This window comes from Paraglaciecola mesophila KMM 241, assembly GCF_000315015.1.
Lineage (GTDB): Bacteria > Pseudomonadota > Gammaproteobacteria > Enterobacterales > Alteromonadaceae > Paraglaciecola > Paraglaciecola mesophila.
On record NZ_BAEP01000070.1, the window covers coordinates 1 to 57,671 of the forward strand.

Sequence of the window (57,671 nt, forward strand, 5' to 3'; positions counted from 1 at the left end):
GGGATTCAGGTGTGCAAATTGTCCACTGGCGCAAGCAATTATCTAGCATGCTCGATAATCTTTAGCGAATTAGCTATTCATTTGTTCTTTTAAGAGACGTCGCTTAACCGGGCAATTAAAGGACGTTTCATCTATTGCATATGCTCAAAAACATCAAATTCAAACCTTTCTAGCATCGCCACTAGTGCAATTAGGGGTAGGCCAATAAGGGTATTAGGGTCGCGACCATCTAATGACGAAAATAACGCTATTCCCAAATCTTCGCTTTTAAAACTACCGGCACAATCATAAGGCTCTTCAAGTTCCAGATATCGATTAATTTGTTTAGCACTGAGTGATTTAAATGTTACACCAAATGTTTCAACAATCGTTTCCTGACGATATGTTGTGCTATCAAGTAAAGATAATCCGGTAAAAAAAGTAACGGTATTTCCGCTTAGCTGTGTAAGTTGGTCAAATGCCTTAAGCTTATTACCAGGTTTACCGAGAATAACACCGTCGATACAAGCCACTTGATCAGAGCCTATAATAAGACCTTTTTCAGCTTCTCCTACAGATAATGCTTTTTCTCGTGCCAATCGCGCCACTAAATTGTTAGCAGATTCATTATTCATCGGCGTTTCATCCACGCTGGGTGAAACACATGAAAAAGGGATGAACAGCTTTTTAAGAATGTTTTCTCGATAAGGGGAGGTTGAAGCAAGAATTAGTTTCATCAATTCGACGACCTGTATTATTATTGACGGCCGACATAAAAGCATAAATTGCTTAATTTACATAGGACTTAAGATTATATTTTCTTTGACTAAACCCTTTTCAGCCTTTATGATGCGCGCGCTATGCAGAAAGTAAAATTACCTAAACAACTCGATCCAATCAAAAGTGCGACAAAACGCTCTGAATATCAGGGGGTAATGTTAACGGCTGATATGCCGAGATTGCTAAGTACAGTTGCTGGCGTAGACGACGAAGTTGATATCGAAGTGAAGTTTTTAAAAGACGAGCAGGGTCTTTCATACTTCGAAGGTCAAATTCGTTGTGAAACATCACTTGTCTGTCAAAGATGTAATGGTGTTTTTACTCATCCTTTAGATGTGTCGTTTTGTTTCAGTCCTGTGCAGGGACTTGATGATGAAAAGGCCGATGAGTTACCGGATATTTACGACCCGGTAGAGGTCAATGACCACGGAGAAGTCAATTTACTTCAAATTTTTGAAGACGAAATGATCATCTCTTTGCCCATTGTCGCCCTTCATGCAGAGGAGGATTGTGACATTAAAGCAGAGGACATGACGTTCGGAAAAATTGAACCGGTCGATGAACGTCCAAACCCGTTCGCGGTTTTGAAAGAACTTAAGCGAGACTAGGAGCAAACTAATGGCAGTACAAAAGAATCGTAAAACTCGTTCTAAGCGTGGCATGCGTCGTTCGCATGATGCGTTGGGAACTGCGACTATGTCTGTAGATTCAACATCAGGTGAGACGCACGTTCGTCATCACGTTACAGCTGATGGTTACTACAAAGGCAAAAAAGTTCTCTCACTATAATTTGAGATAACTTTGCGTCATCTAACCTTAGCGTTAGATATTATGGGGGGCGATAACGGCCCCCATATTATTCTATCTGCTGCTTTAAAAGCACTGAATGAATTCCCCTACCTTAATTTAGTCTTTTGCGGAGACGAAGGTGTTATTACATCTTGGTTAAACCAGCACTCCGCTTCCTTATCTAATCGATATTCAATAGTTCATTGTAACCAACAGGTTTTGATGGATGACAATCCTGTTACGGCACTTCGACATAAAAAAGACTCGTCTATGGCCTGTGCCATTAAGCAGGTTCACAATGGACAAGCGGATGCGTGTGTAAGTGCCGGTAATACCGGCGCTTTGCTGGCAATGGCATGCTCTCAACTTAAGACCCTCTCAGGTGTCAACCGTCCTGCTTTGGTATCAAGTTTACCCACTGCTAAGGGTCGCAAAGTCTATCTTTTAGATTTAGGCGCGACGGTACAAAGCGACGCACAAACATTGCTACAAAATGCAGTTATGGGGTCTGTATTAGCTGAGCAAATTGCAGGAATTGAGCGCCCGAGAGTGGCTATTTTAAACGTAGGGGTAGAGCAAATTAAAGGCCCTGCGAATATCAAAGAGGCAAGTCAATTATTAGCCGCTAGCGACCACATAAACTATATTGGTTTCGTTGAAGGTGACGATATATTTAACGATATTGCTGATGTCATTGTAACCGACGGTTTCTCGGGAAACATCGCTTTGAAATCTTGCGAAGGACTGGTTAAGTTATTGATAGAGCAAGTAAAGCGGGATGCTAAGCGAAATATATTGAGTAAAATCATGGCAAAGCTGGCCATGCCCCTATTACGTCGTCTTTATTTGCGAGTGAACCCCGACCAGTATAACGGTGCGAGTCTGATAGGATTGCGCGGAATTGTGGTCAAAAGCCACGGAAATGCCTCGGATGAGGCTTTTTTGTATGCGATCCGCGAAGCGGTTCAAGAAGCCGAAAGGCAAGTTCCCACAAAAATTAAAGATAAGATAGAAAACCTCTTGATGGAGCGATCGTAATAAATGAATTCTAGAATAATTGGTACTGGTAGTTATTATCCAAGCGACGTGCGCACCAACGCCGACTTATCCCTCATGGTAGATACTTCAGACGAATGGATAACAGATCGCACAGGTATCAAAGAGCGCCGCATTATCGGGGAGCATGAAACCGCGGCCACGATGGGCTTTGAGGCGAGTAAAAAAGCGCTAGAAGCAGCTGGAATAGACGCCAAATCATTAGACATGATTGTGTGTGCCACAACCAGCGGACGCCACTCTCTACCTAGCACGGCGTGCGAGATCCAAAAAGCGTTAGACATCGATGGCATTCCCGCATTTGACGTTGCAGCCGCCTGCGCAGGGTATTGCTATGCTTTAAGCGTGGCTGATCAATACATTAAATCAGGCATGGCAAAACGTATTTTGGTCGTAGGAACTGATTGCCTGAGTCGTATGATCAGCCCTGAAGACCGCACTATGGTGATTTTATTTGGTGACGCTGCAGGTGCAACGATTATCGAAGCGAGCGAAGAGCCTGGTATATTATCCACCCATATCCATGCTGCGGGGTCATATGGTGATTTATTGGCCATTGGTAACCCCACTCGTGGGGATGAGCTATCTATCCATGAAAACTGGGGAACCATGAAAGGCAATGAAGTATTCCGCGTTGCTGTGACAAAGTTAAGTGAAATCGTTGAAGAAACCTTAGCCGCCAATAATATGCAAAAATCTGATTTAGATTGGCTCGTTCCTCACCAAGCTAATTTCCGAATAATCAAAGCCACGGCCAAGAAATTAGATATGTCGCTTGATCAAGTGGTTATGACACTTGAGCGATATGGTAATACGTCAGCGGCGACGGTCCCTACGGCGTTAGATGAAGCAGTTCGAGACGGGCGTATCAAACGAGGGCAAAACCTCCTATTAGAAGCCTTTGGTGGTGGTTTTGCCTGGGCGTCTGCTTTAGTGCGATATTAAATACCAGCATCATTGTTATGGTTATAACTATTATTTTAGTGAGTAAATGAAAGGAAGTTTTATGTCAAAACGCGCGTGGGTGTTCCCAGGTCAGGGTTCACAAACAGTGGGCATGTTGAAAGACTTAGCGGCTAATCATCCGCTAGTAGAAGAAACATTTGGTCGGGCAAGCAAAGTCTTAGGTTACGACCTTTGGGACGTAGTGCAAAACGACAGTGGTCAAACATTAGGACAAACGCAAGTGACTCAGCCTGCGTTGTTGGCTGCTAGTTTCGCTATATTCCAAGTTTTAAAATCACAAAGCGCTAATTTGCCGCATTATCTTGCAGGTCATAGTTTGGGAGAATATTCAGCCCTTGTGTGTGCGGGTGTTCTATCATTTGAAGACGGTATCAAATTAGTAGAAGCGCGCGGCCAATTTATGCAACAGGCTGTCCCTGAAGGGGTAGGGGCGATGTATGCGATTATTGGGCTTGATGATGCTAAAGTGATTCAAGCCTGCGAACAAGCTCAAGACGAAACACAGCAAATTGTGTCTGCGGTAAACTTTAACTCACCTGGCCAAATCGTTATTGCAGGTAATGCAGAAGCGGCCGAAAAAGCAGCTGTACTGTGCAAAGAAGCGGGCGCAAAACGTGCTCTACCTTTAGCTGTAAGTGTACCTTCTCACTGTGCTTTGATGAAACCCGCAGCAGATAAACTTGCTGAGCTGTTTGAAACTATCGAGTTTACTCCCCCTTCTATTGGGGTGATAAACAATGTTGATGTCGCTATTGAATCTAACGTACAAGATATTAAATCTGCACTTTTACGCCAGTTATATAACCCAGTGCGCTGGACTGAAACCGTTCAGAAGCTGTCCGCTTTAGGTGTAAGTCAGATTCATGAAATTGGCCCAGGTAAGGTGTTAACTGGCTTGATAAAACGCATAGATAAATCATTGAGCTGTGATGCGGTAAACAACGCAGAAACAGTGTCAACAATTCAATAATATAGAGATAATGTATGTCTGGATTAGACGGAAAAATAGCACTTGTAACGGGTGCTAGCCGCGGTATCGGTAAAGCGATCGCTGAGCAATTAGTGAATGATGGGGCGACGGTTATTGGTACTGCTACCTCTGAAGCTGGCGCCAGCGCCATCAGTGAATATTTAGCGGACAATGGCAAAGGCATGGTACTCAACGTATCAGAGCCAGAATCGATGACTCGTTTGTTATCTGACATCGCAGAGCAGTTTGGTGTGATCGATATTTTGGTCAATAATGCCGGCATCACCCGGGATAACTTGCTCATGCGAATGAAAGATGAAGAATGGCAAGATATTATTAATACCAACCTCACATCCGTGTTTAACATGTCTAAAGCAGTTTTACGTGGCATGATGAAAAAACGTTGTGGTAGAATCATCAATATTGGTTCTGTTGTTGGCAGTTCAGGTAATGCCGGTCAAGCAAACTATGCTGCAGCGAAAGCAGGCGTCATTGGTTTTACTAAATCAATGGCACGTGAAGTCGCTTCTCGGGGAATTACCGTCAATGTAGTTGCTCCAGGTTTCATTGATACTGATATGACCAAGGCACTGAATGACGACCAACGCGAGGCCATTTTTAAAGATATTCCAGCAAATCGTTTAGGCTCTGTTCAAGAAGTAGCCTCAGCGGTTGGCTTTTTAGCTAGCAATAGCGCCGCATACATAACGGGCGAAACCCTGCATGTAAACGGTGGAATGTATATGGGGTAGTATGTTTATTTAATAACCTAGGTTGTTAAAACATTGCTTGCCTGTTAATTTTTTGTTGATTATTATATAGTTTTTAGTGGTTCGACCAGTAAAAAACTTCAATGTCTTGCTTGCAAGGCGGTGGGTTGGTGAATACACTACTCGAAATTTATATCTAGCGACTTTTAAGGGAAAACTAGAATTATGAGTGACATCGAAGAACGCGTTAAAAAAATCATTATTGAACAACTTGGTGTTAAAGAAGAAGAAGTAAAATCAGAAGCCTCGTTTGTTGATGATTTAGGTGCGGATTCTCTAGACACAGTTGAATTGGTTATGGCTTTAGAAGAGGAATTCGATACTGAAATTCCTGATGAAGAAGCAGAAAAAATTACAACAGTTCAATCTGCAATTGACTACGTTAACGCTCACAAAGACGCGTAAACAGTTTTTAAAAACGGCTCTTTCTGAGCCGTTTCTCTTATCTAATACACCAAATTTATATTACGTTCGGAGGCCAAAGTGGCTAAACGTCGGGTTGTAGTAACCGGTCTTGGCGTACTCTCTCCTGTGGGCAATGATTATGCTTCCACGTGGCAGAATATCGTCGGCGGTAAAAGTGGCATAGGCCCTATCACGGTTTTTGATGCATCTGAATACACCACGCATTTCGCAGGTGAAGTGAAAGGCTTCAACGTTGAAGATTACATCGCCAAAAAAGAAACCAAGAAAATGGATAAGTTTATCCAGTTTGGTATTGCGGCTGGAAAGCAAGCATTAGTGGACTCAGGTTTAGCCATTACTGAAAAGAACGCATCTCGAGTTGGCGTAGCCATTGGCTCTGGTATTGGCGGTTTAAGTTTGATTGAAGAAAATCATACTAAATTAGTTAACTCTGGACCTAAGCGTATCTCGCCCTTTTTTGTACCAGCTACCATCACCAATATGATTTCAGGCTTCCTGTCTATTATGGAAGGTTTGAAAGGCCCTAATTTAAATATTGTGACTGCCTGTACTACAGGTGTTCATAATATGGGGATCGCTGCACGTACCATTGCTTATGGCGATGCAGATGCGATGTTAGCTGGCGGTGCGGAAGCGTCTATTTGCCCATTGGGCTTAGGTGGCTTTGCGGCTGCTAGAGCATTATCGACTCGTAACGATAACCCACAAATAGCCAGTCGCCCATGGGACAAACACCGAGACGGCTTTGTTATGGGCGAGGGTGCCGGTGTTGTTATGCTAGAAGAGTATGAATCAGCTAAGGCTCGCGGCGCAAAAATCTATGCTGAGCTTGTTGGTTTTGGCATGAGTGGTGACGCTCATCACATGACATCACCGCCTGAAAATGGTGAAGGTGCAGCAGCTGCAATGCACAATGCACTCAATGACGCCTCAGTGAATGCGGACCAAGTTGGTTATATCAACGCGCATGGTACATCGACACCGGCGGGTGATGTGGCAGAAGTCGCCGCAGTAAAAACTATTTTTCAGGACAGCGCCAAAAAGGTACTTGTTAGCTCAACGAAATCCATGACCGGTCATTTATTAGGTGCCGCTGGTGCAGTGGAGGCTATTTTCACTATCTTAGCGTTGAAAGACCAAGTGGCACCACCGACTATCAACTTAGACAATCCAGGTGAAGGGTGCGATCTCGATTTTGTTGCACACGAAGCCCGCTCTATCAAAATGGAGTACGCCTTGTGTAATTCATTTGGATTTGGCGGTACTAATGGTTCGTTGCTATTTAAAAAAGTCTAATTTATCACGCGCGAATAGTATCTAAACGAAGCCTGTAATATCATTGCTATTACAGGCTTTTTTGCATCAGATTGCTCCCTTTATTCTAAGACATGATTTATTCAAAGACTCACATATGATTGTAAATGGTTCATCCGCGACACAACTCGATATCACAGATAGAGCGACCCAATACGGCGATGGGTGCTTCACCACCATGTTAGTTAAAGACGGAAAGGTTGAGTATTGGGACGCGCATTTAACACGGTTACAATCCACCTGTGAGCGCTTGTTTATTTCTTCAATAAATTGGGGGGAATTAACGCTACATGTATCGGAGCTCGCAAAACAACAAACGCTTGGTGTTTTGAAGGTGTTAATTTCACGAGGCTCCGGTGGACGTGGTTATAGCCCTGAGGGGGCTAATACCCCTGTTTACATCGTTAGCCAACATTCTTTTCCTGCTCATTACCAAGACTGGCAACGAAAGGGTATCGAACTAAATGTCAGCAGTATTACGTTAGCCAAACAACCATTGCTTGCGGGATTGAAACATTTGAACCGCTTAGAGCAAGTACTGATAAAGCACGAATTAGCTAATGATGCCTTTCAAGATTGCTTGGTTCTCGATACTGATGATGTCATTGTTGAATCCTCGGTGGGAAATGTATTTTGGTATGGCGAAAATGCATGGCATACACCTGCGCTTAATTTTAGTGGCGTTGAAGGCGTTATGCGTAACCAAGTAATGGTATATTTATCGGCTAATCAGGTACCAATCCATCAGTGCAGAGAAGGGCTCAACAGCATACAATCTGCCTCGGAGGTTTTCGTGTGTAATAGCTTGATGGGCATTGTCCCTGTATCAGCAATTGAGTTTAGTGATGGCCACAGGGCATATTATTTAAGTGAGAAAACTCGGGATTTACAGAACGGAGTAATGAATTATTAGTATTAAAAAACAAGGGACGAAGTTTTGAGAATCAACGTTATCAAAGTGTCCTCATTATTGATGACCGTAGTGATTGTTACGTTAATGACAGGCTTGCATTACCTAAAGCAGCAAGCAGAAAAACCATTATCGCTTGATGAGCCACTTTTACTCACTGTTAAGAAAGGTCAATTCTCTAACAGCATTTTAAAGAAGCTGAAAGAACAATCACTGATTGAGGATACATTCGGCCTTAAAGTAATGCTTAAAATGATGCCGGAGATCGCCGAAGTAAAAGCAGGCACGTACGAGATCGCGCCAGGAATGAACGGTATCGATGTTTTCCAACTTATTGCCAGTGGTAAGGAGAAGCAATTCACGCTCACGCTGGTAGAAGGCCTTAGGTGGCAAGATTGGGAAAAGCAGCTTACGAATCATCCCTACGTTAAGGTGGGTCAAGATTTTAGCGAAAATATAAAAAGTTTTAGCCACGATATAGAAGGCCAATCTTTGGAGGGATGGCTGATGCCCGACACCTACCACTTTGTGGCAGGTACCAGTGCATTTACCCTAGTAAAGTGGGCTTACAACGCAATGCAAAAAGAACTCGCACTACAATGGCAAAATCGCTACCAAAATGTGCCTTATGCAACTCCATACGAAGCGCTTATTATGGCGTCCATCATTGAAAAAGAAACCGCATTAAGCGAAGAGAGAAGTCGTATAGCAGGCGTTTTTGTTAATCGCCTAAGATTGAACATGCGCCTACAAACCGATCCTACTGTTATTTATGGCATTGAAGATTTCGACGGTAATATCAGGCGTAAAGACTTAAGACAAGCAACACCTTATAATACTTACGTGATTAAAGGTTTAACCCCAACCCCCATCGCCATGCCCAGCAAGCTAGCGATAAATGCAGCCCTTAACCCGTTAGCCACTGACGAGCTGTATTTTGTGTCCAAAGGGGATGGCAGTCATCACTTTTCAGAAACGTTACAAGAACATAATCAGGCCGTACGTCAATACCAATTAAATCGTTGACTCGGTTGAAGCATACTACTTAAGAACATCTAATAAACACGCCACAGTGAGCGTAAAGGAAATGAAGTTTGATACACCCAGGTAAATTTATTGTCATTGAAGGATTAGAGGGTGCAGGTAAAAGCACCGCAGTGAATATCGTAAAATCCTGCATAGAACAAGCTGGGCACAGTTTAACCTGCACCCGAGAGCCAGGTGGAACAGCTATGGCTGAGGCCATTCGTGAGTGTGTTAAAAAAGACTGGCAGAACGAAACGGTAACCACAGAAGCTGAACTGTTACTCATGTATGCTGCCCGCGCTCAGCTACTGCACAATGTTATTCACCCCGCATTAAAGTCAGGGTCATGGGTGTTAGGCGATCGCCATGATATGTCATCTCAAGCCTATCAAGGCGGAGGGCGAGAAATACCCCAAACATTGATTCAACCTCTGCGTGATATTACCTTGAAGGGATTCGTACCTGATTTCACCTTATACTTAGACGTTGAACCAAGTATAGGATTAGCACGAGCAAGAGGCCGTGGCGAGTTGGACCGCATAGAGCAGCTTGATATATCCTTTTTTGAACGTACTCGTGCTCGTTATCTTAGTTTAGCAGAGCAAGATGAGAACTGTGTTGTCATCAATACAATGCAGTCAATCGAGCAAGTGCATCACGATATTCAACACGCCATGCAACAGTTTTTGGCGGTATAAGGTGTATTCTTGGTTACACGCATCTTTGCAGCAATTGTCTCAGCGCGCAGCGGCATACTCTTTGCACCATGCGTTACTGCTAAAAGGTGAAAAAGGCATAGGCATAACGGAAATTGCACAACAACTAGGGCAGTTTCTACTATGTGCTAATAAACCTTCTCTCCCGCAAGAAGACTTAGGTCCTTGTGGTCATTGTCAGTCATGTTTGTTGTTAGCGGCAGGGAATCATCCGGATTTGTATGAAATTCGTTCTGACAAGCAAATTGGTGTCGACGCCATTCGCGACGCAATTAAAAAACTCTCAGGCTCTGCGCAACTTTCAGGCGCTAAAGTGTTGGTTATTCATGACGCGCACACCATGACAGAGTCCAGTGCCAACGCATTGTTAAAAACCTTAGAAGAGCCAACGAACAATACCTTCTTACTGTTATTAAGTAGTCATCCTGAGCGCTTACTTCCGACCATTTTGAGTCGCTGTGAGAAGGTGGCGTTACCAAGCCCGACTCAACAAGAGTGCATTACTTGGTTAAAAGATGAAGGCTATGCAAATGTTGATGAAGCTTTGTTGCGTTTATACGGTACGTCTCCTTTAGTACTGATTGAGCATGTAAAAACACCGCCCAAAGTCAATTATCAAGAGCTGGTTGAAAATCTAGGGTACTTGAAGGTGGGTACGGCAGACCCAGCCGCACTGGCAGCGAAATGGCAAGATGAAGCCATAACAATTGTAAAGTGGTTACAGGTATGGCTTGTAAACGAACTTAAAGCTGGCCAAAAAAACACGGAACACTTATGGCAGATGCACGGGCGATGCGTCAACGCTAACGAGCAATTGCGCAACCCAGGCGTTAATAAAACCCTGGTACTTGTTAATATATTGCAGTCGATGGCACAAAAGGCCTAACGACAGTAATTTGCTTGGTATTAGATTAACGATTTAAAGTAGGAATATTCTTTGTTTGTAGATTCGCATTGTCACTTAGACCGATTAGATAAAAGCCCACAAGCCTTAAAGGAAGTCATCCATTTTGCACAGCAACGCGGTGTAGAGCATTTTCTTTGTGTTTGCGTGTCCGTCAATGACTTTCCAGCCATGATGAAATCCATTAAACCTTTTAATAATGTTTCAGCATCCTGTGGCGTACACCCACTTCACCAAGATGAGGCTTGCACTTATGAAGAGTTACTCACTATGGCCAAGTCCGAGAATATCGTCGCGATAGGTGAAACAGGCTTGGACTATTTTTACAGTGCAGATACCAAAGACGTGCAGTTAACATCTTTTGTCGATCATATAAAAGTAGCCAATGAGCTGAATAAGCCTTTAATCGTTCATACGCGAGATGCTCGTCACGATACTATATCCTTATTGAAAGAGCACAAAGCGCCTCACACGCGCGGTGTGCTGCACTGCTTTACGGAAGACTGGGAAATGGCACAAGCGGCTATAGAATTAGGGTTTTACATTTCTATTTCAGGGATCGTCACATTCAAGAGTGCCCAAGCATTACAAGAAGTGGTTAAAAAAATTCCATTAGAGAGCCTACTGATTGAAACAGACTCGCCTTGGCTCGCCCCTGTTCCGTATCGAGGTAAGCAAAACCAGCCCGGTTACGTTCGAGAAGTGGGAGAATTCATTGCTCAGCTCAAAGGGATTTCCGTTGACGAACTGGCAAAAGCCACCACTCACAACTTTTATACCTTGTTTAATATCCCCAGAACCGCCTAGTCATAGGTTGTCTATTTGATTTAATGATGCCGCATGATGTGAGGCATCGTTACATCAATTGTATGCGCTGCTCGCCATCAAGACTAAACCTTTGATGTCTGGTCTGCGTTCACAGCAATTTCGATAAATAACTGCGTTTATCTCTTGGCTCTCTATTATAAACTCGTTGATATTGACTCCGCTGAGGTATTAAGAACTTCATATCCTTTTTCGGTCTTTTCATGAGAGGGGCTGTTCACCACGACGATCCATTTTCCGGCTGAAGTCGCTTCACGAGTTTGATTAACGACTGCATCCTGGTCGGGTCTTAGCGAAGCCAATCCAGCGATCATCAGGCCAACAAAAAAGCCTAGAATGGCTAACGCAATGACGGTCAACGCTGGGCTGGTTTGAGTATAAACAGGTCCATAAAATCCTAACAGTACTCCACAAAACACGCCTAATACCACACCACAAAGGGCGAACCCCATGTGGGCCTTGAGCATAAACAGTCCGACTTTTTTATCGTCGTTTTCTAATTTATCATCAAAATGTGGATCATGAGGCGCAACAATACTCACCTCATTGTGTGATAGACCTGTGGCACCCATCACTGCTGATGCTGCATTTTTGGCAGCCATCTCGTCGCCATAAATGGCGCTTATTTTACCTCTGATTTCTTGGCTCATCACAATTTCCTTTTAGCTTATCCATCCTCTTAAAACAAAATGGATGTTTATTCGATATTAAGAGCGTTGCAAAACTTGTACCTTCGAACATATTTGTAAACACGCGGTTCGACCCATCCCAAATTAAAGCTGTTCAGCGTGTCTTGCTGACAAAAAAAGCAAATTACTCGGGTATTGATAGACGAAAAAATTACCCTTTCAGTGAAAATTTTACTCATCAGAATTTAGTTTTAACTATTTAAGAGATTTACTGTAAGTATTATGTTGGAAGGGGTAGGCGTTAAATAAGACCAACAAAATCAATAAGCCAACCGCTAATATATTTCACAAGCTAAAAGTCCACCAAGTTGGCGCGTATTCCGCTTAGTGCATAGTTCTTCTACTTCATTTACCGAGACCTTCAATGTCAAAAGAACGTATTGCATCCATGGGATTATTCAAATTAGATAAAGGCTATGAAGTCGCGCTGTGGGCGCCCAACGCCAAAGCCGTAGCCATGCGGGGTGAATTTGATGATTGGAGTGAAAAGGGCGTTGCTCTTACACTTGAAAATGATGGAATATGGACTGGTCAAATTCCCCTGTTAAAGAATCATCAAAAATACCAATTTAGTATTACCACGCAATCTGGTGATGTGCTTAAACGCAACGACCCTAGAGCACGATTATTAACGAACAGTGTGGGCGCATCAGTCGTCTATGATGACGATTACCAGTGGCCCGAAAAAACATTTCAAATGCCAGACAAAAGCGCTCTTGTTATTTATGAACTTCACATAGGAACGTTTAATTGCAAAGCTATCGGTGAGAACGGCGAACCGAATGAGCCCGGTACCTTTAAAAGCACCATCGAAAAGTTAGACTACCTCGTACAACTAGGCATTAACTGTATTGAAGTTATGCCGGTAAATGAATTTGCGGGTGACTTCAGTTGGGGTTACAACCCCGCATACCCATTTGCGGTGGAGGAAGCTTACGGCGGCCCTGATGGTTTAAAAGATTTGGTACGCGAGGCTCACGCTAGGGGGATCGCTGTTGTGCTTGATGTGGTTTACAACCATTTTGGACCAAGCGACCTTCATCTATGGCAATTTGATGGATGGTCTGAAAATAATAAAGGTGGGATCTACTTTTATAACGATTGGCGCAGTGATACTCCATGGGGTGACACAAGGCCTGATTACGGTCGACCAGAAGTACGCCAGTACATATACGACAACGCAATGATGTGGCTTGAAGAGTTTCGTCTAGATGGATTGCGCATGGACATGATCCCCTACATGCGCTCAGTCAGTGGCTCTGAGCATCCGGATGATGCAATTGAAGAAGCATATGATTTAATTCGCTGGTTAAATAGCGAAATTGCAAGTCACCACCCTGGTAAAATTGTCGTAGCTGAGGATCTGCATGGAAACGATTTTGTCACTGATAAAACTAAACACGGTGGTTTAGGGTATACCGCGCAGTGGGATGCAGACTTTGTTCATCCAATAAGAGATGTACTAACACAACCTGAAGATGATAGCCGAGATTTAAACCTAGTAGAAAAAGCATTAACTAGGCAATACTCCGGTGATTCATTAAGTCGAGTTGTGTATGTTGAATCTCATGACGAGGTCGCTAATGGCAGTGCAAGGCTGGCGGAAGAAATCGCCCCGGGGAACGTCGACAAAGATTATTTTGCACGTCAGCGCTCTGCTATAGGTGCTGCGCTTACGCTGACCGCCCCAGGGATCCCAATGTTGTTCCAAGGCCAAGAGCTACTTGAGGATTTATGGTTTGATGATAAAGACCCTATTGATTGGGCTAGAAAAGACCAATTTCCTCAGCTTCATCAAGCGTACACAACATTAGTATCCTTGCGCGTACATCATCCATCTCTGCATGGTGATGAACTCAATATCACCCACATGGATCACGACAATAAAGTATTAGCGTACACTAGGGATAAAAATGTAAACAATGAAGATGACATTAATGGCCAAGTTAACGAAGGCGACGAAACGCTATTAGTGGTTATTAATTTTAAAAATCAACGATTAGACCACTATATATTAGCCGACTTCGATAATCGAAAGTGGCAATGTATTTTCAATTGGAACAATGGTTACCATGACCCGTGTGAATTCACATTCGCTGACGGTGCACATGAACACAGCGACAACAACCAAATGATTAATATTTCTGAATATCAGGTGTTAATTTTCAAAGCTAGATATTGAACGCGTATCGGTTAGACAATTAAATAGTTAAGCCTAATATCAGTTCTTTGCAGCCCCATTCTAGTACCTCTAGCACGTGGACTATCATTGGAATTTATTGCACCCGCTTTGAAATAATTTCATTTGAAGTGGGGGCTCTAGGCTTAAACATCTGATATTCCCATCGTTGTTGGTGGTGCACGTCTTGCATTATCCCAGAGAAGTGGTGCTGTTTAGGCATGAGGTTTGCGCTGTTTTAACGGCAAATACACCCTCTAATTTAGTCAGTGTCTTCTATCAAATCATTCTTGTACTCTACTTAAAAAGGAAACCGCCAAATGCCTTCCTCCTTACGTCAACGCATTTCTAATTGGTCGTTACGAATATATTCAGTGATAAGCTTTCTGATCGGACTATATCTGGCAATAGGCGGACTGTGGTTAATGTCAGAAGGTGGATCATATTATTACGCCATTGCAGGTATCGCTTTATTGTTCAGTAGTGTCTTAATCTACTTTAAGCGACGCTCAGGACTATGGATATTTATACTGCTCTTTTTTGGCACCCTCGGTTGGACGATGTGGGAATCAGCCTTAGACTATTGGCGTTGGGTACCTAGAATGGGGGTAATAGTCGCACTCGGATTTATCCTGGCGTTATTACTTCCTAACTTAGGTTTCTCAAAACGCGCTAGTCTATCTCTCTCGGGCGCTTTTGCCGTTATTTTTATCGCTGCGTTTAGCATGGCGTTTGTCCCAACAAACTGGACGCATAATGCAACGCCCCCTCAAGTAGGAAGTAGCTTAATCAAGTTGGGTACCAACAATGGTATCAGTGATATTGACTCAGATGACTGGCCAGTTTATGGCCGAGACAATAATGCCAGTCGTTACTCTCCCGTGACTGATATTACCCCGGAGAATGTCTCGTCTCTTAAACGAGCATGGCAGTATAGGACAAAGGATATACCGTTAAAGCGCTATGGGGCTGAAACGACGCCCATTAAAATTGATGATAAATTGTATTTATGTACAGCCAGAAACCAGCTTGTCGCGCTAGATGCTCAAACGGGTAAGCAGATATGGCGCTATGATCCTGAAGTAGCAGATAAAGACATACCCTACACGGCAGCCTGTCGTGGCGTAGCGTACTATAAAGCGGTGAACAGCTCGGCTCAGGAGCAAACTGACATAAACCATAAAAGCACCGCCAGTAAAAACGCCTTAAAGCTTAATGCGCTTGCCTGTAGCGAGAGAATTGTTAGTGGCACATTAGATGGAAGGATAGTAGAAGTAGATGCACAAACCGGTAAACCCTGCATTGACTTTGGCAACCAAGGTGAGGTTGATATCAAGGAGTACATGGGTAAAACACCTAGCGGATTTGTCGCTATTACTGGCGTCCCAGTCATTGTAAAAGGAGTTATTATTACTGGACATCAAGTACTTGACGGTCAAAAACGATACGCTCCGTCGGGTGTTATAAAAGGTTTTGATGTACAAACTGGAGAACTTCTTTGGGCTTGGGATATGGTTAAGCCAAACATATCTAAGTTACCCCCAAAAGGCGAAACTTATACCCGAGGTACACCAAATATGTGGACGTCTGCCACTGGTGACAATGATTTAGGGTTGGCTTATTTACCCATGGGTAATTCATCAGCGGATTATTGGAGTGGTTCACGCACTGCAGCAGAGCTTAAATATGCAACGTCTCTCGTAGCCATGGATGTGAACACAGGCAAACCTGCTTGGTCATTTCAAACAGTTCACAAAGACGTATGGGATTATGATTTAGGCTCACAGGTTAGCCTTATTGACTATCCAACTAAAGATGGTCAAGTCCCTGCGTTGGTGTTGACAAGTAAGCAAGGTGATATTTACATATTGAATCGAGAAACAGGCGAAGCGCTCACAGGGGTTGAAGAGCGAGAGGTTCCAACGGGCGGAGTCGTGCCAGAAACTCGCTCTGAGACTCAACCATTTTCAACATTTCACACACTGCGTAAACCCGATCTTACCGCTCGTGACATGTGGGGCGTTACAATGTTTGACCAGTTGGCTTGCCGCATTCAATTCCAAAAAGCCAGTTACCAGGGCATTTATACGCCGCCCACTACCAAACAACACTGGATTGAGTACCCCGGTTACAATGGAGGCTCTGACTGGGGAAGCGTAGCAATTGACCCATCAAGAGGAGTGTTAATTGCGAATTATAATGACATGCCCAACTACAACAGACTCGTTAGCCGCGAAGAAGCAAATGAGCGAGGTTGGAAGCCAAGAGATGAGATGGAACACGACGATGGTGGAGCAGAAGGCGCTGGGGACCCGCAACAGGGCACACCTTACGCGGTTGATGTTAATGCCGGATGGCGCTTGCCTTTTACTGGATTATTATGCAAACAGCCTCCGTACGGCGGAATAAGAGCTATTAATTTGGAAGACGGTACCACGTTATGGGATCGCCCCCTCGGTACAGCCCGTAATAACGGTCCATTTGGCATTGCCTCGGGCTTACCGTTAACCATAGGCACACCCAATAACGGAGGTAGTGTCGTCACCAAAAGTGGCTTAATTTTTATAGCGGCAGCGACCGATAACTTGATCCGAGCTATTGATATCAATACAGGGGAAACGGTTTGGCAAGACGTATTACCTGCGGGTGGGCAAGCTAACCCTATGATGTATCGAGAGAAGGGTAAGAGTTATTTAGTTATTGTTGCCGCCGGGCATCATTTTATGGAAACACCTCCAGGAGATTATGTCATTGCTTATTCACTGGATGAATAATTGTATACAACACATCTAAACGCGTAAATATAGGTAAGCCTGCGCTCTTACAGGCTTACACTTACCTAAATTGTAGGAAAAGTAATGCGCCTATATAAGTATTACAATATTCGGGGCACGGTGGCCTCAGCTTGTTGTTGTATATCAGTCGAGATATAAATAGAAAGCGTTGATAGGTCCGCGTGTCCTGCATTTTTCATGACTACTTGTAATGGGGTGCCTGCTGCAATCGAAGTTGTAATGCCGGTATGACGTAAAGAGTGCACACTGAAATCTCGTAACTCATAGGCTTCTTGAGGCGCCGTTTTCTCTAAAAAGTCGGCAGTTGAATCAAAGACAGTTCTCACAATACTACGTATAGACTCTATCCCTAGTTGAGCATTGAGAATACCCGCTTCTCGCCCATGGGTACCGGCTTTGTGGCGCACAAACAACGGCACTTGTTCATTAGGTAAAGGTAAATCACTGAGTCCTAGATAACGTCGATACTGACTCAAGCATCGAATTAATTCATCGGGGCAGGGGATCATACGGCTCTTTCCGCCTTTACTACGTGGAATTTTAAACACCCAATGTCCGCTTCTGTGCCTTATAAAGCTGCTCATCATAGGCGTATAGCCAGGCCTAGCCGCTATTTCAGACACCCTCGGATAGAGCAGATACAGCATGGCGAAAAGCAGGCGGGTGCGTTGGTGTTTTTCTGGTTGGCTATCCGCAAGATGATTAACCTGCTGCCAGACACTCCGCCATTGTAATTCACTCAATGCTTTTTCATCATCAGATGACTCGATAACATGCGTGTTATTTACGTTCAGCCTTCGCAACAACACCGCCGCTGGGTTCTTATCGCAGTATTCCATGTCGCTTAAAAATAAAAAGAACCCGCTTAATAAAGACAGCTGTGCTTTTAAGGTAGATGTTTTTCGCACATAGCTTGCTGCGTCTCGCAATACGAACGGCCGCCATTTCGGATTAGGCTCAATTGCGCCGTCTTGCTTGCGCGCTATAAAGAACGGATATGACGCATGGGTGATAAGTTCTGATGGCGGTTGATTACAAAAGTCCACAAACTTACGTAATTGCACCCTGTCTATTTGAGCAATGGAAAGCTGTTTCACCCGCCAAGCCCAATTAAACAGCAGATTTAGTTCACTACGGATTGACTTGAAATTATTAGCGTTAAAACGGTTCTCACTTAAATACTCAATGGCTAACTCGTAACTGTAGGCGGCGTCCTTTATCGACAGATCGAAGTCCATCACCTGTTGATTAATATAAGCAACCCCCACATCAAGTTGTTCAGCGTGAGGAAATAACGGCATAAATATAATTGACATGAAGTAGTAGTAAGCAACGTTTACGAATCAGCCCATGTTAACTGTATATAAATACAGTTGATAGGGTTTGATACAAAAATAGCGGAAAAATAGTGCTTAAGATGATCATTTACGGGCTAATTTTAACGTTAAGATAACTTTTTCGCCCATGTAACTGGCGTCGTAACAGCAGTAAATGTCATACTCGTCATCCGTAGCCTAGTAAGATAACCAGAAACCATCTTATGTTGATGATGACCTCGGCGGGTTGGTTGTCACCAAGTTGTCGAATAAAACGTCGTTCGGTGATGAGAGATTGTTCAAATTACATGGTTACTCATCGAAACACTGAATTCACTGGGCATAGAGCGAAAGTCGAGCTTGATAAATTACGCTTTTGCCCCCAGTAAACAAGCATTGTTTATAAGCCAATCAGATTTATTAGCCATGCCTTTGTTTTTAGCTATATTGGTATGCGTTTTTTTACTCAGTACACGTTATTAAGGAATGTGAAATGAAAAGCAAGTCGGACATCGGTTTAGTCGGTTTAGCCGTAATGGGTGAGAATTTGATCCTTAATATGGAATCAAAAGGTTTCACTGTAACTGCCTATAACAGAAGTTATTCAAAGGTTGAAAAATTTATTGGTGGGCGCGCTAAAGGTAAAAATATCCGCGGTGCAGATAGCGTACAATCCTTAGTGGAATCTCTTGCCACTCCACGTAAAGTGATGTTGATGGTTAAAGCAGGTCAAGCCGTAGATGATTTTATCGAACAGCTTATTCCTTTTCTTGACGAAGGCGACATCATCATTGACGGTGGCAACACTCACTTCCCAGATTCAAATCGCAGAACCGAATATTTAGAGAGCAAAGGCTTATTGTATATCGGTACAGGCGTGTCTGGTGGTGAAGAGGGTGCATTAAAAGGTCCTTCTATTATGCCTGGCGGCTCTAAAAAAGCGTGGCCATTAGTGAAGGATATTTTCCAAGCGATTTCAGCCAAAGTGGCTGATGAAGATGGTAACGAAGTTGTTCCTTGCTGTGATTGGGTCGGCGATGCTGGCGCCGGTCATTTCGTTAAAATGGTGCACAACGGCATTGAATACGGTGACATGCAACTCATCTGCGAAGCCTATCAGTTAATGAAAGTAGTACTTGGCTTAAACTCTGATGAAATCCAAAAAGTATTTGCGCATTGGAATACAACCGAACTAGACAGTTACCTTATCGACATCACCAAAGACATCTTTGCCTTCAAAGATGAAGATGGAGAACCTCTTGTTGAAAAAATCCTCGATACAGCAGGGCAAAAGGGCACAGGTAAATGGACTGGGGTAACCGCTCTCGACTTGGGCGTTCCGTTGACGTTAATCGCCGATTCTGTATTCGCTCGTTGTATTTCTGCGAAAAAAGAGCAACGTGTAGAAGCATCAAAGGTAGTGACTGGGCCTGAGGTTAACTTCACCGGTGATAAAGAAGCCTTCATCGAAAACCTTCGCCAGGCAGTACTTGCCGCTAAAATCGTATCCTATGCTCAGGGTTATATGCTAATGCAAGAAGCAGCGAAAGAGTTCGGCTGGGAGCTTAACTATGGTGGTATCGCGCTAATGTGGCGTGGCGGTTGTATTATCCGCTCTGCGTTCTTAGGCAAAATAAAAGAGGCTTATGATACCGATCCTAAGCTGGAAAACTTATTGCTTACGCCTTATTTCAAAGACACAGTTGAATCTGCTCAAGCAGGGTGGAGGAATGTGGTTGGCACTGCTGTAATGAATGGTATTGCCATTCCTTGCTTAAGCTCTGCGTTAACTTATTTCGATGGGTTTAGAACTGCGCGTCTGCCAGCGAATTTGTTGCAAGCACAACGCGACTATTTCGGTGCCCACACATATGAGCGCACAGACAAGCCAAGAGGTGAGTTTTTCCACACCAATTGGACTGGACGTGGTGGGGATACAGCCTCGACTACTTACGACGTATAGTGTTTAACTAACGTCAACGATTAAAGAGAGTTAAGGGCAGGGGACATGCTGCTCTTAACTCATTTGCTATTGACTATCACATGTTCGAACCGCTTCAGCTGACATCTTAGCAAGCCTATAACTCCAAATTTATCTGAGTTATATCATCACTTTATTCAACGTTTATCATAATGTGTTCTCTAAGCGTATAAAGCATTAACATTGGTGTATTCGCTGCGCTTGGGCTAAGCGTCTGATAATGAATGCAGGCAATAACGTATTCACTTTTGTAATTTCAATATCTTACTGATATTAAAATCTAACAAAACAGTGAGCTAAATAATCGCAATGTGTCTTCATACCCGTATAACGCTAATTATATGGGTGTAATACCCATTCTAATAATTCATTGACGTCTCAAAGCTCATCAAGTGGGTTTTTCGCTCACATAGAGATAAAGACGTGAATGGTGATATAATTGACGAATAATCAGCTGTAATCTACGGCAGCCAGTTAATCTAGAACGCCTATTGACGCTATACCAGTGTTTTAACGAATTTCTTTCAATGTATTATTATCAAAACCAGTAAAGGCCCACTTTTGACATCAATCACATTCGGTTCTTTCGCACTTCCTGTATCACCTATTATTCTAATGTTTAGCCTTATGATAGGGCTGTTGGTGGTGGGTATTTTAGGCAGAAAACAGAGCATTTCCGTAGGAGATTCACTGGTTAGCATTGTCATTTACAGTTTAGTGGTAGGCAGAATCGTATTTGTCGTTAAGTTTTTCGATAGTTACGACTCGCTATGGCAAGTATTAGATATACGAGACCGCGGTATTGATACGTTCTCCAGTTTCATTGCAGGTTTTCTCATTCTCTTGTTACAAATACATCGACATCCGCAGCAACGAAAAATACTTATAACGGGTGCAGCGACAACGGTCCTGTTATTTACTAGTATCCAGGGGATCATCAACGCTGGCAACGAGCAGTCAGCACTTCCTAATTTAGCCTTTGATACGCCACAGGGTGCTTCAGTCAATCTGCAACACGTCTCAAATCAAAACATAACGGTGATTAACCTTTGGGCTTCTTGGTGTGGGCCTTGTAGACGTGAAATGCCCGTACTCTATAGCGCTGAGCAAAGCTTCCCGAATGTTAAGTTTATTATGTTAAATCAAAGAGAGCCCGCAGATGTGGTCACTGAGTTTTTAGCAGAAATCGATTTACACTTTAATTATGTATTGCTCGACTCCAAAGGAGATATCGCCACAATGATGGGTGCCCATGGTTTACCCATGACACTGTTTTACGATGAAAATGGCGAGATGGTATCCAGCCACTTTGGCGAAGTATCTGCGGCGAGCTTACAGGCTGAATTGCAAAATTTAACTCAAAACAGCACTCAGTAACGCCCGTCTTATTTGCCTGAACGGACTTTGTATTGGGAGGTACAATAACCGCGGCTCACCGACGGATTGCGTATTTTCTGGTGTTTGGTTTTACGTCCAGCGACACGAGCTCGCCAATTTTTAAATGCCCTTAGATGTAAGTTGGCGCGCATCAAGTTAATAGTTTGCGACTCGCTGAAGCCATACTCCCGATGAATGGCTTCAAAGGGTGTTCGATCTTCCCAAGCCATTTCGATAATGCGTGAGACCTCTGGTGTCATTAAGTTGTGTTTATCCAAGTTCATATTGCCTCTAATAACGTGCACGTTGTGATGATGCATTTTTCATAGCGCTCTTATACGATACTCAGCGACATCTTAGATCACCCTGAGACTCTAACTTATGGCAATAGTGCGAGTGCGCGATTAAGCGAAATACATTGGTCTCTTTAGTGGTTAAGTCTTAATGCCATGAGTATGCTAGGCAGTAAACCGAACAACTTTGTATCTAGGTTAAAGTCCTATTTTCGAAGGGCACGTTTGACGCTCGTTGTTGGTAAGTGGCTTATTTAATGTCTAATGTAGTCAATTTAACATAATATACATTATACGAATATTTGGATGTTGAGATATTAGTACTATATTATGCGTCTGGCCAAACTTGGGCTCACTGCAGACTCAATTCGGTTTTAGCCATGTCACAGCATTTTAGCAATCCGAGTCCGTTGTGTGCAGTTGTTGGCATATACCTGCTTTTACCAACTATCGCATTATATCGCGTTTTAACTCGTACTTAGTTTTGGTGCTATTTTTGGCTCTATGCTTATTAATTAACGTGTTCTTTAGACAAAGCACCATTAATAACTCATACGCTTGCGTAATATCTAAAAGAATTCCGAGCATCATTCAAAATAATCGTTTGCCTCTGCTTTTTGCCGCCTTGTAGGAATTTCCTAGCAGACCTGTGAGATTCGAGTTAAATCCCTAATAAGTTGTTATCGTTGCTAACACCAGAAAATATCTATTCTCAAAAAGCATTGGTTCATAGAAATCACATCTCTAAAATGTACCTTAATCTAGACTCATAGCGATCAACTTGTGATTCAAACCCTCAGCAGATATCACTTTAATCAATAAACATACTGATATGAGACATCGTAGCAATCCACGACGTTTTACTCGATTATCGTCTTTATACGTTTGCAACAATACACCTGTGCAGCAACTAATACTTTAAATCCACCACTTAATATCGTATATTTACGAATAACGATATTTATAACCTGGTTTGACTAAATATGAACACTAATTTGTTTCTACAGGCCTTTTTAGGCGGCGGTTTAATCGGCTTAGGTGCTTTTGCACTGATGCTGTTTAACGGCAGAATTGCTGGTATTTCCGGTATCACTTTCGGCGCTATCTTTAGTCAGGGTAACGGCAGTAAAGATAGTAATAGCGAGAACCGTAAGTGGCGTTGGTTCTTCATTCTTGGGTTAGTAATTGCACCATTGATCACCCGTGTGTTTGGCTTTTCATTGCCCGATACCTTTCCCAATGCCTTTAGTGCGAGTAACAATAATATAGTCAATATATCATTGATGGTAATTGGCGGTTTATTAGTGGGTTTTGGTACTAACTTAGGTTCAGGCTGCACCAGCGGCCACGGTATATGCGGTATTAGTCGTTTCTCTGGTCGCTCGATAACCGCAACATGTGTGTTTATGGTTTCTGCCATTATCACGGTCGCGTTGATTAAACACATGTTTGGAGGTGCATAATGCAAGTGACTAATGAACGTAATAATGCGGTTATATCACGGGTTTCAGCGTCAGTTTATAATCTAGTTGCTTTGTTGTCTGGGCTTTTATTTGGTGCCGGTTTAACTATTTCAACTATGGTTGACCCCGCTCGTGTCATTGCCTTTCTGGATGTATTTGGTGCATGGGAGCCTACCCTCGCCTTTGTGATGATGGGTGGAATATCTGTGTACATGCCATTGTATTGGGCGTTCGTTAAACCCAAAAATAAAACGGTATTTGGTGGCTCACTTCATCTGCCAACGAAAACTGACATCGATAAACCGCTGATCTTTGGTGCATTGCTCTTTGGTATCGGCTGGGGAATATCCGGAATTTGCCCCGGGCCCGCGCTGACTAATATAACCAGTGGCGATTTAGGTATATATGCTTTCATACTGTCGATGGTAATTGGTATGATTAGCGCCTCCAAAATGAGTAAAAAATTAGGATAACCCATATGACACTTGATGATATGCGCGACAACGCAGATAAAGCCGCAGCGCTCTTAAAGGCAATGGCTAATCAGCATAGATTAATGTTGTTGTGCTTATTGAATAACGGTGAAATGTCAGTTTCCTCGTTAAATCAACAAGTGGCGATCCCCCAATCTAGTTTATCTCAGCACTTAGCGGCGCTGAGACGCGAAAAGTTAGTGGTGACCAGGCGTGACGCGCAAACTATCTATTACTCTTTGGCCAGTGATGAAGTAAAAGCGATCATTAGTACCTTATATACTTTGTACTGCGCGCCTCGAAATTAAAACGCGCTACTGGCAAATATAAACTGTCTAAAAAATTAAGGTTGAGGCGCTTGATAAACCGACAAAGTCCACTTAGTGACTTTTTCTTGCATAATGTCTTCGTTGACGGGTTTTGTTAGATAGTCATTCATGCCTGCACTTAAACACTTATTTCGCTCGCCTAGCATTGCATTAGCTGTCATGGCAATAATAGGAATATTTTTATACAACTCCCCTACTTCGCCTTTACGAATACGCTGACTGGCCTCATATCCATTCATAGTGGGCATTTGGCAGTCCATTAGTACGCAATGAATGATTTCATTCCTGCGCTCGGCCAATATCATTTGCTGTAATGCTTCTTTGCCGTTCGTCGCTTGAAGTAAGGTGACAGGTAGTCTGGACAACACGCCTTTGGCCACTTCAACATTTATTTCGTTGTCATCCACTATCAACACTCTAGCACCTTTAATTTTATCAAATTCAGGGTGTGGGTCTTCAATCAGGCCGTTAATCTCTGGGGGGCAGTTTACATTCGCAGTATCAGTAGAGGAAACATAGGTATTAAACCGTGTCACTTTTTGCAGAAACTCAGTGCGCAAAATCGGCTTAGTCAGCACGATTGGCTCGATATGTTTTAACCACGCGGTGGGTTCGCCATCACGTTTAATTAAAACCACTTTAGCGCATTCATCATCCATGGTGACGCATTTTTGCCACTTCTCATCCAATGCAATTAAGTCAGGATGTTGCTGATCAATCACAATATAATCTACTAACTTTTCTGACCAAGTGCTAGGCATCTCAGCAGCAAACATGTTATCGAAACTCTTAGCTGGCGTTATCGTTCCGCCTAAGGCCTCAATCATCTTGCAAGTACTTTGATATAATTCCTTATGCTCGATGAAAACCGCAGTGCTGGTATTAGCTAAGCAAGTGGACGGCGGCGACAATTGACACAAATCGACATCTGCACCGATAGAAAAATAAAAAACGCTTCCCTTATTTTTCTGTGACGTAAAATTCACCTCACCTTTTAGTAACGTGACTAACTGCCGGCAAATAGACAACCCTAAACCCGTACCGCCATGCTTGGAGGCAACGCTACTGTCAGCTTGAGAAAACGCGCTAAAAAGTTTGTCTTGGTTTTCTTTGGCTATTCCTTCCCCGGAATCGGTGATAGCGCAATGCAAATGTACCTTGTCCGCAACAAGTTCAGTATAAGCGGATACTTTGATGTAACCAGTTTCAGTAAATTTAATCGCATTATTGACTAAATTAGTCAGAATTTGTGAAAAACGATGAGGGTCGCTAACCATAGATTGGCAATTAAGACCCGACACATCAACGATAAATTCTAAGCCTTTTTCTTGGGCTTTAACCGCCATACTACCACACAGGCTTTCAATCAAATTGACGGGATTGAAAGGCTTAATATCTAAATCTAACTTACCCGCTTCAATTTTTGATAGGTCCAGAACATCATTTACCAGAGTCGATAACGTATTGACACTCACTTCCGTCATCTCAATATACCGCTGTTGGTTTTCGGATAAGTGTTCACGTTTCACCAAGTTTAATGTACCTATGATCCCGTTAAGGGGCGTTCGCATTTCATGGCTAATGTTAGAAATAAACGCGCTTTTTACTCGACTGGCTTTTTGTAATTCCACTGTGCGCAGGGCTACTTTTTCCTCGAGTCTAGCGTTAGCCTGTTTTATTTTTTCATCTGCAATGCGCTCTTGGGTTACATCTCGAGCAATAATAGCAACGCCTATGATTAGGTCTTCATTATTCGCAATAGGAGAGAATGAAAGCGCTAAAAACATTGTCGAACCTTCTTTGCTCTCTATCTGAGTCTCAGCACTTAACTGACTGTGGGTGTGGGTAAGCTGTTTAAAAATATCGGCTAACTTAACATCAACAAATACCTGGAGTTCCATCAACGTTTTGCCAATAACATCTATGGGGGTTAAGTTAAACAACCCCTGTGCTGCTTTGTTCCAACTCTTTACCCTACCCGTCATATCAACACTGATAATCGCATCTTTTGAGGCGCTAACTATTGCAGCTGACTCCGCACGAGCGTCTGCTAGCTGTTTGCTTTTCTTCGCACTGCGATTAAAAAGGCGAGCACAATCAGCATGACAACTGTCACACTCAATAAAAAAGCATAAACCGTGGTTCTTCTGGACGTTTCGATGGCGTTAACAAAACGCTCCGGAGCAATCAACTTGGCTCGAACAAAGCCACCATCAATCTCGCCATTGAGAGTCACTTTCTGATCTAATACATAAAAAACATCATCTTCTTTGCCGCGATAGCTAATTTGTGAAAAGCGCTGTGATATATTTTCTTTGACGCTAAATACAGAGTTCCAGTTAAACTCTGGCGAAAGGTCTCGACTGTACTGATATTTTGCATCGGGAGTGATAAGAAAATATCCATCACTGTCAGTTAACATAAGAAAGTTTGGTGAGTTCACCGTGTTGCTCAATGAGTTAAACAGCGACAAGGTATTGATGTTAACAATCAGGAATCCAAAGCGGTTGCCACTGTCGTCAAATATTGGCAGTGATAATCGCAACATAGGTCGATATGGATAATCCAGTTTGCCAAACTCTCTGTTAAGCGAAATCCGCGACATGTAAATTTCCCCCTCTGACAAAACCGAGCTCTTTTGGGCGTATTCACTGGTCCGTTTACTTTGTAAATGCTCCGGTGACACGACTTCAATACTACCAGCCACTCTATCAACCCTCACTATCTCCATGGCAGTCTTATCAGCGCTTATCACCCTTATTTGATCGTACTCAGGGTTACTTGTTAAAAAAGCAGAAAAGATCATTTCCAAGCGTTGTCGCCATTGAGCGGATGTTGTGTTGTCGAGCGGATCAACACCGTTATGTTCCAATGCTCTGGGTAACCCGCTGATTGGAGGAGTCGCATGCAGAAAGCGTAAATCTTGGCGATAATTTTTGATGCTCTCTTGAGCCTGAGCACTGATTTGCTCGCCCGTTGCCGACAGAGTGCTTTTTAACTCATCTGTAACAGACTGGCTTAATTGCAATTCGAATACCGCTACTGCGCTGGCCAGTAGGAGCAAAATAGCCACTGATGTTATTAGTAACACTGGCTTGCGACTTTTAAATAGACTACGAAGAAGAGGAATCGCCTGCGCCATTAATAATCCTTAGTTATCCCTGAGCTTTACATCATTGGCAAGTGCCAAACTTTCAGGGCGTACAGACTATATACTTTAGTATAATAAGGCTAGTGAGGTGGTATTCTTTTTCTGCCTCACTTGGGGTGTTTTTATTACCTAATGGTTATTTGGAGTAAAGCGCGTTTTTGATGTCGATGCCATCAAATCCCTTGTGATTTCGGACATAGGGGCGCTATATTTTTTCTTAGCTTACGAGGTTTTATCCGTGAATTTACATCCGAAATGAGTGTACTTTCAAACAAGGAATTTATTTGTCCCTTTCGTATAAAAACTTGTTTTAGCACAATATTTTGATATAAAAATTAAAATAGTATGATAATAAAGCAATCTTAAGTTGCCTTATACAACCAAGGAGTTCCCCAGTGAATGTTAAGCGTATTTTAGTTATCGCCGATCGTAAGGATTCTTCGCAAAAAGCCTTAGCCCATGCTGCATTGATGGCTAAGCAGTTTAATGCATCAGTTCACGTAGCCGGTTTTTGTTACGAACGCTTGTCCGTGCTGGATGAAAGCATGTCTAAAAGTGACATCGATACTGCTAAGCAAAAGATCGTTCAAGCGAGCCAAGCTTGGTTAGATGAAACCGTGTCTGAATCTTCATTACCAGTATCAACAACTGACGAAATGGTGTGGAGTAAAGACATTGCCGCTTGGGTCAGTAAACATTGCTCAACTCACCAATATGATTTAATAATCAAAACTGGACATCGTAGCGAACACGCGTTTTATGTACCTACTGACTGGCAACTATTACGCAGCGGTAATGTGCCATTACTTTTAGTCGCTGAAAAGAAATGGCGTAAAAAGCAAACTATCATGCTCACTCTTGACATGGCTTCGACTAAAAAAACCAAGCAAGCACTTAATCAAAAAGTCATTGATGCGGGAAAAGAGCTAGCCAACGCGAACAATATGCCAATCCACGTATGTTTTAGCCTCGCCTTGTCACCTGTTCTCAAAGATTTAGGAATTATCGATAAGCGTAAATCTTTAAAAGACGCTAAAAAGAAATATATACCCAAAATACAGTCTATGTTTGGCAGCCAAGGTATCCCAGAAGAGAACATACATATTAAGGTAGGTTACGCCGATAAAGTGGTACCCAGTGTTGCATCAGATGTGGGAGCGGCGTTGGTCATTATGGGAAGTGTTGGCCGTAAAGGCCTCAAAGCGAAGATGTTAGGCAACACAGCCGAAAGCGTTTTAACCTTGTTGAAAACTGATGTACTGATTATTCAACCCTAACTCCAATTATCACGTTAGTACTGCCATCTGCTCAAAAGTACGGAGATGGCAGTCACACCATACTACACCGTTTGCAAATCTGAGCTGAGCTTGACCTTATATATGCTGTGAAGGAATATCGGTATCACTGCACATGCAAACACGACATTTGATAAGGGCACGGCAAGCCACACACCCTCTACGCCTAATTGTCGCGGTAAAAACCATAGAAACGGTAACTGAATTAACATATTTCCCAGTGATACAAACATCGCAGCCCCCGCTTTTTCGACTGCAATAAAATAAATCGCAACTAAGAAAAACAGCCCATCTAAGTACAAGGTGAATAAATGTAAACGCAGACCTTTAGCGGCAACTGCCATAAGGCCTTGCTCATGCGTAAACAGACCTACAAATACGGTCGGAAAAAGGTTAAGCACAACAACCATGGCAATACCCGAGATGATAATCACAGAAGTGGCTAAGGTGAGTGTTTGAAGCGTCTTGTGGTACTGCTTTGCGCCATTGTAGAAGCTTACTGGGGGCTGTGTGCCGCCCGCTAGCCCCTCAGCAAAGAAATAATACAAACTCGCGATATAACCCACTATAGAAAATGCAGCCACATGAGTCAGGCCGCCATAGGAAGCCAACTGAGTATTATGAATAGACAAAGTGAAACCAAAATAAATAAACATCACTAAGCCAGAGGCGCCTAGCTGCATTACACGCAGCGCAATACGCCCATTAAACGCACTTAAACGTACAAAAATATTCCGGCTAGCCCTTAGAAAATAACCAACACACAAAATACACGTGATCACTTGTGCAATTAAAGTTGCCATTGCGGCCCCTTCAAGACCGAGGCCGTACAGGCCGATTAACGTATAATCCAACGCGATATTGATAAGAGCACCAAAAACAATAAAGAGCGTGGCTAACGTCGGTTTGTTGTCGTTTCTGATGAGTATTGGCAGTGCTGTAGCACCGATTGTGATAACACACCCGTAAGACATCAAAGCCAGATACTCTTCACCTGGTGGGTTATCACCGCCCTGAAGATGTAACATTGTTCCCCCAAGAACAGACAAAACGATACCTAAAATTAGGCCGCCAAATAACATGAGGTACATAGACGTACCGAGTGTTTCGTTGACCGCTGTTTCGTTGTTCTTTCCTCTAAAATTAGACAAAACACTACCGCCGCCCATGCCGACTAACAAGCCAAAGCCAATCACAACAGACAACATTGGCAGCGCAAGGTTAATACCTGCTAAGCCGCTCTCACCAACAAAATACCCCACAAAAACACCATCAATGACTTGGTACATCCCACTGACTAACATGGCAATTATCGACGGGACAGCAAATCGCCAGAACGTACGTCCCACAGCATTAGCACTGCACGACGCGTCTGAACCTAATTTGCTTATTTCTGGCGACAACATCTTTACCTCTGATCAAAAATTTTCCACATTGTAACCATAATGTTAATACATTAAAGTTAGATACTATCCGAAAATCGGATACAACGCGCCGAGTTGAGGGCCCTTACACAACTAAACGGCCCTAAGCGCTATATAAGGACTGGATCACACATGAACTGGACATTAGATCAGTTAAACGCATTTGTTACCGCAGCAGAAATGGGCTCATTTTCAGCCGCAGCGCGTAAACTGCAAAAAGCACAATCAAGGATTAGCAGTGCTATAGCTAACCTTGAGATAGACCTTGGATTTGAATTGTTCGACCGCTCTTCTCGTTATCCGCAATTGACTGAACTAGGGAAACAGATGTTACCTGAAGCTCAGTATGTGCTCGCGCAGTGTCAGCGCTTTAGAGCACGTGCTTTGTTTGCGAATGATTTTGACGTTATATCGTTAAGAATAGCCATGGACGAAGCGCTTCCTATTGAGACGACGACCAGCGTGTTCACAGCCTTTGGTCAGGAATTCCCGCATGTCAATCTCACTATTACCAGTGGTTCTCGGGATGACGTAGCAAATGCCGTAGCAAAGGAAAAAGCAGATATCGGCCTGATGCTAGGCAGTACAGCGCTGCCATCTGAAGTGGATTTCGAGTCTTTAGGTTTTTTTAAAAAAATCCTTATATTTGGCCAGTCTCATCCTCTGTCAACGGTGTCAACAATCAGCCGCACACAGCTTCAGTCTCATCGGCAGTTAGCTCTGTGTAATCGCTCTGGCGAAGGACGAGAAGACACTTTCAGCCCGAATCATTGGTACATCGACAGCTACTACCTGATATGCGACTTGGCCATACAAAATCAAGGATGGGCAGTCGTGCCCGAGTATATCTCTCAGTCCAGCTGGTTTGCCGATAAATTAAGGGTGCAGCTTTGTGATCATCTATTTTTTAATTCAAGACTTGAATTTGGGGTGGTAAAACGTGGGGATCGAGCCCCTAACCATATAGAGAAATGGTTGATAAGTCAGTTAGTCAATCTTAATCGATAACACCAAGGTTAACGATTAAGGTGACATAAAGGCGATAATATTGAGCTTTATAAGGTCAATGAGTAAATGACTTGATGGGCATCATCTCGATCCCGCTTTTCGCTCATGTTCAGTTCGCGTGCTAACGCCCGCATATCCTGGTTATCTGCTAGTTCAATGGCGTATAAAGAGCCGATATTATGTACTTTCGCATAGTCAATTAAATGCTCGGTTAATAGTTTACCCAAGCCTTTGTGTTGCCAAGCATCACTGATGGTTATTGCAATCTCATGTGCGCTTTTATCGCCCGTATAGGCATAACGGCTCTCACCAATTTCTTTTTCAGTCCCAGTAATAGGGTCATGTTCTGTAGCGATAAATGCAATCGAATCTTCACCATCGATGGTACACAAGGTTTTAAGCATAGACTCAGATAATGCGTTAATACCGCCTAAGAAGCGGTAATGTTTAGTCTGGGCAGATAGGTTTTTAACAAAATCTGCCTCTAATGCCTTATCTTTTAGGTTGATAGGCCTAATGGTAATCTTCTTACCATCCAAAATATGATGGCACAACTCGCCAGGCACATGAGGCGGATTGACAGCAGATTCAGCGCTATCTGCATGCCCTGCTGTTTGTATTGTATTTTTCATTTTTGATCTCTCACTTTCGTCATTAGTCTATGTAAGAGATTAAAAATGATTCAATCTCTTGCCGGTTCATTCCTTTGTACATTAATCGATAGAAAAACAGATGAGTTGACGGCGATCAATTAACCAGCAAAGCAAGTCAACAAACTATGAGTGATGGCAAAACATATCGGCGACCTCGTTACAATCCCCCTTTACAGAACAGATAATGCCAGTGCAGCCAGTAACAGTGCAGCTAACACCAGTCAAAATAAAGCCAACAACGCTTACACCAATACAATGTTCAGCAATCTTGATCAGCATCAATAAGGACTTCGATAGGCTCTTCCTTTTCGGGACGCTCTTGGTTACTTTTTATACGTAAGGGCAACATTAATCGCTGATTTTAAAAGGTACTAACATGAAGAATTCATTGTTTATCGGTTTAATCACTCTGGTGATGTTATTAGCTGGTTGTGGCAAAGGTGCTGATTCACCTAAGGGCTTTAGCTTACCTAAGGGGAATGAACAAAACGGAGAATTAGTATTTAACAAGTACCAGTGTTTAGCGTGTCACACTCTTGAAGGTTACAACGATGCAGACTTGGGCAAGGTATTTGCTGACCCGATCCCGCTTGGCGGCACATCTGCCAAAGTGAAAACCTATGCTCAGCTTGTGACTTCAATAATAAACCCCTCTCATGAGCTTGCGCCGCGCTCGCGTGCGCTGGTGCCAGTCGTTGATAATAATGGACAGTCAAAAATGACCGTATTTAACGACGTTATGACGGTAACAGAGATGATAGACGTGGTGGCTTTTTTGCAACCAAAATATAAAGTTAAACCGATTCAATATACTAATTATTTACAGTATCAAGTGCCTTAGAAAGCATATTAGGAAGCTGTAACGCAGAAAATTTATACTAAGCTATACAAGGTTAAAACGCGTTAGAGCCGCGCTTTTCATCAACCGTTGTTATTACATATCGCAATACTTGTATGCAAGGGTGCTTGCACATCATGCACCTTCGGCATGTTTACTACGAGATAGATAATGGAATTTAAAGATTACTATGCCATTCTTGGTGTTGCCAAAGACGCCGAGCTTAAAGAAATTAAAAAAGCTTACCGTAAACTCGCGCTCGAATTCCATCCTGATATGAATGCCGCAGACGATGCCGAAGAAAAGTTTAAAGAAGTCGCTGAAGCATACGAAGTACTAAAAGACACTGAAAAACGTGCAGAATATGATGAAATTCGCAAATATGGCGCAGGACAAAAGCAAGGCTTCACGCCCCCGCCAGGTTGGCAAAGTGAATCACAACATACGCACTGGGATGCCAATAGCGAGGACTTTTCAGATTTTTTCAATTCTGTATTTTCAGCTCGTCGTTCTCGCCAGCAGTCTCACAATGACCCATTCAGCCAAGGGTATACTCGAGCTGACTATCCTATGACGGGTCAAGATGCTGAGCTTGAAGTGCCTATATTCTTAGAAGATACCCTTCATTCATCTGCTAAAACCGTCGAATTTATGCAATCTGAAGTGGTTAACGCTCAATTGGTCAAGAAAAAGAAAACCCTGAAAGTAAAAATACCTCAAGGAGTAGTAGATGGGCAGCGCATACGTCTTAAAGGGCAAGGTGGTAAAGGTAGTCAGGGCGGTGAAAACGGCGACTTGTATTTGCACATTCGTTTAGTGCCGCACCCACTTTTCGATGTTCAAGGTCATGATTTAACGATGACGCTGCCACTCGCCCCATGGGAAGCAATATTGGGTACAGAAATCACCGTTCCTACTTTAGACGGAAAAGTTAAAATGACCGTGCAGCCTAACAGCCAAACCGGTCAAAAATTAAGAATTAAAGGAAAAGGTTTGAAACGCAAATCTGGCTACGGCGATCTTTTTGCTGTACTCAAAATTGTTAACCCGCCAGAAACTGATGAAAAAGCGTTAACCCTATGGAATGAACTTGCTAAGACAAGTGCCTTCGACCCCAGAAAAGAATGGAGTTAGCATGATGAACGACTCAATACGCAAGGTATCCATTGAGGAGCTATGCAAAAGTAAAGACATTAACCAGACTCTAGTAATGGAAGTGGTGGAATTTGGCATCGCTCGGCCTGTAGAGGGAAATACAATCCAAGACTGGAAGTTTGACACTTCCACAGTGCATTGGTTAAAAAAAGCGATTCGTCTTAACCGACAATTAGAAATTGACTGGGTCGGTGTGGCGATGGTGATTGAGCTTTTAAAGCAAAGAGAAGCTCTCGAATATGAAAACCATACCCTGCAACGGCAACTAGCGCGATTCTTAGAATCATAATGAGCCTGCAGGGCGAAGATTAGCTATGAAGCATCAAGTTTCATGATCAGTTATCCGATGTCTCGGCTCTATGTGGACTAACACATCTTGAATGTTAAATTTTTTGGCTAATACTCGTTCAATTTCATCAGCGATAAGATGTGAATCTGCCGTGGTGAGTTGTGGGTCAACCGTGACAATAAGATCCGCCACCCGCCCATTCGGTACTTTTCTTGAGCGCACTCGAACAACCGAGTCTACGCTATCCAAGCGATTGATTTCAGCTGAAACTGCGCTAGGATCCACATCGCTATAATCGACCAATATAGGGATAGCGCGCTGAAAAAGTTTAAAGGCCAAATAAAAAATGAGTAACGACACTAAAATAGCAAAAACAGTGTCTAGCCAATAATAACCGTGCGCTGCAAGTTGCCACCCAACTATCACTACAATCGTGGTTAACACGTCACTTAAGGTATGACTAGCGTCAGCTTCTAATAGATCTGACGCCAACTTTTTTGCCCAGTACCTTTGCCATATCGTTAGCAAAATATTAACGACAAGCGTACCCGTCAGCACGATAAGCCCTAAATAGTTCTGCTCCACTGCCTGACCAAAGCGATTGTAGGCATTAATTAACATTTCAAATGCGACGATACTCAATAAGGATGCAAGGCCGAACACTGCCAATTGTTCAAATTTTTGGTGGCCATATTGGTGGTCCTTATCGGCAGGCGAATTTGCAATATTGGTCGCCATCCAAGCCATGATGTTATTAACCACATCCGTAAATGAATGCACTGCATCAGCAATCACTGCAGCTGAATTAGCGCTGATCCCCACGAATAACTTTACGCAACATATAAATAAGTTTACGCAGCCCTCTATTAGTAAAACACGCTTCACATTCATCACAGATGATCCCTTTAAAAAGCCCAGACTGTCGATATACGGCCAAAATACATAGATAAAGAGAAGTTTACCTTTCCTAAGGTAACAATTTTGGGTATTTTAAAATTTAGAACTAACGATTGTCGAATAATATTTGGCATCACAATTCCACCTAAGCAGTAGGCTTAACATAATTGCTTTGGAGCACTGTGAACAGCACACATAAGCTAACTAACCCGAACCAGGACGAAGCGGATGCCCTGGCCAAATTAAATGCAATACTTAACGCGACTGTCGATGCGATGATTATTATTGATCACACTGGTACGATTGAATTATTTAATGCAGCAGCCCAAAGAATGTTTGGCTATTCAGTGCAAGAGGTGATTGGCAAAAATATAAAGATGTTAATGCCGGAACCCTATCGTAAAGAACACGACCAATATTTAGATAACTACATGAAGACCAATCAAGCGCGGATCATTGGTATTGGGCGCGAGGTAAAGGCGTGCAAGAAAGACGGTGAGATATTTCCTATCGAGCTTTCTGTTGGCGAAGTGAAAGAGTCCAGCCATAAACAGTTTGTCGGCATTATTCGTGATATTTCCGATCAAGTGCAAGCACGCTCTGATGCTATTGCCAATAGAGAAAGATTGGCTCACGTAACCCGACTCAGTACTATGGGAGAAATGGCTGCGGGGATCGCCCATGAAATCAATCAACCGCTATCAGCCGTGAGTAGTTATGCCCAAGCGTGCAAGAATTTATTGCAACGCGAAAACAGCCAGGCCGATGCTTTTCAAAAACAAAAATTAACTGACACGCTAGAAAAAATCAGTAACCAAGCCTTGAGAGCAGGTGAAGTTATTCGACGCTTACGAGAGTTCGTCAAAAAGCGCAATACAGAAAGAGAATACATTAACTTTAATGACCTAATTCAAGACACTATCGATTTGGCGAAAGTTGACACTCGCCTACTCGACCATGGCATCCAACTAGACTTGTGTAGCGCTCCCACCCCGTGCTTGTTGATAGACCAAGTACAGTTACAACAAGTCCTTTTTAACCTTATTCGTAACGCTATTGACGCTATGGAAGATCAACCCTCAGCCCCTGTGGTGATTCAATCAAAATGGATAAACGAACAATATCTAGAAGTGTCTATTTGTGATACTGGCTATGGGATAACAGAGGAAAATAGGGCGCGGCTTTTTCACCCATTTTTCACTACTAAAACGTCCGGTATGGGAATGGGGCTACCTATTTGCCAATCAATCATACAGTCGCACGGCGGCGAGTTGAAGCATAGCGCAGGTAGCCCTCAAGGAAGTGTTTTCTCATTTACCCTACCCGCGAAACCGATTGTAAATAACAATACCGATGAAGTAACCAACAATGAAGAATAAAAGCACACTGTTTAAAGCAGAGCAAATTGTACATATTATTGATGATGACGAGGCAGTACTTGACTCTCTCAGTATGTTATTGGATTCCGTTGGTGTGCAAAACGCCATTTATGATAATGCACAGACATTCCTAAATAGTTTTTCATCAGACGATATTAGCATGCTAAGTGGCTGCATTGTTTTGGATATCCGCATGCCTGGCATGAGTGGAATGGAATGCCAACAGCGCTTAGAAGCACTTAAATGTCCCTTACCCATCATATTTGTTACCGGCCACGGCGATGTACCAATGGCAGTCGAGGCGATGAAAAAAGGCGCGATAGAGTTTATTCAGAAACCGTTTCGCGAGCAAGTTCTGCTCGACTGCATACAGCACGCTTTAGAGGTCAATCGAAACAACCAACAGCGCACTCTGCATGCATTGGAAGTAGAAAAAAGATGCAAATCTCTTACTGAGCGTGAAAATGAAGTGATGCATCGAGTGATTGCCGGTCAAGCAAATAAAGTGATAGCCAGTGAACTAAATTTAAGTCAACGCACGGTTGAGATCCATCGTGCGAATGTTATGGACAAAATGCAGGTAAAGTCTTTAGCTGAACTTGTTACCCTTGTGGTGGCAAAAGAGTAATCAAGACTCTATGTTTTTGCATTTTACTGTATCTATTGTGGCGGTAATTTGATCTAGCGCAACATCCTTTTTGGCGTGAGATATATCTTTACTTAGAATATCTTTATATCGTGCGTCGAATACCTCTATGATTAGTACTCTTGTAACCAAAAATCATCATCCGATCATCTATCTGGTAGATCACCAGAAAGATGCTCGAACAGCACTCTCAAAACTACTTTCTCCCCTGGAGGTAACAATTAAGTGTTTTGCCAGTGCAGAGAGCTTTATGCGTCAGCAGATCAGTGATGACGCCATTGGTATGATCATTGAGGCACACCTTGAAGGTAAAAAAGACAGTGGCATAGAGCTGCTTGAAACGCTCGTTAAAAGTGGGTGTCATTTACCGACTATTATTCTGGCAAGTTCCAGTGACATACCCACTGCTGTAAGAGCTATGCGTGCTAACGCGACTGATTTTATTGAGAGACCCTTTATAGAGCATCTATTAGTGCGTGACGTACAACAGATAATAAACGGCGCAAAGGCTCATTGAGTATTGTGTCATTCAAAACACATATCGCTATAAGCTATTCTTCATTCCTGAACACAATAGCAACAGCCAAGGTTACAACAAGTCGTGTCACACTTAGCAGTCGCCATTCCAATGTAGCGCTTACTAATAGCGCCATATCAACCAGTGTTGTTAGGTTCTATTTTTAAGTTCAGTGCCGCTATACTTTTACCGCTAGCACATCACACTTGACCCCGTGCAGTACACCATTAGCGGTGGATCCTAACAGCAGTTTTAGCCCACTTTGGCCATGCGTACCGATAACAATTAAGTCAGCTCCTATCCGCTCTGCATATCGGTGTATTTCATCAGCAGGAGAGCCCACCGCTACGTGCGTGTTCTCTTTTGGTACTCCTGATGTCACGGCAATTTCCTCTAGTCTGTGTTCAGATTGTTCTTGCAGGTTTATTAGTTCGTCATTTTCAAACGCAATACCATAGGGCTCGAAATACGTTTGTGCAAACGTGACATACAACAAATTTAGTTTTGAGGGTGAATCAGCCACTGCGAGCGCTTTGCTCATCACTAAATTCCCAGGGCTGTTAATATCTAACGCAACCAATATCTTTTGATAACCAAGCATTGTTTTCTCCTTATTACTGATGTTAACGGTGACTTATTCATACCGTAAATGGATTCACTAATACCAATCCCACAATATGATTAAAGCCGATTTGAGAAAAAGCAGCTTGATCCATGTCAACACAAGTCCGAATAAGGCGAACAGAGCTATCAGAGCGCAAGTGATCCCACCCTCGGAACATGCTGCATAGCGAATGAACCAGCAAACTTAGCCTGTTGGCATAAGTGCTAGTTAGGCTTTGAATATATTAATGGAGGCGAAGGTTTCGACAGAGAGGATTACAAAGCTCAACTCAGAGTAGCGGAAGGCTAGCGTTAATAATACAACGCTTATATCAACAGCCAGCTTAGCAATGCCAATGTAAGTACCAGTGCCAATCAATATAAGCGCTTCTTAAAGCTAAAATGTTTTCAAAGCATAATGGGTGAGCCAAATCTTAGCTATTAGTGCGAGAAGCGATGAGGTTGGTCTTCATCATTCCACTTGGACTTATACCTGTTGACTTGCAAAGGCTTATGCAAGGAGCGAGACGTTCTGTTAAGCTTTCGAAACGTACCATCAATATAATTTTCGATAGATTCAATATCTACGTGTAGGTTGTATCTGTCTTGGAATGTTTTCATTGTGACTCTCCTTACTGGCTATATCAGTGGTGTAACGTATCTTTGCTATCCGTTATCACGCTCGTTTGTTAAAACATGATGTCTTATCAATGTTATAGCAATGGATATGCCAAACTTATAGTCATCGAGAAAGCGCCACTACGCCAGTATATTAAAGGCGCGAAGCGCCAAGTTCGCAGATAAAAACACTCTCACAAGAGTGTTAAGGCAGCAAATTTCACCGTGAAGGTGAAATAATTACACGCGGCTCTACCCTGCCCCAAAATTCACTCAGAGATGATCTTTCCTTTATACATTTGCATTTGGCAGTGAAAGTCATATTCGCCCTCACTTAGCCCAGGTAGCTCTATACGGTTACCTTGTCCCATTTTTAAGCCCAAACTTAAGTCCAATTGGGGGAAGATGACTGTTTCAGCGCAAGGTGCAGGGTCCTGTCGGTCAAAATCCAGCGTTATCTTCGTACCTGCGCTCACAGAGATATTGCTAGGTTGGTAAATGCCATTGTTTACTAAAATCTTAATTTGGTTACTGGTAGATTGCGTAGGCTTTGGCGTGTAAAGCCAAAACCACCACACGATAGCCGCGATAAGCAGTACACCTAATAGGTTAATTATTAACATCCGTTAACTCCAAACATGTCTTATAAAAATACGCACTAAGCTGTTTTATTAGCCTTGAAAAAGCGTAATCGATTTGCGTTACTCACCACAGTTAATGACGACATTGCCATGGCCGCCCCCGCGACTACAGGGTTAAGCAAAATGCCAAAAAATGGAAATAACACGCCGGCTGCAATAGGGATTCCAGCAACATTATAAATAAACGCGCCGAAGAGATTTTGTTTGATATTGGTGATAGTGGCTTGGCTTATTGCCAGCGCATCAGCCAAACCATGCAAGGAGCCGCGCATTAACGTTACATCCGCACTTTCAATCGCAACATCTGTGCCGGTTCCTATTGCGAACCCGACATCGGCTTGAGCAAGTGCTGGGGCATCATTGATACCATCCCCTGTCATTCCGACAACTTCCCCGCATTTTTGGCGCTTGATTACTTCTTCCACTTTGTCTTGTGGCATAACCTGAGCAATGTAATCATCAATACCCACTCGCTGTGCAACTGCCTTCGCTGTAGCCTCGTTATCGCCAGTTAGCATGACAAGGTGGATACCCTTGTTTTGCAACCGTTTTATTGCTGCTAATGAATCGTTTTTAATAGGATCTGATACCGCGATCAAAGCACTCAGTTTTTGATTTACCGCAAAATACATAGGCGTCTTAGCATCATTTGCTAGTGTCTCAGCTTGTACAACAGCAAGGCTAACGTCTATCCCAAATTCGCGCATTAGCGCTTCGTTACCAAATAACAAATGCTCACCATTTAGAGTGCCGGTCACCCCTTTACCGGTGATCGCGTCAAACTCAGTTACCGAGTTAAGCGGGTAATTGCGCTGTTTTGCATAGTCGACTATCGCTTGGGCTAACGGGTGCTCAGACTGACTTTCTAAACTGGCTACTAACGCCATTACACTAGACTCTTGACGTTGATCATACGTTGATATGTCGGTTACTTCGGGTTGACCTTGGGTAATTGTTCCTGTTTTATCCAACAACATGGTAGTAATTTTTGAGGCGCTTTGTAATGCCTCACCATTCCTGATCAGTACCCCAGCCTCGGCCGCTTTACCAACACCTACCATAACAGACATAGGTGTCGCTAAGCCTAATGCACAAGGACAAGCAATAATCAGCACAGTAGTAATAGCCGTGATCGCATAAGCAATGGCTGGCTGAGGCCCAAAATTGAGCCAGGCCAAACCTGCAATCACTGCCAGAATCATAACGATTGGCACAAAATAACCAGAAATCACGTCTGCTAAGCGCCCTATGGAAGGCTTAGAATTCTGCGCCCTTTTAACCATATTAATGATATGAGATAGGGTGGTGTCTTTGCCCACATGTGTCGCGCTAAACAACATACTACCGGTTTTATTAATGCTGCCGGCGACCACTTTGTCGCCCACGGCCTTGTTAACTGGCATAGGCTCACCCGTGAGCATGGATTCGTCCACTGTACTTTTTCCGTCTGTCAGTTCGCCGTCCACAGGGATTTTCTCACCGGGTCGAACTCGCACAATATCGTTAATCTGAACCTGGGCTATCTCAACGTCTTGCTCTTGCCCATTTCTCACCACTCGCGCGGTTTTTGCTTGCAATCCAATCAGTCTCTTAATCGCCTCGGAGGTGCGCCCTCTTGCCTTAACTTCAAACGCTAGCCCGAGATTAATAAGCCCTATGATCATTGCTGATGCTTCAAAATACACATGTCTCGCCACATCAGGTAACAGGTTAGGTGCTACTATGACCAACATTGAATAAGCCCAAGCAGTACCTGTACCGAGCGCTATCAGGGTATCCATATTTGCTGAGTGATTTTTGAAGGACTGCCACGCACCAAGATAAAAGTGTTTACCTGTGCCTATCATTACGCCCAAGGTGATGAACCCAACAACCGCCCATCCTATGCGCTGATTAAACGTGTTAACACTCATGTCGCCGATAAATAAACCATATAGCATTAAAGGTATGCCTAGGCCCAAAGCAATGACCATATTGCGCATCAGTTTTTTATAATGCGCTTCATCTGCTTGGGCTTTTTCATCCAATGCATCCTGTTCTGAGACCGAATTCATCGGCGTGGCGTCATAACCAATATCCTTCACGGAATCGATTAATGCATGACTGTTTACATCGCCATCAATTGTGACGGTTCGTTGTGCAAAGTTCATTTCTACACCAGTCACTCCTTCGACACCTGCTAACGCTTTCTCAATCTTATTCACACAACTTGCGCAGCTTGCTCCCTCAATTATGAAGCTCTGGGTTTTTACTTTGCCTTTATTGCTCATTTTTGGCCTCCATTGTTATGGGATCGACAAACGATTCGATCAAACTACACACCTGTTCAGCATTGGCACCATCTGGTGACTTGTCCCATTGCACGAGAGCTGATTGCATACGATTACGCAGCGCTAGCGTCTCTTTAAATAGCACCTCCGTTTCTTCTAATCGTTGGCTGATGAGCTTCCTTGTTAACGGACAAGGACAATTCCCCTGCTCAGACTCACTGATAATACTGTGTATATCTTTGACAGAAAATCCTAGTTGTCTTGCGCTTAATATAAAACGCAAGCGTCGCAAATCGTCAGCGCTATATAAGTGATAGCCGTTCATGTCACTAATAGCAGGAGTCAGTAGTTTCACTCGTGTGTAATAGCGCACGGTGTCAGTTGTTACACCTACGAAATCTGCTAATTGCTTGACCAACATATTTTGCTCCTATGTTTAGGCTGAGATTGAGCTAATGCAATCATGTTAAACCTATGTGCTGCTCATAGGTCAAGCTCAAAGTGTTCGATAAAAAAAATTATAAGATGAGAATACGATACACAGACAACGGCGAAGATTAGAGCGTGCTAAAGGGCTCGAAATAACGAACAAGGATGAATAGCAAATAGCAGGGAAATGTTGAAGTCTTATATGACCTTGTTGCGCCCGGTGTGCTTCGCTTTGTAGAGCTTTTTATCTGCCATGGAAATAAGATCACTCGAATAATCTTGGTCTGGCAAAATAGTAGATACACCAATACTGACCGTCAAAATTTGATGCGGTGACAGCCGGTGAGAGATTTTCAGTTGGTCAACCGCCTGTTGAATCTGTTTAGCAACGTGCTTTGCACCGCGTTCGTCTGTATTTGGCAACACACACGTGAATTCCTCCCCACCATATCGAGCCGCGATGTCTGTTGGGCGATTCAAGCTGCTCCTCACTGTCAAAGCCACAAGTTTTAACTGGTCGTCGGCCACCAGATGACCGTATTCGTCGTTATACTGTTTGAATAAATCAATATCGACCATGAGTAAAGAAATCGGCTGCTTAGTGCGTTTCGCTTGCGCTACTTGCTTAGCCAAATACTCGTCCAAATAGCGGCGGTTATAAACCCCGGTTAAGCCATCTAAATAGGCTAGCTTCTTAAGAACATCTGCTTGAAACTTTAATGTCAGGTGCGCCCTCACACGATTTTTTAACGGCAATGGATTCACCGGCTTCACCATATAATCTATGCCACCGGCTTGCCAGCAAGCGTTTTCTTCCTCTGAGCGCTGCAATGAGGTAATAAATACAATCGGAATGTCATTTATTTCAGGATCGTTCTTAATAATTCTACAGGTAGTAAGGCCATCTAAATTCGGCATTATAACGTCCATCAAAATAAGATCTGGTGCGTCACGTAAGCAAATATCTAATGCTTCTTGGCCCGTTTTGGCGAAGTTTAATTGGTAGCTATCCCCCAGTATTTGGTTGATCACCTGAATATTAATAGGCTGATCGTCCACCACTAAAATTTTTGCATTCGCTAACGAGTCTCTCGTCAGAAATGTAGAGGGTTGATTCAAAAGTAAACTCCTTTCTAGTAGAAAACTAATATCAGTCTTGCTTTTTAATACCATTTGCTAAGCAAAATCTATTCCTAAAAGTGAGAAAAATAATACTGGTCGTGGGTTAGATAAATCCTAAATGAGTTGAAAAGAGAGCATGGCAGATTAAGCCAAAAGCGGTACTTAATTCACACAGTACGTGCCTTATTTGAGCAAGTTAATCTAACCATTAATTAGATAAAATCAAAGAAAAATTATAATTAATAGTACAAGTAAAGTAGTGTTAAAATTGCTCACTATCAATATGTTTGAACAAACCAAGAGTACAATAATTTTTTTGCTAATGGGTTAAACGCTTAAGGAACAAATTGATGAAAATTGCTTTTTATAATACCAAAGCCTATGACCGAGAATACTTTACGAAAGAGAACGAAGAGCATCATCACGACATTCGCTATTTTGAACCGCATCTAAATGCTCAGACGGTAAACTTGATAACCGATGAAGTAGCCGTTTGTGCGTTTATTAATGATTGCCTTAACGCTGAAGTGCTTGGCGCGTTAAAAAACAAAGGCATTCAATTAATTGCACTTCGCTCTGCGGGCTTTAATCATGTAGATTTAGCGGCTGCAGAACAACTAGGTATGAGTGTGGTTCGCGTACCGGCCTACTCCCCTTACGCCGTTGCTGAGCATGCTGTCGCCTTATTGATGACCCTTAACCGCCGGGTTCACAGAGCCTATAACCGCGTACGAGAAGGTGACTTTTCGCTCAATAATTTAATGGGCTACGATATTCACGGCAAAACAGTGGGTGTTATTGGTACCGGTAAAATTGGTCAAATCTTCAGTAAAATAATGCTTGGCTTTGGTTGTCGTGTTATTGCCTATGATGTGCAAAAAAATGACTCATGTATCGATAATGGTGTTGAGTACGTCTCGCTAGAAACACTGTTCCAGCGTAGTGATATTATTTCACTGCACTGTCCCCTTAACGATTCAACTCACCATTTGATTGACGAAGCGGCGTTAGCAAAAATGAAACCTAACGTAACGATTATCAACACCAGTCGTGGCAAATTAATTGATACTAAAGCGGCAATTAAAGTGCTTAAAGCTGGGAAGATTGGCTTGCTAGGACTGGACGTGTACGAGGAAGAGGAAGCACTCTTCTTTGAAGATTTATCAGACAGCGTCATCCAAGATGATGTTTTTTCGCGCCTGACTACCTTTCCAAATGTACTTGTGACTTGTCATCAAGCCTTTTTCACTAAAGAAGCGATGGTAAAAATTGCACAAGTCACCTTGGATAATATCTATCAGTTTGAACATAATGGAGCCGTCGTTAATGGCGTTACAAACCCACAATAACCTGCGCGTTGGGATATTAACCGGCGGTGGCGACTGCCCTGGTCTGAACGCGGCTATACGTAGTGTCGCGAAAACACTTATGCTGACATCAAACGCCGAGATCATAGGCATTGAAGATGGGTTTTTAGGGTTTATTGAACGTCGTAGTCGCCCAATAAGTTATCAAGATTGCAGTGGAATTTTCGCGCTAGGCGGCACGATAATCGGTACCTGTAACCGTGCAGATCCCTTTAACTACAATGGCAGAGACTGTTCTAGTGAGGTAAAAGCCTATTATGACCAACTGCAATTAGATGCACTCGTTATCATAGGTGGAGATGGCACCCTGAGCATTGGCTATGAGCTGAGCAAATTAGGTCTCAATGTTGTTGGGGTCCCTAAAACCATAGACAACGACTTGATGTGCACTGAGCGAACATTCGGTTTTGACACTGCGGTCAGTATCGTCACTGATGCTATTGACCGTTTACGCACCACGGGACAATCTCATAAGCGGATCATGATTGTTGAAACAATGGGACGAAACGCCGGGTGGATAGCCCTGCACGCGGGTGTTGCCGGGGGTGCCGATAGCATTCTTATTCCTGAGTATCCATACGATATACAACGTGTTGCCAAAGCATGTACTGAACGTATGGGCTCCCATCACTTTTCTATCGTGGTAGTTGCAGAGGGAGCACGACCAGTAAATGGCCGAGTAAGCGTAAGAGAAAACATCGCGGGTAGTCCTGAGCCATCCCGTTTAGGGGGGATCGGTGAACAATTGAAGGTGCAATTAGGGCAGTTTATGGATGCAGAGATTCGAGCGACTACCTTAGGCCATATTCAGCGTGGTGGCTCCCCTACGTCTTTCGACAGAATATTTGCCACGAATTTAGGCAGTTATGCCGCCAAATTAGTGGAAAGTAAACAATTCAACCGTGCAGTAATCCAAAAAGGCAATAGACTGTCCCACGTCGCACTTGAGAGTGTGGCAAACAAGACGCGTAATGTACCCGCTGATGATTTAACACTTCAAACCGCTATCGCGATGGGAATCTGCTTCGGCACCCCGAACTTAAAGGCTTTTCCTCATGTTATGTAGAATGTGCCTGAATGATATTTTTTAAATCACCCGTCACCACATAGAGGTGGGTATACCCCACCCTGTGCAGTTGTTCCGCACTCAGTGCTGCGCGCACCGCACTGGCACAATGTAAATATATAGGCCGGGATCTATTCGGCTCTAAGGTAAGCATTTTCATTTCTAGTATGCCCCGAGGAATGTTTATTGCTCCTGTGACACTTTCTGTTTCATGCTCTGATGGCTCACGTACGTCAATCAGCAAACCATTGTCTTTTTTTCGATTGACTGCAGCCGTATCACAATCGAAATGTGGGATATGCTGTTTGATTTCTTCAACTATTTCCAACAACGTCTTAGCCATATTTACCCTTAAATACATTGAAAATGAACGTATTAGCTTAACCTAACGTCCTTAGTGAGTCATTGATGCTTTCGGGTATCACTGAATCATGGCTTGCGAAGTGTATGAATTCGCATGTAATAATGCTGTATTAGATTGCATAAATAAAGGATCGTTCTCTTCGACTTCAAAACGACTCAATGCTTGTAATTGGGGTATATCCAGCAAGGTAACTTGGCGTCTTTGAACTTGAATCAGCCCTTGTTGCTGCATAGTCGTAAGCAAACGACTAATGGTTTCAATAGCCATGCCAAGGTAATTTGCAATATCGATACGTGTCATACTTAATGTTAGCTGATTACTAGATAGCCCTCTTTTAGCTAGTCGAGCTGAGAGATCCAATAAAAACCCTGCCACCCGCTGTGCAGACGTCATACAATGATAGCTCATGGTTTGTTGTTGTTGCATCAATAAGCTTCGGCTCATATTACCTAAAAGCTGTTGACGACCCTGCTCAGAATTGGCCAGTAAAGCATTCACTGAATGCAGACTGATATAACATACACTACTGGTTTCTAAGAAGGTCACCGTTTGCGCGTGTTGCAACTGTGCAAAGCCATCAGTACCTACTAAGTCGCCCGGAAAACAAAAGTCAACGATTTGTTCTTCAGCATCCATCGATGAAATACTTGCCTTAGCTGAGCCAGAACGCACAATATATAAAGCGTTAAAAGCATCACCAGCACAATATAGCTTGTCACCCTTATGGTAAATTTTGTGGGTTAAAACCGGATTGTTTTGTTTATTTGCTAGTGGTTCCGCTTTTTCTGTACAGTTTCTTGATAGAGCGCAATGTTCACACGTTGGGCCTTGTATAGAATGAGACTGGGTCATAGGGGATTCCTTATAAACGTTTTGGCTAAGCAACTAGTGTTATTTATTATAATAACCACCTGCTCAGCTATTCGATATGCGGTGTTGTGCGTAATCGATTTCGGTTTATACCTATTGACATAAGCGACTGCTCTTTTAATCCTCATTACTCGACTTAGTGCGCTCACCGTCCTACTTTTTTTAAACATTACACTGTCCACTTAAGAATGCAGTTGTTTAGGCCGTGAATAGTCTTGAATCGCATGCTCCCAGGGCGCTTGTTCACGCAAGTTTTCAAGCATGTTCTGGGTCACTAATACAATACCATTCGGACTCACCCTAAAGCCGCGCGCCTGATCTTCATCGTGATCAAACCCAATGTTCATCCCAGTAGGAACACTGCAATTAGCAGCAATTATGGCGCGGTTAATATTCACATCACGACCAATCTCTACGTTGGGCAAGATGACTGACTCTGTTATTTTGCTATAGGAATGAACACGCACATCTACAAAGAGCAAAGAGCGGTCAATAGTAGCACCCGAGATAATGCACCCGCCCGAGACCATTGAGTCAGTTGCACTGCCTCGACGATTGTCATTGTTAAACACAAATTTAGCTGGGGGGGACTGTTTTTGGTAAGTCCAGATAGGCCATGAATCATCATAAATATCTAACTTTGGGGTCACCTCAATTAAATCGATATTTGCCTGCCAGAATGCATCCAATGTACCGATATCTTTCCAATAGGGTTTGAGCCCCGAGAGAGAATCAGTGAAGCGAAACGCATGCACTTCACAATCGGCAATACATTGAGGCACGATATCGTTACCAAAGTCATGCTCTGACTTTAAGGACTGAGCGTCTTTTTGTAATTCGTTTAGCAGAAATTCAGTGTTAAACACATATATACCCATTGACGCTAATGCCAAGGCGGGATCCTCAGGCAAGGGAGACGGCGAGGCGGGCTTTTCGTCAAACGACACAACCCGCCCTGATTTATTTATTTGCATCACACCAAAGGTATTCGCCGCTTCATTAATAGGTACTTCAATCCCCCCTATTGTAAGGTCAGCGCCACTTTGCACATGCTGAGCTAACATGTCTGCATAATCCATCTTGTAGATATGATCTCCCGCCAGCACCAATACGTATTTTGGGGATTGCTCTTTGATAAACTCAATATTTTGAAACAAGGCGTCTGCAGTGCCTTGGTACCAACGTGAAGAGCACTGCTGACTTGCGGGCAACAATTCTACAAACTCACCCATGTCACGATTTAGGTGGCTCCAGCCTTGTGATAGATGACGTAATAGTGAGTGCGATTTATATTGGGTGGCAATACCAATTTGCCGAATGCCTGAGTTAACACAATTGGACAAAGTGAAATCTATGACACGGAATTTGCCACCGAAGTGCAATGCGGGTTTTGACTGATGCTCAGTCAACTCTTTCAACCGCGTGCCCTTACCACCGGCAAGCACCAATGCAAGCGTATCTTTTGTTAACTGACTAACATATCTAGATGCGGCATAAACCATGATCTAACCTCCTTTGATGAATAATAAACACACGGCAGAATAAGCAGCCAACAGTATTAACGTGTTTACCTTAAAACAATAAGAAACAACACATTCCCCTGCTCGCTAACACTCAACCTATATAAATATGATGCTTTCATACAAAAAACAGAACAAATCGTCTGTATAGATATTATATCCCGTGCAGTTTATTTACCATCCATTAATTGTAATTTAGTGTGCAAACCGTTTGAGCTTGGGTTTGTGTTGCGCGCATGGTTTAACAAAAATCCTGAGAAATACGCCTAAAGTACAAGTGACTATTTCGCCTAAAAGATTACTCTGAACGTAAGTGAATAGGAGTAGGCAATGTTATGCGGAGCTTAATAACAGTGTGTGTCGCGTTAGTTGTCTTGAGCTTCTCTGCATCAGCTGAAGATCACGGTAAACATCGCGTTTCAGTCAGAGAGATCAATCATCAACTTAACCAGCAGTTTCCATTTGCACTGGATTTTAATGGCATTAAAGCTGCCTTTTTTGCGCCTAAATTAGTATTAAACGTATTAGAGCAACACGTGATCGTTGAGTTTTCGATGCTTGCTCAGCGCCAAGGTGAGCGCATTAATATTCCGTTTAAATTAACCGGGCATATTGCGTTTGACCCAATTCATAGACAGCTAATTTTAAACGACCTGTTATTCGATAATGCGCTAGCGAGGAGCGAACTGGTAAGTCAACCTTCCAAAGTAGTGGAGATGATTAAGGAAACCATTGTAGAGCATTTTCCTGCTATCACGCTGGCTGATTTTGATTTTTTAGGTTCCTCACTGGCCCCTGAAACTTCGATTGGATTACTTATTCAGGCCCGTCACGTGCAGCTTAGTTACTAGCAGTGACTGATAGTTAATCAGCCCCACAAACCGAATTAATAACGTCACTTGGACGACATATTTTGAATATTGAACACATTGTTAAACAAAAGATCAGGCGTTGCTATGTCATTTATGCAGTAGTGAGCTTGATATTACTTTGTCTGCCTTGGTTGTATGCTTACTCCAGCGCACAAGACAGAGCTAAAGCGAGTGAGTTTGTTCAGTTATCCTCTCAGCAGTCTCTGCTTATTCGTGACATCACGCTAAATCTATACCGTTTTGAACAGCCACTTACCCTTAAAGAAAAGCGCATTTTAAGACGCCAGAGTATCGTATTGATGAAGCAATTTAGTGATAATCACAATTACTTTTTAATTGCTGATTTACCGAGGAATGTCTTTCAAGGAGGTAATCACTCCGTTCATGATCTGTATTTTTCTAGCTCAGCTAGCATCGATAGTCTGTCAAAGGAGTTTTTTGATTATGTTGAACAGATTATTACATCAGGATTGATAGAAAACCGAAATGACCAAGCCATTGAAGCTAATAAGTATAATCCGCTAGTGGGTCATTTGGATCAGGCTGAAGCACAATTTACTGAAAATGAAGAACAAGCCCGTCGACATATGGTTAACGTTAGCATACTTGCTAGCATCATCAGTTTGATTGTCTTTGCAATAACGATCGTGGCCTTAATCTATCCTATCGAACAAATGCTTTTTAGACTAATAAAGCGCTTTTCACTTAATACCAAGCGCGCATATCGAGTAAAACGAGACGCCGGGTTGGACCAGCAAACAAAGAATCAATTTCTTTCTAATATGAGCCATAAATTGCGCTCGCCTATTAGTGGCATGTTTGGCATGCTAGAGCTAGCCAGCCAAGAAACAGATATAGATAGCCAAAAAGCTTACATTCAAAAAGCGCAAAAAGCGGGCAATCAACTTTTGTCTCTCGTAGATGAGTTATTAGACATATCACGCATTGAAGCTAAGGTTCTAACCTTTGACAAAATCGATTTTGAACTGCTAACCGTATTAGATTCAGTTATCGCGCCTACTGCTTCTAGTGCTGAAACGAAAGGCTTAACCTTTTCTTACAATGCAGCTTCCGCCCTTCCTCAATTCGCTATAGGAGACCCACTTAGACTCACTCAAACATTAAAGGGCCTGCTAGATAATGCAGTAAAGTTTACCGAAAACGGTGGAATTTCAGTCAATGTTAAACTCAGTATCGTCGACAAGCATTACATGCTGGACGTATTTATAAATGATACTGGCGTTGGCATAGAGCAAGACAAGCAAGATCAAATCTTCAATAAATTTTTTCAAGTCGACAAAACAAAAAACATTGCGATGAGCGGTGCAGGGTTGGGATTAACCATTGCAAAAGAGTTTGCACAAGGAATGGGCGGGGATCTTTCTTTAAGCAGTACTTTGGGAAGAGGCAGTACGTTTACGCTTTCTGTACCACTTGGGCGAAGTGAAAAGTGTGTTGGGTCAAACACGCCACTCAACCATAATCCTAAAGCAAAGTTCGCCGTGATTGATGATTTAGAAACAAGCCGTTTACACATTTCCCATGTACTGCAAGAAGATGGTTTCACGGTGGATTTGTTTGACTCTGCTACCCAATTTTTGCTTATGAAAGACGAAATTTTAGATTATGCAGGGCTAATTATTGATATCCATATGCCTGGGTATAATGGCTATGAATTAGCGGAAACTATTCATGCGATGTTTGGGAACAGTGCCCCGCCCTTTATATTCATATCAGCTTCGCCTGAAGCCATTCGTCACGATCGCTTTAATACCGAACATATGTGGCAAGGTTTCGCAAAACCAATGGATAAAAACAGATTTATCGACTCAATCAGAGTGCTGTCTGATAAAAATGCATTAAAAACAGCAGCCTTCGAGCCTGCTAATGTACTTCTTGTAGAAGACGAGCCGATTAATGCAGAAGTTGTTAAAACAATGCTCGAGCGAAACGGGCACATCGTCGAAGTGGCTACGACTGGTGCAGCTGCCCTTCATTTGGCAACAACGGTGCATTTTAATTTAATATTAATGGACATTAACCTACCTGACATGAGTGGTCTTGAAACAACACGATGTATCAAAGCTCAAGGTGTTGATACTGAAATCGTGGCGCTTACTGGGAACGCTTACGAAGAAGATAAACTAAAAACAAAAGAAGCTGGAATGAGCTATCACTTAGTCAAGCCCGTTATGTATCATGAATTGAACAACGTGATTAAATTAGCTCTACGCGTTGTGCATTAGACTGGTAGGGACAAAAATGCTCTAGCACGGCTAGAATATAAGCTAGCCGCCCACTTTATCACGCAGAGCCAACTACTTATTTGACTTATAACCAGTTGGTGAGTTTAACCCCGATACCCAAGCGTTGAGTATGCTGATTGAAATAGATTAAGCTTTCTCCGTAACCATTGAAGTACTCCACATACCCTCTTAGGTGACGAGTGATTGGAAAGGTCCAGCCCAATTGCACCGCGCCGCGATTATCACTTCTAAAGTTATTTCTAAACAAAAGCTCCAAAGTGTGATTGTCAGATATGCTCCATACACCACCTAATTCACCGTACCCCATGTAGCGCTCGATATAAGGGTTGTCGTCTCCGTCTGGGTCATCAAAAGACTGCTTATCTTCTTCAGGTACTCGCCACCATGTTCGTAAACCCCATGTGACATTCGCATTTTGAGCAAAAACAACTCCCCCAATAATACGATTCCAACTTCTTGATAACTCGCCTGTTTGACCATTAGATTGATGGTTTAGCGATACGAAGGTTTGCTCTATCGGTAATCCGAGTAGAGTCCATGGACGGCTATAATTAAAAATAATTTCCGGTTCGTAATTTGTTTCTCGAAATGGCGCCGATATCTCCCCATTGTAGGCTTGCCAATAGCTAGCGACGGTAAAAGCAACTTGTACATCAAGTCCGTCCCACATCAAATCTTCAACCGCTAAATATTTTAGAGAGATTTGAAATTTTGCTTCCGTGTCTTGGTATTTTTCAGCCTTAGGATCACCCGCGTAAGGCCGCTTGCTGATATTGGCAAAAGTAACGGGTAACAAGTAATTCGGTTTGTGAGGTAACAGCGCAAAAGGATTGAGTGACGCTCTATGTTCGAGGCGATCCCGTTTTTGCATGCGGTTGTCACTGTCTTGTGAACAAATTGCCCGCAAATCCCCAAGCGTTGTTTCGTCAGCAGATAATTCCATTTGTTTGAGCATACATTGCTCCAGTGATTTTTCACCAGAAGCTAGCTGCTGCGCCGTGCTTATACATGGAATTAATGCTAAAGCGCAGGAAAATGAATACGTTAAAAAGATTTGCACAATAAATACCTGTGTAGAGTTATCGTTTTGAACTGTTCGAAGTTTTAGTGCTTACGCTTCTTGATAAGGCTTATTCTGTAGCTAGTATGTCATAAAAAAGGCACTCATTAGAGTGCCTTATGGCATAAATATCGATATCTCGACTGCTTTTACACTGTTAATTAGGTGATTCAGTGCACAGTAAAAGACAAACGTGTTTTATTTTGATACTGCAATCTTGACCGTCGCTGTGACATAAGCTTCTATACGACGGTTTTTCTGATGCGCTTCACGGGTATTGGCTGAGTCCAATAATTTCGTTTCACCATAACCCACGGCTTCTAAGCGCGAGCTTGCAATATTGTACTGTTCAACTAAATATTGACGAACGTTTTGTGCACGCTCAACCGACAATTTCATATTGTATGCATCCGTGCCTGGCGCTGAAGCGTATCCCTCTATCACAGCGTTGGTTGTGCCGTAACGACGCATGAAATCAACAAACTCTTGCACGCTGGCACTATCAACATTTTTCAACTTGCTTGAATTGTTGTCGAACATAATTTTAAGTGACATTGTTTTAGACTCTTCAGTGAAAACACTGCAACCTTTGTTGTCTACTTTGTCGTTCTCTGGTGTGTTTGCACATTCATCTATCGCATCAACGACACCATCACTGTCGCTGTCAACCGCTGTCATCGGGCAACCATCAACGTTAACGCTTGTTCCATAAGGTGTATTCGGACATAAATCTTTTTGGTCAATGACACCATCGTTATCTGCATCTTGACTGATTCGCTTGCCACCCGTTTTACCAAAACTATATGCTATACCTACTTTGGCACTGTACTCAGGGTTTCCTTGACCAAAGTCATAATACCCTGCAAGTTCGGTGATCACTTTCCACTTATCATTCAACTGCCAATGGGCACCTAAACCTAAATCAGCCATACGGTAGCTTTCATCAAAACGCTGGTTTTTCAATCCACCAAAAATGTAATAGTTGCTCTGATTGATGAAGTACATCGCATCTATACCGATACGCTCACCGGTTATGTTGCCATTACCTGTGTCGGCGTCTATGTCTAACTTGGCCACTTCAAAACGAAAACCCCAATCTGGGTTTAGTTTAATGCCAATCTCGCCGCCCCAGCCTAAACCGCTGTCATAATCCGTGTTAGGTTCAAATTTTTCAGGATAAACTGAGTAATACTCACCGAATACGCCGCCCCAAATCTCTTTTTCAGACGATGATTGAGCCTGAGCAGACGTGCCGACTAAGGCACATGAAATGGCTACTGCTAGTGTGTGTTTTTTCATTATTATTTCTCCATTAAGTGTTTATATTTTTAATTTTTAACGTCGCCAACACAACTAGGGCTGCATTAGCGAGATATTTGCTGAATAGACGCTGCCTACTTAAAAAAAGTCACGGGAATGCCGTTTATTTTTTTTGAGGCAGCAATTTTTTAAATGGAACAAGGGCACCTATTACAATGCCGATAAGCAGCGTGCTTAAAATCAAAAGTAATCGCGGCATCGCAAAATCCCAAAAGAGAAAAGAGACATAGTCTAACTGCATATTCTGCAACACAAATATGGCAAATAGGACGACCAACACTATGTAAGTGTTACGTTTAAAATGGCCTTTGAATAAATTCACTGAATCACTCCTGTACTAATAAATATCGCGCATTAACGTCACGCAAGGATTTTTACATTTCTTTGCTGTTAATCTGCTTTGGGAAATTGACGCTGTCAGTGACTAAAAAGTCACAAATAAAATGTAAATGAAGTGATTCAATACCAATTCCAATAAATAATTGGCCTCCCAGAATACATTCAGCGGGTTTTGAACAAGGCGTCGGTTTACAGAGATGGTTGTTCCCTTTCAAATACCGAGAACGTAGTACCAGACCCGCTGAGGAATTCACTTCGGGCGAATTTTAAAAGGACTTACTCTGTGTTGCTCGAACTCGAAAGAGCACTACTATTACTTTATTCAAGCGCCTTGATTAAGTCCTTTTAAATTTTCGCTGAGTGGTTAATTATTTACTGGAGTTGGTATAATTCTGGAGGGGGCTATTAGTAGCGAAAATTATAAATCGAGGCTCATAATGATGACTGTGCTTAACAGTAACGGGTCTTATGAAAGGCAGATGTCACTGCTGGGATAAATCACTTTTCACTTTGTCGAGCGCCCGATAGTAGCGCATCTTGCTGGCACTTAACGCTAAGCCTAACTGCAGGCTTATTTCGTCAAAAGAGCACTCAAGTACCGCTTTCATTACCACTATTTCTCGGTCTAGGGGCTCCAAGCTTGCAAGCATTTGCTCAGTTGCTCCAAGGTCGAGTTCTTCCTCCGTTTCAGACTCCTCTTGATTTAACAGATGACTGATATCGTCAACGCGCTTTTTTTCACGTAATACATCCATGGCGGTGTTACGGGCAATGGTGACCGCCCAAGGAAAAAATTTATCGTGCTCTTTGAGTTGCTCTAGCTTGTGCCATGCCGTCATGAAGGTGTCTTGCAGTACATCATCTACTAAAGACGGGTTGTACAGAACCTTCGCTGCGATATAAGCTGCGATTTTCCCTTGGTATCGTCCATACAACTTAGCAAAGGCCATCGATGCATCGCCGCGGCGCTGCAAAGTGCGTTTTACTAGTTGAACATCCGTTAAGTCATGCACATTAATTAATCGCTACATCATGCCTAATGTATGGTCAGTCCGTCCAAAAACACCTTGTTATCAATTACTTTTAGGCTTTCGTCCGATGTGCGAATAATTGTGACCACGGCAGTAATCTCTACTACCTCTCCCTTGATACCGTCCTTTGTAGTGACGGTATCACCAATTTTAACCGTGTCGGATATATATAAAGAGTAAATAATATTCTGCGAGGCCTCACGGCTGCCTAAACCTAACGAGATCGCAGTACCGACTCCGAGGGTCGCCAAGGCAATGGCAATAATGGTATCCAGTAATACGGTGTCAATATCAAGCTGATTAATAGTCAAAGACAAGGTTAGAATAGCAACCAATCCATATGCCGCTTTTGACAACGGCCGAGCGAAGTCAAACTCTGCCGCTTTGGCGGCATTAAAAATAGCGTTTTTGATTAAATTGGCCGCGGCAAGTCCAAAAAGCAGGATTAAAGTTGCAGCAATAATTTTAGGAATAAAACGTAGGAACTGATCCATCGTTTCGCCTAATTGTGATAAGCCTAATGAATCTGCGGCGGTTACGATAAAGACCAAAAAGGTAATCCAAAATACCAACATGGCCAGTGTGCTAGAGACAGATACGTCTTTACCAAATTTGGCCAATTGCTGATCTATACCGGTGGCCTTTGCTAGCTTGTCTAGCCCCACTTTATTCAATACAGCATAGACTGCGAAGCGCAAAACCCGTGATATAAAATAGCCCACAAGCAGAATGACAAGCGCTGCAAATAACGAAGGGATGAATGCGGCGATTTCTTCTAGTAATGCCGCAAGGGAGCCAGACACGGCTTCAAACCAAATACTAATATTGTCTTTCATTGGAGTTTAACCTTTTTCTTTAATAGTTTTTTACTGTGGCTTATCATCAGTGGGGCAAAGAGCGTTAACAACATAGAGAAAACACCATGTACACCTAAGCGCACGACCTCTTTAGATTTATCGTACTTCATCACTTTCGCTGCCATGGCCTCAGGCTCAGGAAGCACCTGATTGGCCAGCGCATCCTCAGCAAGCTGACGCTCAAGTGCTTTATATTCATTATCACTCATGTATTTTCTCCGACGTGCAGCTGCCTGCAGATGAACACTTTATAACCCGAAAAGCTCTCAACTAGGATCGTGTACCACTATCAAGATAAGAGCTATAGGCGATATATTACTTATTGGACGAAGTGCTAAGCTAAAAAGTCACACATTTAATTATTTAATTTAAATTTCTGCGCTTACCCGCAATATACTTATTAAGACAAGTAAATATGGCATTGTGTGACTTTATTCACGACTAAGCCGTCTTATTTGTTTAACCCTTATCAACAAAGCGAGTTAGGTAAGTCAACTGACTAACTTAATAGCTTAAATATATAACAATATTAGAAGCTTAGCTCTATATTAATCCAGCTGTTTATTTACCAGGCTATTTATCCCTCCTGCGGTTTATTAAATTAGCTGTGTATAAAATACTAGGCGCTTTGCAATCGAGAATTTCATGACTATAGATATATTAATTTGGTTCGGCATCGCATTTTGTGTCACCCAATCGGCTATTTTTTCCGGTTTAAACTTAGCTTTTTTCAGTTTAAGTCGCCTACAACTCGATGTGGAAGCCAAACAAGGTAACGCGAATGCATCAGTTATCTTGTCTATGCGCGAAGACTCAAACTTTTTATTGTCTACTATTCTTTGGGGTAATGTGTCGATTAACGTGTTACTCACGTTACTGTCAGATTCGGTGCTTGCTGGAATGTATTCCTTCATGTTCTCGACCATTGTCATCACCTTTTTAGGTGAGATTTTTCCGCAGGCTTATTTCTCAAGAAATGCCTTACAGGTAGCATCAAAGCTGACACCTATTATTCGTTTCTATCAGGTTATTTTGTTTGTAGTAGCAAAACCCACTGCACTCATATTAGACGGTTGGTTAGGCCGAGAAGGCATCACCTATTTCCGTGAAAAAGAATTGACCGCGATTATAAATGCCCACATCGAAGCCGATGAAACAGATGTTGAGCATGTACAAGGGGTTGGTGCCCTTAATTTCCTGCAAGTAGATAACATCACGGTAAATGAAGAAGGCGAAGTAATTGATCCAAAAAGTATGCTTGAAATGCCATGTAAACTTGACCTGCCTTTGTTACCTGAACAAGGTAGCGACGACTTTGCACAATTTGTTAATCAGGTAAATGCCTCAGGGCACAAATGGGTTTTATTGTTGGATGAGGCTCGCACCCCATTATTGATGCTTGACGCAGATGGGTTTATTCGTGCGACGTTGGTGGACAATGCACCATGTGACCCTTATGCTTTTTGCCATCGACCAC

Annotated in this window: 57 protein-coding genes (1 of these 57 running past the window's edge); 34 read left to right on the forward strand and 23 right to left on the reverse strand. The window is 42.8% G+C overall.

The window, feature by feature from the left end; all coding sequences use genetic code 11:
- Positions 1-131 precede the first annotated feature (131 nt).
- Positions 132-716 carry a Maf family protein gene (locus GMES_RS16375; protein ID WP_006993864.1) on the reverse strand — a complete coding sequence of 195 codons (585 nt, stop codon included), beginning with the start codon at positions 714-716 and terminating at the stop codon, positions 132-134.
- A gap of 123 nt (positions 717-839) precedes the next feature.
- Here GMES_RS16375 and yceD point away from each other — a divergent pair, with 123 nt between their 5' ends.
- From yceD to GMES_RS16440, 13 genes are all read left to right on the forward strand, one after another.
- Complete coding sequence (gene yceD / locus GMES_RS16380; protein ID WP_006993865.1) at positions 840-1,367, forward strand: 23S rRNA accumulation protein YceD; 528 nt, start codon at positions 840-842, stop codon at positions 1,365-1,367.
- 10 nt (positions 1,368-1,377) lie between these two features.
- Positions 1,378-1,548, forward strand: coding sequence for a 50S ribosomal protein L32 (gene rpmF / locus GMES_RS16385; protein WP_011574931.1), 171 nt, complete (start codon positions 1,378-1,380; stop codon positions 1,546-1,548).
- 12 nt (positions 1,549-1,560) lie between these two features.
- Positions 1,561-2,586, forward strand: coding sequence for a phosphate acyltransferase PlsX (gene plsX, locus GMES_RS16390; protein WP_006993866.1), 1,026 nt, complete (start codon positions 1,561-1,563; stop codon positions 2,584-2,586).
- A gap of 3 nt (positions 2,587-2,589) precedes the next feature.
- Positions 2,590-3,549, forward strand: a complete 960-nt coding sequence (locus GMES_RS16395; protein ID WP_006993867.1) for a beta-ketoacyl-ACP synthase III — start codon at positions 2,590-2,592, stop codon at positions 3,547-3,549.
- Between the two features lie 61 nt (positions 3,550-3,610).
- Positions 3,611-4,540 carry an ACP S-malonyltransferase gene (gene fabD, locus GMES_RS16400; protein WP_006993868.1) on the forward strand — a complete coding sequence of 310 codons (930 nt, stop codon included), beginning with the start codon at positions 3,611-3,613 and terminating at the stop codon, positions 4,538-4,540.
- A 14-nt stretch (positions 4,541-4,554) separates the two neighbouring features.
- On the forward strand, positions 4,555-5,292 hold the full coding sequence (fabG, locus tag GMES_RS16405) for a 3-oxoacyl-ACP reductase FabG (RefSeq protein ID WP_006993869.1): 738 nt from the start codon (positions 4,555-4,557) through the stop codon (positions 5,290-5,292).
- Positions 5,293-5,475: 183 nt separating this feature from the next.
- Complete coding sequence (gene acpP, locus GMES_RS16410) at positions 5,476-5,715, forward strand: acyl carrier protein (RefSeq protein ID WP_006993870.1); 240 nt, start codon at positions 5,476-5,478, stop codon at positions 5,713-5,715.
- A gap of 78 nt (positions 5,716-5,793) precedes the next feature.
- Complete coding sequence (gene fabF / locus GMES_RS16415; protein ID WP_006993871.1) at positions 5,794-7,032, forward strand: beta-ketoacyl-ACP synthase II; 1,239 nt, start codon at positions 5,794-5,796, stop codon at positions 7,030-7,032.
- A gap of 115 nt (positions 7,033-7,147) precedes the next feature.
- Positions 7,148-7,963: an aminodeoxychorismate lyase gene (gene pabC, locus GMES_RS16420; RefSeq protein WP_006993872.1), complete on the forward strand. Its 816-nt coding sequence runs from the start codon at positions 7,148-7,150 to the stop codon at positions 7,961-7,963.
- Between the two features lie 24 nt (positions 7,964-7,987).
- Entirely contained in the window at positions 7,988-8,986 is a 999-nt protein-coding gene (mltG, locus tag GMES_RS16425; RefSeq protein ID WP_083879624.1) for an endolytic transglycosylase MltG, read from the forward strand.
- Between the two features lie 68 nt (positions 8,987-9,054).
- Positions 9,055-9,684 carry a dTMP kinase gene (gene tmk, locus GMES_RS16430; protein WP_006993874.1) on the forward strand — a complete coding sequence of 210 codons (630 nt, stop codon included), beginning with the start codon at positions 9,055-9,057 and terminating at the stop codon, positions 9,682-9,684.
- Between the two features lies 1 nt (position 9,685).
- Positions 9,686-10,588, forward strand: coding sequence for a DNA polymerase III subunit delta' (gene holB, locus GMES_RS16435; RefSeq protein ID WP_006993875.1), 903 nt, complete (start codon positions 9,686-9,688; stop codon positions 10,586-10,588).
- Between the two features lie 51 nt (positions 10,589-10,639).
- Positions 10,640-11,413 (forward strand): TatD family hydrolase, encoded by a 774-nt coding sequence (locus GMES_RS16440; protein WP_006993876.1) that lies wholly within the window; start codon positions 10,640-10,642, stop codon positions 11,411-11,413.
- 155 nt (positions 11,414-11,568) lie between these two features.
- Here the strand turns inward: GMES_RS16440 and GMES_RS16445 are convergent, their stop codons facing one another.
- Complete coding sequence (locus GMES_RS16445) at positions 11,569-12,081, reverse strand: hypothetical protein (RefSeq protein WP_006993877.1); 513 nt, start codon at positions 12,079-12,081, stop codon at positions 11,569-11,571.
- Between the two features lie 403 nt (positions 12,082-12,484).
- On the opposite strand from GMES_RS16445, the gene GMES_RS16450 reads away from it, so the two are divergent.
- Both GMES_RS16450 and GMES_RS16455 read left to right on the forward strand, forming a co-directional pair.
- Entirely contained in the window at positions 12,485-14,302 is a 1,818-nt protein-coding gene (locus GMES_RS16450) for an alpha-amylase family glycosyl hydrolase (RefSeq protein WP_006993878.1), read from the forward strand.
- Positions 14,303-14,724: 422 nt separating this feature from the next.
- The gene (locus GMES_RS16455; protein WP_006993880.1) at positions 14,725-17,073 is read left to right on the forward strand and encodes a membrane-bound PQQ-dependent dehydrogenase, glucose/quinate/shikimate family; all 2,349 of its coding nucleotides are present in this window, start codon (positions 14,725-14,727) and stop codon (positions 17,071-17,073) included.
- 101 nt (positions 17,074-17,174) lie between these two features.
- On the opposite strand, the gene GMES_RS16460 is transcribed toward GMES_RS16455, so the two are convergent.
- Positions 17,175-18,410, reverse strand: coding sequence for a tyrosine-type recombinase/integrase (locus GMES_RS16460; protein WP_006993881.1), 1,236 nt, complete (start codon positions 18,408-18,410; stop codon positions 17,175-17,177).
- A 493-nt stretch (positions 18,411-18,903) separates the two neighbouring features.
- Here GMES_RS16460 and gnd point away from each other — a divergent pair, with 493 nt between their 5' ends.
- Together gnd and GMES_RS16470 are read left to right on the forward strand one after the other, a co-directional pair.
- Entirely contained in the window at positions 18,904-20,373 is a 1,470-nt protein-coding gene (gene gnd / locus GMES_RS16465) for a decarboxylating NADP(+)-dependent phosphogluconate dehydrogenase (protein WP_006993883.1), read from the forward strand.
- A gap of 579 nt (positions 20,374-20,952) precedes the next feature.
- Positions 20,953-21,768, forward strand: coding sequence for a TlpA family protein disulfide reductase (locus tag GMES_RS16470; protein ID WP_039987684.1), 816 nt, complete (start codon positions 20,953-20,955; stop codon positions 21,766-21,768).
- A gap of 8 nt (positions 21,769-21,776) precedes the next feature.
- Here the strand turns inward: GMES_RS16470 and GMES_RS16475 are convergent, their stop codons facing one another.
- Positions 21,777-22,052 (reverse strand): TIGR03643 family protein, encoded by a 276-nt coding sequence (locus tag GMES_RS16475; protein ID WP_006993885.1) that lies wholly within the window; start codon positions 22,050-22,052, stop codon positions 21,777-21,779.
- Positions 22,053-23,044: 992 nt separating this feature from the next.
- On the opposite strand from GMES_RS16475, the gene GMES_RS16480 reads away from it, so the two are divergent.
- The 3 genes from GMES_RS16480 to GMES_RS16490 are packed head-to-tail and all read left to right on the forward strand — an operon-like array spanning position 23,045 to position 24,305.
- Positions 23,045-23,524: a YeeE/YedE family protein gene (locus GMES_RS16480; RefSeq protein ID WP_006993886.1), complete on the forward strand. Its 480-nt coding sequence runs from the start codon at positions 23,045-23,047 to the stop codon at positions 23,522-23,524.
- Positions 23,524-23,997 carry a YeeE/YedE family protein gene (locus GMES_RS16485; RefSeq protein WP_006993887.1) on the forward strand — a complete coding sequence of 158 codons (474 nt, stop codon included), beginning with the start codon at positions 23,524-23,526 and terminating at the stop codon, positions 23,995-23,997. The genes GMES_RS16480 and GMES_RS16485 overlap by 1 nt, the downstream gene beginning before the upstream one ends.
- 5 nt (positions 23,998-24,002) lie before the next feature.
- A complete protein-coding gene (locus GMES_RS16490; protein WP_006993888.1) occupies positions 24,003-24,305 on the forward strand; it encodes an ArsR/SmtB family transcription factor in 303 nt (100 codons plus the stop codon).
- A gap of 35 nt (positions 24,306-24,340) precedes the next feature.
- Here the strand turns inward: GMES_RS16490 and GMES_RS16495 are convergent, their stop codons facing one another.
- Together GMES_RS16495 and GMES_RS22850 are read right to left on the reverse strand one after the other, a co-directional pair.
- A complete protein-coding gene (locus GMES_RS16495; protein ID WP_264368950.1) occupies positions 24,341-26,311 on the reverse strand; it encodes an ATP-binding protein in 1,971 nt (656 codons plus the stop codon).
- Positions 26,312-26,376: 65 nt separating this feature from the next.
- Positions 26,377-27,468: a cache domain-containing protein gene (locus tag GMES_RS22850; RefSeq protein ID WP_226990321.1), complete on the reverse strand. Its 1,092-nt coding sequence runs from the start codon at positions 27,466-27,468 to the stop codon at positions 26,377-26,379.
- A 404-nt stretch (positions 27,469-27,872) separates the two neighbouring features.
- On the opposite strand from GMES_RS22850, the gene GMES_RS16500 reads away from it, so the two are divergent.
- On the forward strand, positions 27,873-28,754 hold the full coding sequence (locus GMES_RS16500) for a universal stress protein (RefSeq protein WP_006993889.1): 882 nt from the start codon (positions 27,873-27,875) through the stop codon (positions 28,752-28,754).
- Between the two features lie 62 nt (positions 28,755-28,816).
- On the opposite strand, the gene GMES_RS16505 is transcribed toward GMES_RS16500, so the two are convergent.
- Positions 28,817-30,178: an MATE family efflux transporter gene (locus GMES_RS16505; RefSeq protein WP_006993890.1), complete on the reverse strand. Its 1,362-nt coding sequence runs from the start codon at positions 30,176-30,178 to the stop codon at positions 28,817-28,819.
- A 150-nt stretch (positions 30,179-30,328) separates the two neighbouring features.
- On the opposite strand from GMES_RS16505, the gene GMES_RS16510 reads away from it, so the two are divergent.
- Positions 30,329-31,204: a LysR family transcriptional regulator gene (locus GMES_RS16510; RefSeq protein WP_006993891.1), complete on the forward strand. Its 876-nt coding sequence runs from the start codon at positions 30,329-30,331 to the stop codon at positions 31,202-31,204.
- Positions 31,205-31,251: 47 nt separating this feature from the next.
- Here GMES_RS16510 and GMES_RS16515 read toward each other — a convergent pair whose 3' ends face one another.
- A complete protein-coding gene (locus GMES_RS16515) occupies positions 31,252-31,836 on the reverse strand; it encodes a GNAT family N-acetyltransferase (protein WP_006993892.1) in 585 nt (194 codons plus the stop codon).
- Positions 31,837-31,989: 153 nt separating this feature from the next.
- Here GMES_RS16515 and GMES_RS22505 point away from each other — a divergent pair, with 153 nt between their 5' ends.
- From GMES_RS22505 to GMES_RS16530, 4 genes are all read left to right on the forward strand, one after another.
- A complete protein-coding gene (locus GMES_RS22505; RefSeq protein ID WP_006993893.1) occupies positions 31,990-32,142 on the forward strand; it encodes a hypothetical protein in 153 nt (50 codons plus the stop codon).
- A gap of 91 nt (positions 32,143-32,233) precedes the next feature.
- Entirely contained in the window at positions 32,234-32,698 is a 465-nt protein-coding gene (locus GMES_RS16520; RefSeq protein WP_006993894.1) for a c-type cytochrome, read from the forward strand.
- A 168-nt stretch (positions 32,699-32,866) separates the two neighbouring features.
- Positions 32,867-33,829, forward strand: a complete 963-nt coding sequence (locus GMES_RS16525; RefSeq protein ID WP_006993895.1) for a DnaJ C-terminal domain-containing protein — start codon at positions 32,867-32,869, stop codon at positions 33,827-33,829.
- A 1-nt stretch (position 33,830) separates the two neighbouring features.
- Positions 33,831-34,139, forward strand: coding sequence for a chaperone modulator CbpM (locus GMES_RS16530; protein ID WP_006993896.1), 309 nt, complete (start codon positions 33,831-33,833; stop codon positions 34,137-34,139).
- A 33-nt stretch (positions 34,140-34,172) separates the two neighbouring features.
- Here the strand turns inward: GMES_RS16530 and GMES_RS16535 are convergent, their stop codons facing one another.
- Complete coding sequence (locus tag GMES_RS16535) at positions 34,173-35,030, reverse strand: cation diffusion facilitator family transporter (protein WP_006993897.1); 858 nt, start codon at positions 35,028-35,030, stop codon at positions 34,173-34,175.
- 188 nt (positions 35,031-35,218) lie between these two features.
- Here GMES_RS16535 and GMES_RS16540 point away from each other — a divergent pair, with 188 nt between their 5' ends.
- The 3 genes from GMES_RS16540 (at position 35,219) to GMES_RS16550 (ending at position 37,578) form a co-directional block, all read left to right on the forward strand.
- Entirely contained in the window at positions 35,219-36,415 is a 1,197-nt protein-coding gene (locus GMES_RS16540; RefSeq protein WP_006993898.1) for a two-component system sensor histidine kinase NtrB, read from the forward strand.
- On the forward strand, positions 36,405-37,043 hold the full coding sequence (locus GMES_RS16545; protein ID WP_006993899.1) for a response regulator transcription factor: 639 nt from the start codon (positions 36,405-36,407) through the stop codon (positions 37,041-37,043). Before GMES_RS16540 ends, GMES_RS16545 begins: the two co-directional genes overlap by 11 nt.
- A gap of 127 nt (positions 37,044-37,170) precedes the next feature.
- Complete coding sequence (locus GMES_RS16550; protein WP_039987687.1) at positions 37,171-37,578, forward strand: response regulator transcription factor; 408 nt, start codon at positions 37,171-37,173, stop codon at positions 37,576-37,578.
- A gap of 178 nt (positions 37,579-37,756) precedes the next feature.
- Here the strand turns inward: GMES_RS16550 and GMES_RS16555 are convergent, their stop codons facing one another.
- From GMES_RS16555 to GMES_RS16580, 6 genes are all read right to left on the reverse strand, one after another.
- Positions 37,757-38,179, reverse strand: coding sequence for a universal stress protein (locus GMES_RS16555; RefSeq protein WP_006993901.1), 423 nt, complete (start codon positions 38,177-38,179; stop codon positions 37,757-37,759).
- 443 nt (positions 38,180-38,622) lie between these two features.
- Positions 38,623-38,802, reverse strand: a complete 180-nt coding sequence (locus tag GMES_RS16560; protein WP_006993904.1) for a hypothetical protein — start codon at positions 38,800-38,802, stop codon at positions 38,623-38,625.
- Positions 38,803-39,068: 266 nt separating this feature from the next.
- On the reverse strand, positions 39,069-39,422 hold the full coding sequence (locus GMES_RS16565; RefSeq protein ID WP_006993905.1) for a cupredoxin domain-containing protein: 354 nt from the start codon (positions 39,420-39,422) through the stop codon (positions 39,069-39,071).
- 35 nt (positions 39,423-39,457) lie between these two features.
- Complete coding sequence (locus GMES_RS16570; protein WP_006993906.1) at positions 39,458-41,710, reverse strand: heavy metal translocating P-type ATPase; 2,253 nt, start codon at positions 41,708-41,710, stop codon at positions 39,458-39,460.
- On the reverse strand, positions 41,700-42,131 hold the full coding sequence (locus GMES_RS16575; RefSeq protein WP_006993907.1) for a MerR family transcriptional regulator: 432 nt from the start codon (positions 42,129-42,131) through the stop codon (positions 41,700-41,702). Before GMES_RS16575 ends, GMES_RS16570 begins: the two co-directional genes overlap by 11 nt.
- Positions 42,132-42,337: 206 nt before the next feature.
- Positions 42,338-43,258, reverse strand: coding sequence for a diguanylate cyclase (locus GMES_RS16580; RefSeq protein WP_006993908.1), 921 nt, complete (start codon positions 43,256-43,258; stop codon positions 42,338-42,340).
- A gap of 353 nt (positions 43,259-43,611) precedes the next feature.
- Here GMES_RS16580 and GMES_RS16585 point away from each other — a divergent pair, with 353 nt between their 5' ends.
- Positions 43,612-44,610, forward strand: coding sequence for a 2-hydroxyacid dehydrogenase (locus GMES_RS16585; protein WP_006993909.1), 999 nt, complete (start codon positions 43,612-43,614; stop codon positions 44,608-44,610).
- Entirely contained in the window at positions 44,588-45,694 is a 1,107-nt protein-coding gene (locus tag GMES_RS16590; protein ID WP_006993910.1) for a 6-phosphofructokinase, read from the forward strand. Before GMES_RS16585 ends, GMES_RS16590 begins: the two co-directional genes overlap by 23 nt.
- Here the strand turns inward: GMES_RS16590 and GMES_RS16595 are convergent.
- The 3 genes from GMES_RS16595 to glgC form a co-directional block, all read right to left on the reverse strand.
- Positions 45,687-46,037, reverse strand: a complete 351-nt coding sequence (locus GMES_RS16595; protein ID WP_006993911.1) for a rhodanese-like domain-containing protein — start codon at positions 46,035-46,037, stop codon at positions 45,687-45,689. The two genes, GMES_RS16590 and GMES_RS16595, sit on opposite strands and share 8 nt — an antisense overlap.
- A gap of 78 nt (positions 46,038-46,115) precedes the next feature.
- A complete protein-coding gene (locus GMES_RS16600) occupies positions 46,116-46,910 on the reverse strand; it encodes a helix-turn-helix domain-containing protein (protein ID WP_006993912.1) in 795 nt (264 codons plus the stop codon).
- Between the two features lie 200 nt (positions 46,911-47,110).
- Entirely contained in the window at positions 47,111-48,430 is a 1,320-nt protein-coding gene (glgC, locus tag GMES_RS16605) for a glucose-1-phosphate adenylyltransferase (RefSeq protein WP_006993913.1), read from the reverse strand.
- Positions 48,431-48,783: 353 nt separating this feature from the next.
- On the opposite strand from glgC, the gene GMES_RS16610 reads away from it, so the two are divergent.
- Positions 48,784-49,299: a hypothetical protein gene (locus GMES_RS16610; RefSeq protein ID WP_006993914.1), complete on the forward strand. Its 516-nt coding sequence runs from the start codon at positions 48,784-48,786 to the stop codon at positions 49,297-49,299.
- Between the two features lie 122 nt (positions 49,300-49,421).
- Entirely contained in the window at positions 49,422-51,566 is a 2,145-nt protein-coding gene (locus GMES_RS16615) for a response regulator (protein WP_226990324.1), read from the forward strand.
- A gap of 85 nt (positions 51,567-51,651) precedes the next feature.
- Here GMES_RS16615 and GMES_RS16620 read toward each other — a convergent pair whose 3' ends face one another.
- The 5 genes from GMES_RS16620 to GMES_RS16645 form a co-directional block, all read right to left on the reverse strand.
- Positions 51,652-52,542 (reverse strand): phospholipase A, encoded by an 891-nt coding sequence (locus GMES_RS16620; RefSeq protein ID WP_006993916.1) that lies wholly within the window; start codon positions 52,540-52,542, stop codon positions 51,652-51,654.
- A 303-nt stretch (positions 52,543-52,845) separates the two neighbouring features.
- The gene (locus GMES_RS16625) at positions 52,846-53,946 is read right to left on the reverse strand and encodes an OmpA family protein (protein ID WP_006993917.1); all 1,101 of its coding nucleotides are present in this window, start codon (positions 53,944-53,946) and stop codon (positions 52,846-52,848) included.
- A gap of 842 nt (positions 53,947-54,788) precedes the next feature.
- Positions 54,789-55,319 (reverse strand): RNA polymerase sigma factor, encoded by a 531-nt coding sequence (locus tag GMES_RS16635; RefSeq protein ID WP_006993919.1) that lies wholly within the window; start codon positions 55,317-55,319, stop codon positions 54,789-54,791.
- Between the two features lie 23 nt (positions 55,320-55,342).
- Positions 55,343-56,173, reverse strand: coding sequence for a mechanosensitive ion channel family protein (locus tag GMES_RS16640; RefSeq protein ID WP_006993920.1), 831 nt, complete (start codon positions 56,171-56,173; stop codon positions 55,343-55,345).
- The gene (locus GMES_RS16645; protein ID WP_006993921.1) at positions 56,170-56,403 is read right to left on the reverse strand and encodes a hypothetical protein; all 234 of its coding nucleotides are present in this window, start codon (positions 56,401-56,403) and stop codon (positions 56,170-56,172) included. The genes GMES_RS16640 and GMES_RS16645 overlap by 4 nt, the downstream gene beginning before the upstream one ends.
- A 436-nt stretch (positions 56,404-56,839) precedes the next feature.
- Here GMES_RS16645 and GMES_RS16650 point away from each other — a divergent pair, with 436 nt between their 5' ends.
- Positions 56,840-57,671, forward strand: the 5' portion of a protein-coding gene (locus tag GMES_RS16650) for a DUF21 domain-containing protein (RefSeq protein WP_006993922.1). 245 nt of this gene lie beyond the right edge of the window; only the first 832 of its 1,077 coding nucleotides appear in the window; its start codon is at positions 56,840-56,842; the stop codon falls past the right edge of the window.

What these genes read in the sequence shown, in the direction of transcription:
- GMES_RS16495 (WP_264368950.1), bottom strand. Translation starts at nt 26,311, where the DNA reads ATGACGGGTAGGGTAAAGAGTTGGAACAAAGCAGCACAGGGGTTGTTT.
- pabC (WP_006993872.1), top strand. Translation starts at nt 7,148, where the DNA reads ATGATTGTAAATGGTTCATCCGCGACACAACTCGATATCACAGATAGA.
- GMES_RS16510 (WP_006993891.1), top strand. Translation starts at nt 30,329, where the DNA reads ATGAACTGGACATTAGATCAGTTAAACGCATTTGTTACCGCAGCAGAA.
- GMES_RS22850 (WP_226990321.1), bottom strand. Translation starts at nt 27,468, where the DNA reads ATGGCGCAGGCGATTCCTCTTCTTCGTAGTCTATTTAAAAGTCGCAAG.
- GMES_RS16475 (WP_006993885.1), bottom strand. Translation starts at nt 22,052, where the DNA reads ATGAACTTGGATAAACACAACTTAATGACACCAGAGGTCTCACGCATT.
- GMES_RS16625 (WP_006993917.1), bottom strand. Translation starts at nt 53,946, where the DNA reads ATGAAAAAACACACACTAGCAGTAGCCATTTCATGTGCCTTAGTCGGC.
- GMES_RS22505 (WP_006993893.1), top strand. Translation starts at nt 31,990, where the DNA reads ATGGCAAAACATATCGGCGACCTCGTTACAATCCCCCTTTACAGAACA.
- rpmF (WP_011574931.1), top strand. Translation starts at nt 1,378, where the DNA reads ATGGCAGTACAAAAGAATCGTAAAACTCGTTCTAAGCGTGGCATGCGT.
- GMES_RS16520 (WP_006993894.1), top strand. Translation starts at nt 32,234, where the DNA reads ATGAAGAATTCATTGTTTATCGGTTTAATCACTCTGGTGATGTTATTA.
- GMES_RS16640 (WP_006993920.1), bottom strand. Translation starts at nt 56,173, where the DNA reads ATGAAAGACAATATTAGTATTTGGTTTGAAGCCGTGTCTGGCTCCCTT.
- GMES_RS16610 (WP_006993914.1), top strand. Translation starts at nt 48,784, where the DNA reads ATGCGGAGCTTAATAACAGTGTGTGTCGCGTTAGTTGTCTTGAGCTTC.
- fabG (WP_006993869.1), top strand. Translation starts at nt 4,555, where the DNA reads ATGTCTGGATTAGACGGAAAAATAGCACTTGTAACGGGTGCTAGCCGC.
- GMES_RS16590 (WP_006993910.1), top strand. Translation starts at nt 44,588, where the DNA reads ATGGCGTTACAAACCCACAATAACCTGCGCGTTGGGATATTAACCGGC.
- GMES_RS16645 (WP_006993921.1), bottom strand. Translation starts at nt 56,403, where the DNA reads ATGAGTGATAATGAATATAAAGCACTTGAGCGTCAGCTTGCTGAGGAT.
- GMES_RS16395 (WP_006993867.1), top strand. Translation starts at nt 2,590, where the DNA reads ATGAATTCTAGAATAATTGGTACTGGTAGTTATTATCCAAGCGACGTG.
- GMES_RS16550 (WP_039987687.1), top strand. Translation starts at nt 37,171, where the DNA reads ATGATTAGTACTCTTGTAACCAAAAATCATCATCCGATCATCTATCTG.
- GMES_RS16535 (WP_006993897.1), bottom strand. Translation starts at nt 35,030, where the DNA reads ATGAATGTGAAGCGTGTTTTACTAATAGAGGGCTGCGTAAACTTATTT.
- glgC (WP_006993913.1), bottom strand. Translation starts at nt 48,430, where the DNA reads ATGGTTTATGCCGCATCTAGATATGTTAGTCAGTTAACAAAAGATACG.
- fabD (WP_006993868.1), top strand. Translation starts at nt 3,611, where the DNA reads ATGTCAAAACGCGCGTGGGTGTTCCCAGGTCAGGGTTCACAAACAGTG.
- GMES_RS16585 (WP_006993909.1), top strand. Translation starts at nt 43,612, where the DNA reads ATGAAAATTGCTTTTTATAATACCAAAGCCTATGACCGAGAATACTTT.
- GMES_RS16620 (WP_006993916.1), bottom strand. Translation starts at nt 52,542, where the DNA reads ATGCTCAAACAAATGGAATTATCTGCTGACGAAACAACGCTTGGGGAT.
- GMES_RS16445 (WP_006993877.1), bottom strand. Translation starts at nt 12,081, where the DNA reads ATGAGCCAAGAAATCAGAGGTAAAATAAGCGCCATTTATGGCGACGAG.
- GMES_RS16565 (WP_006993905.1), bottom strand. Translation starts at nt 39,422, where the DNA reads ATGTTAATAATTAACCTATTAGGTGTACTGCTTATCGCGGCTATCGTG.
- GMES_RS16530 (WP_006993896.1), top strand. Translation starts at nt 33,831, where the DNA reads ATGATGAACGACTCAATACGCAAGGTATCCATTGAGGAGCTATGCAAA.
- GMES_RS16375 (WP_006993864.1), bottom strand. Translation starts at nt 716, where the DNA reads ATGAAACTAATTCTTGCTTCAACCTCCCCTTATCGAGAAAACATTCTT.
- gnd (WP_006993883.1), top strand. Translation starts at nt 18,904, where the DNA reads ATGAAAAGCAAGTCGGACATCGGTTTAGTCGGTTTAGCCGTAATGGGT.
- GMES_RS16515 (WP_006993892.1), bottom strand. Translation starts at nt 31,836, where the DNA reads ATGAAAAATACAATACAAACAGCAGGGCATGCAGATAGCGCTGAATCT.
- acpP (WP_006993870.1), top strand. Translation starts at nt 5,476, where the DNA reads ATGAGTGACATCGAAGAACGCGTTAAAAAAATCATTATTGAACAACTT.
- GMES_RS16560 (WP_006993904.1), bottom strand. Translation starts at nt 38,802, where the DNA reads ATGAAAACATTCCAAGACAGATACAACCTACACGTAGATATTGAATCT.
- GMES_RS16555 (WP_006993901.1), bottom strand. Translation starts at nt 38,179, where the DNA reads ATGCTTGGTTATCAAAAGATATTGGTTGCGTTAGATATTAACAGCCCT.
- GMES_RS16575 (WP_006993907.1), bottom strand. Translation starts at nt 42,131, where the DNA reads ATGTTGGTCAAGCAATTAGCAGATTTCGTAGGTGTAACAACTGACACC.
- GMES_RS16480 (WP_006993886.1), top strand. Translation starts at nt 23,045, where the DNA reads ATGAACACTAATTTGTTTCTACAGGCCTTTTTAGGCGGCGGTTTAATC.
- GMES_RS16450 (WP_006993878.1), top strand. Translation starts at nt 12,485, where the DNA reads ATGTCAAAAGAACGTATTGCATCCATGGGATTATTCAAATTAGATAAA.
- GMES_RS16525 (WP_006993895.1), top strand. Translation starts at nt 32,867, where the DNA reads ATGGAATTTAAAGATTACTATGCCATTCTTGGTGTTGCCAAAGACGCC.
- GMES_RS16460 (WP_006993881.1), bottom strand. Translation starts at nt 18,410, where the DNA reads ATGTCAATTATATTTATGCCGTTATTTCCTCACGCTGAACAACTTGAT.
- GMES_RS16570 (WP_006993906.1), bottom strand. Translation starts at nt 41,710, where the DNA reads ATGAGCAATAAAGGCAAAGTAAAAACCCAGAGCTTCATAATTGAGGGA.
- GMES_RS16600 (WP_006993912.1), bottom strand. Translation starts at nt 46,910, where the DNA reads ATGACCCAGTCTCATTCTATACAAGGCCCAACGTGTGAACATTGCGCT.
- GMES_RS16595 (WP_006993911.1), bottom strand. Translation starts at nt 46,037, where the DNA reads ATGGCTAAGACGTTGTTGGAAATAGTTGAAGAAATCAAACAGCATATC.
- GMES_RS16485 (WP_006993887.1), top strand. Translation starts at nt 23,524, where the DNA reads ATGCAAGTGACTAATGAACGTAATAATGCGGTTATATCACGGGTTTCA.
- GMES_RS16490 (WP_006993888.1), top strand. Translation starts at nt 24,003, where the DNA reads ATGACACTTGATGATATGCGCGACAACGCAGATAAAGCCGCAGCGCTC.
- yceD (WP_006993865.1), top strand. Translation starts at nt 840, where the DNA reads ATGCAGAAAGTAAAATTACCTAAACAACTCGATCCAATCAAAAGTGCG.
- GMES_RS16455 (WP_006993880.1), top strand. Translation starts at nt 14,725, where the DNA reads ATGTCAGAAGGTGGATCATATTATTACGCCATTGCAGGTATCGCTTTA.
- GMES_RS16505 (WP_006993890.1), bottom strand. Translation starts at nt 30,178, where the DNA reads ATGTTGTCGCCAGAAATAAGCAAATTAGGTTCAGACGCGTCGTGCAGT.
- GMES_RS16545 (WP_006993899.1), top strand. Translation starts at nt 36,405, where the DNA reads ATGAAGAATAAAAGCACACTGTTTAAAGCAGAGCAAATTGTACATATT.